This window comes from Cryobacterium sp. TS_SC_7, assembly GCF_056156285.1.
This window is the reverse complement of record NZ_CM149589.1, coordinates 57672-113904: the sequence shown is the minus strand read 5'-3', so window position 1 is coordinate 113904 and position 56233 is coordinate 57672. Positions and strand designations below refer to the sequence as shown.

Here is a 56233-nt window from a genome sequence, read left to right as displayed (position 1 = left end):
GGCGTCGTGACGCTCAACCTGCCCCGGATCGCCCTGGAGGCCGCCGGCGACAAGGACAGGTTCTGGAGCATTCTCGCCGAACGGGTGAGCACGGCGCGCGACGCCCTGCTCTTCCGAATCGAGCGGTGCAAGGAGGCAACCCCGCAGAACGCCCCGATCCTCTACGTCTACGGTGCCTTCGGCCAGCATCTCCATGCCGGCCAGCCCGTCGACACCCTCTTCAAGAACAAGCGCGCCACCGTGTCCCTGGGGTACATCGGCCTGTACGAGGTGGCTGCAGCGTTCTACGGCGGCGACTGGGAATCGAACACCGAGGCGCGGGACTTCACCATCGACATCCTGCGCACCCTGCACGAGCGCACCACGGCGTGGAGCAACGAGTACGGCTACCAGTTCAGCGTGTACTCGACGCCGAGCGAGAGCCTGACCGACCGGTTCTGCCGCCTCGACACCGAGAAGTTCGGCTCCGTGCCGAACATCACCGACAAGGACTACTACACCAACAGCTTCCACTACGACGTGCGCAAGAACCCGACGCCGTTTGAGAAGCTGGACTTCGAGAAGGTCTACCCGACGTTCTCCTCGGGTGGATTCATCCACTACTGCGAGTACCCGATCCTGCAGCAGAACCCCAAGGCCCTCGAGGCCGTCTGGGATTACTCCTACGACCGCGTCGGTTACCTCGGCACCAACACTCCGATCGACCGGTGCTACGCCTGCGGCTTCTCGGGCGACTTCGACGCCACCGAGCGCGGGTTCGAATGCCCCGAATGCCACAACTCCGACCCGATGACCTGCGACGTCGTCAAGCGCACCTGCGGGTACCTCGGCAACCCGCAGGCCCGCCCCATGGTGCACGGCCGGCACACGGAGATCACCTCCCGGGTCAAGCACATGGCCGGGGCGACCGGCATCCGTGGGGCGGATGCCTCCGCATCCGTCGCCGAGGATGCGTAACCCCCAGCCCGGCGAGTGGCTCTCGGAGAAGCTGAGTCAGCGGCACGTCGGCGATTACAAGCCCTTCGTCTTCGTCGACGGCGAGGGGGTGCGGTGCAGCCTGTACCTGTCCGGGTGCCTGTTCGCCTGTGAGGGCTGCTTCAACGAGGCCACCTGGAGTTTTCGTTACGGGCAGCCGTACACCGAGGAGCTCGAGGACCAGATCCTGGCCGACCTCGGCCAGGAATATGTGCAGGGCCTCACGCTTCTGGGCGGGGAGCCGTTCCTCAACACCGGGGTGTGCCTGGCGCTGCTCGACCGGGTGCACCGGGAACTCGGCACGTCGAAGGACGTGTGGTGCTGGACCGGCTACACGTTCGAGGAGCTGCTGTTGGAGAGTGAGGACAAGCTCGCCCTGCTCGGCTCCATCGACATCCTGGTCGACGGCCGGTTCGAGCAGGCCAGGCGCGATCCGGGCCTGCAGTTCCGGGGCAGCAGCAACCAGCGGATCATCGACGTGAAGGCGTCGTTGCGCTCCGGACAGGTGACGCTGTGGGGCAGTCTGAAGGATGCGACCAGCCGCTATGAGCAGATCGAGAAGCGGGCCCTGATTTAGCCTTCAGAACAGCGGCCAGGGAACGGCGGGCATGTCGCCGCGCGGGGCCGGGAAGCAGCCGTCGGCGCGGAGCCGGTCGCAGCGTGCGGCCAGCGCGGCGATCTCGACCTCGGTGAGCAACCCGGCCAGCGCGGCGCCGAGCTCACCGGCCAGCTGCGCGCTGACCCGGTCGATCCCGTCGAGCTCCTCCGCTGTGAGCTCCTCCCCCAGCCAGCCCCAGAGCACGGTGCGCAGCTTGTGCTCGGCGTGGAAGGTGAGTCCGTGGTCGACGCCGTGCCGGTGGCCGTCCGGCATCGCGAGGATGTGGTCGCCCTTGCGATCGGCGTTGTTCACCACGATGTCGAACACGGCCATCCGGCGCAGCGCGGCCGAGTCCTCATGGATGAGGGTGACGGCACGATTGTGCTCGTCCCGCCCGTCGAAGACCCGGCACCAGCCCGGTGACGGCGCGGCCTCCCAGGGGACCAGGTCGACGGCCGCCTGATCGGGATCGGAGTCCTGCCAGAGCTGCACCATCCCCGGCCCCATCGGGCCGTCCCGCAGCCAGGTGAGCGGCACGACGTTCCAGCCGAAGGCCTGGGAGACCAGGTAGGCCGCCGCCTCCCGGCCGGCAAGGTCACCGTCGGGGAAATCCCAGAGCGGATTCTCGCCGGCGACCGGCTTGTAGACCACCGTGACGTCGCCGATGCTGCCCAGGAAGGTCGCGTTCGAGGCCGTGGTGATGCGGCCCGTCAGTTCGAGCTCGCCGTCGAGGTCGCTGCTGCGCTCCCCGTCGCCGAGGGGCGCATCGGCCATCATCAGAGGCTGCCGGGAAGGGTGCAGACGTGTCCCTCGACATCGATGGGCTCGCCGCAGAACGGGCAGAGCGGGCGGCCGGCACCCACCACCTCGCGGGTGCGCTTCGCGAAGGCCCGGGCGGTGCCGACAGGCATCCGCACCAGGAGCATCTCCTCCGGCTCCACCATGATCGCATCGAGCAGGTCCTCGTCCGGCACATCCTCGGCGCCCGGGTCGACTTCCACGAGCGGATAGGCCTCGATGACGACCTGCACGGTCGACGGGTCCCAGCCCAGGCTCATTCCGCCGGTGCGGAATTCCTCGGCTACCGGCTGATCCAGCGGGTCGTTGTCGACGAGCTCGATGGGAGTGCTGGTCGGGATGCTGAACGGGTTGCCCTCGTGGCTCATCAGCTGGTCGAGCATCTCGTCGATCTTCTCGGCGAGCAGGGCGGATTGCTGTTTCTCCAGGGCGATGCTCACGATCTGAGCTCCGGTGCGCACCTGCAGGTAGAACGTGCGTGAACCCGGCAGACCGATGGTGCCGACGACGATCCGATCCGGCCAGGCGAACTCATGGACGATTGTGGGCATGTCGGTATTTTAGGCGACGGTGGTGTGCGGCGCCTGACCGGCACCGCCGCCGAGGGGCGCGTCGGTCGGTGGGGCGGCGGCGCCGAGCCAGGAGAGGTCGCCGGCATCCGTGTTGATGGCGTGCACGCTCGGCCGGCTGGTGCCGTAGCGCACGATCGAGACGGATGCCGGGCCCACCTCCAGGCGCTGGAAGAGGTCGAGGTGCATGCCGAGCGCGTCGGCCAGAACGGACTTGATGATGTCACCGTGGCTGACCGCCACCCATACCGCTCCGGGGCCGTGCTCGGCCTCGAACACCGCGTCATGACGACGGATGGCGGCGACCGACCGGGCCTGCATGGTCGCCATCGACTCACCGCCCGGGAACGTGACGGCCGACGGCTGGGCCTGCACCGTCGACCAGAGCTGTTCCTTCGCGAGGTCGCCGAGGGCCTTGCCCTGCCAGTCGCCGTAGTCGCACTCGGTGATGCCCTCCTCCACCGGCGTCACGAGCGAGCCGGACTGGTGGTCGAGGATGAACCGTGAGGTCTGCCGGCAGCGCTCCAGGGGGCTTGTGACCACGCCGACCAGCGGCACCACGGCCAGACGCTTGCCCATCAGGGCCGCCTGGTCCTGGCCGATCTGGTCGAGGCGCACCCCGGGGGTGCGTCCGGCCAGCAGGCCGGTGGCGTTCGCGGTGGTGCGGCCGTGCCGCACGAGGATGACTGTGGCCATGGGTCCAGCCTAGACAGGCAGGTGGGCGCTGTCCGCCGTCGGAACAATTCGACCCGAGTGACACCATAATCGCTTGACGTGACACCACCGTGGTGTCACTATGGTGACATGGAACTCGGACAGTACGTGAGCGACCTGCAGCGACACCTGACGGATGCCGCGGCGAACGGCGCCGAGGACACTCGCGTCGCCGCCGAGCGCATCGCCGCCGGGCTGGATGCCGCCGCACGGCTCGTGCTCCTCGACGTGCTGTCGGCCGCGGCCGGCGAGATCACCCGTGACCTTGCCCCCGGATCGGTCGACCTGCGCCTGCGCGGGCGTGAGATCGAGTTCGTGGTGGCACTCCCGAACACCGAACCGGACAGCGAGGAGCGGCCCGCGGCATCCGTCGACCTGGACGACGCCAGCACCTCGCGCACGACGCTGCGCCTGCCGGACGCCCTCAAGGCGCGAGTGGACGAGGCGGCGGCGGCTGACGGCCTGTCCGTCAACACCTGGCTGGTGCGTGCGGTCGCCGCCGCACTCCAGCCCAAACAACGACGCTCTGCGCAGCGCACCCTGCGCACCGGCGACAACTTCGCGGGCTGGGCGCGCTAAACCGCTCGGCTCCATCAGACGCACCAGCCCCGCCCAGCCGCGGGGTCCGCCCACCGTACCTCCACACTTTCACGCACGAACGCAGAAAGGGACGCGCCAGCATGCCTACCTACAACACCCCTACCCCCATCGACCTGGCCATCAACCTGCAGGTCGGCGAAATCGTGGTCGTCGCCGGCGACCGCGCCGACACGGTTGTGACCGTGTCCCCCACCAACCCCGCCAAGGCTGTCGACCGCCGGGGCGCGGAGGAGACCCAGGTCGCCTTCGACGGCGAGCGGCTCACGATCACGGGTCCGCGACCGCGGATCAGCTTCATCGGCCCCACCGAATCGGTCGATATCCAGGTCGAGCTGCCGACCGGCTCTCGGCTCACTGCGGAGATCGCCGTCGGCGGCCTCCGCTCCATCGGACGCCTCGGCGCCACCCGGATCAAGAGCTCCACGGGCCCGGTGGAGGTCGGCGCCACCGGCGACCTGTGGCTGCGGGCCGGCCACGGCAACGCCACCCTGGGCACCGCGGAGGGCGGGGTCGAGATCACGGCAGATCACGGGCAGATCCGCATCGGAACGGTCACCGGCGACGCGCTCCTCAAGGCGTCGCACGGCTCGATCACGGTCGGCGACGCCGGCGGTGAGCTCGACGCGAAGCTCTCCTACGGCGACCTCGAGATCGTGAGGGCCTTTTCCTCCGTCTCGGCCGCCACCGCCTACGGCAGCATCCAGCTGCACGAGGTTTCCAGCGGTTCCATCCAGGTGGAGAGCGGCTTCGGCCAGGTCACCATCGGCGTGCGCCCCGGGGTGCCTGCCTGGCTCGACCTGTCCTCGAAAAACGGGCATGTGCGCAACGAACTCGACGGCGACACCGCTCCCGCCGAATCCGAGCAGACCGTCGCCGTGCGTGCACGCACCCAGTTCGGCAACATCAGCATCCAGCGCTCGCGATGACCGAGGGCGCCTGAGCGAAGGGAACGACCCATGACCAGTCCAGCGATCGACGTCCACGGGCTCCGCAAGTCCTACGGCGACAAGGTCGTGCTCGACAACGTCGACCTCACCGTGAGGGCGGGCACCATGACCGCTCTGCTCGGCCCGAACGGCGCCGGCAAGACGACCACCGTGCACATCCTTTCCACGCTCCTGAAACCGGATGCCGGCACCGCATTCGTGAACGGATGCGACGTCTGGCGCGACCACGACGGCGTGCGCGCCGCAATCGGCCTCACCGGCCAGTTCTCCGCGGTCGACAGCCTGCTCACGGGCGAAGAGAACCTCCTGCTGATGGCCCGGCTGCGCCACCTCGGGTCGCAGCGGTCGAAGACCCGCGTGGCCGAGTTGCTCGAGCAGTTCGACCTGGTCGAGGCCGCCCGCAAGCCGCTGGCCACCTACTCCGGCGGGATGCGCCGCCGCCTCGACCTCGCGATGACCCTGGTGCGGGCACCGCGCGTGCTCTTCCTCGACGAGCCCACGTCGGGTCTGGACCCGCGCAGCCGCCGCACCATGTGGGACATCGTGCGGGGCCTGGTCGCGGACGGCACGACGGTGCTGCTCACCACCCAGCACCTCGAGGAGGCCGATGAACTCGCGCACCGCATCGCGGTGCTCGACGGCGGCCGCATCGTCGCCGAGGGCACGCCGGACGAACTCAAACGCCTTGTGCCTGGCGGTCACCTCCGGCTCCGGTTCACGGATGCCGCGGCGCTCGACGCCGCCGCCCGCCTGCTCCCTGAGTCCGACCGGGACGACCCCGGGCTCACGCTCACCGTGCCGGCCGACGGCGGGGTGGGCGCGTTGCGCACCGTGCTGGCCCGCCTGGACGCGGCCCATCTCGAGGTCGACGACCTCAGCATCCACACCCCGGATCTCGATGACGTGTTCTTCGCGCTCACGGGCCGGGTCGAGACGAAAGGAACGGAGACATGACCACCATCACCACCCGGCGCCCGTCCCCGGGGGCACCGGATGCCCCGGGCGGCTCGCCTGCCCACCGGCGCTCGCACGTCATCGCCGATTCGATCACCATGCTGCACCGCAACCTGCTGCACATGGTGCGCTACCCGGGCCTGTCCATGTTCACCATCGGCGGGCCCGTGGTGATTCTGCTGCTGCTGGTGTTCGTCTTCGGCGGCACTCTCGGGGCCGGCCTGCCCGGTGTGGACCCGGCCGGCGGACGGGCGGCGTACCTTGCCTACGTGATGCCGGGCATCCTGCTGATCACCATCGCGGGCACAGCCGGCGGCACCGCCACGACGGTCGCGATGGATATGACCGAGGGCATCACGGCCAGGTTCCGCACGATGGCGATCTCGCGCACGGCGGTGCTCGCCGGGCACGTGCTCGGCAACACCATCCAGGCGATCATCGCCGTCACCCTCGTGCTCGCCGTGGGGCTGCTGATCGGCTTCCGCCCGACATCCGGACCGGTGGACTGGCTCGCCGCCGCCGGACTGATCGCGTTCATCTCCTATGCGATCAGCTGGCTCGCGGTCGGCATGGGGATGCAATCGAAGTCGGTCGAGACCGCCAGCAACCTGCCGCTCCTGCTGACCATCCTTCCTCTGCTCGGCAGTGGCTTCGTGCCCACCGCGTCGATGCCGGCCGGGTTGCAGTGGTTTGCGCAGTACCAGCCGTTCACCCCGTTCATCGAGACCCTGCGCGGGCTCCTGCTCGGCACTCCGCTCGGCTGGAACCCGGTGCTGGCCATCGGATGGTGCGTCGTGATCGCGGCCGCCGGCTTCGTCTGGTCGACGGCGCTCTACGAGCGCAAGTCCGTGCGCTGAGCCGGGCATCCGTCGACATCAAGTCGCGCTAACTGAGGAGATTTTCGCAACACGCCGCTCGCCCGGCCACCACGACCGGCGTTTCGCGAAAATCTCCTCTTTTGCGTGACGACGGATGCCGTCGCGCCGGCGCCGGCGCCCGCCCCGGCCCCGGCGCCGGGTACTCCTAGTCGTCCGGGTCGGTGATGAACCCCTCGTCGATCATCCAGGCGTAGGCCACATCGGCCGGGTCGGCACCGTCGACGTCCACCTGCCGGTTCATCCCGCGCAGAACCTCATCGGTGAGCCGGGGCGAGATCTCTGCGAAGATCTCCTCCAGACCGGGGGTGGCCTTGAGCGTCTCACTGTAGAAGACGGGAGCGACGTTGTAGGCCGGGAAGAACGCGCGGTCGTCGATCAGAACCGTGAGGTCGAGCGCGTCGAGGCGGCCGTCGGTGGTGAAGACCTCGCCGAAGTTGCACGCGCCGTCGTTGGTCGCGCTGTAGATCGCGCCGGTGTCGTAGATGCCGATGTTGCTGTCGGGCACGCCGGCGGCGGCGCCACGCTCCAGGTCGTAGTGGGCCAGCATGGGGTTCATGCCGTCCGGCCGGGAGTTGAATTCGGCCTCGACGCAGAAGGTTCGATCCTCGACCGGCAGCGCGGCGAGTTCGGACATGGTCGTGATGCCGCCGAGCTCCGGAATCGCCTCACTGCGCACCGCGAGGGCGAACGTGTTGTTCATCGGTGCCGGCGTGCCCCAGGTGACACCGTTCTTGATGTCGATGTCATACACGGCCTGCCACATCTCGGCCTGGTCGGCGATCGCCTCCTCCTGACCGAGGTAGGTCAGCCACGCCGTTCCCGTGTATTCCCAGAGCACATCGGCCTGTCCGGAGAGCAGCAGCTCGCGCGTCGGTTGACTGCCGGGCAGATTGCTGAGGTCGGTGACGTCGAATCCCGCCGCGGTTCCGGCCAGCACCGCGATCTTGCCGAGCAGCAGCTGCTCCGTGAAGCTCTTGGACGTGACCGTGAGGCCGACGCCCTCGGCCCCGTCGAGGGGGGTGATCGACCCTGGTCCCACCGCGGGAACGTACGAGGTCGCCGGCTTCAGGCCGCAGCCGGTCAGGGCGAGGGCGCAGACGGCGAGAACACCGGTGGCCACACCCCAGCGGCCCAGGGGCGTGCGACGGATGCGAGACGAGGAGCGAAACATCTAGAGTCCCTTCGGGCGGGCAACGTGTTCCACAACACGGCCGATCCAGTCGATGAGCAGGGCGAGGAGCGCAACGAGCAGGGCTCCGGTGACGAGCACGGGAGTGAGGCTGAGATTCACGCCCGTGGTGATCAGGATGCCCAGTCCCCCACCGTTGACGAATGTCGCCAGGGCGGCGGTTCCGACCAGTAGCACGAGAGCCGTGCGCACGCCCGAGAGCATGACCGGAACGGCAAGCGGGAGTTCCACGCGAAACAGCACGGCGGCGGAGCTCATGCCCATGCCCCGCCCGGCCTCGACGAGGCGGGCGTCGACCTGCTGCAGGCCGACCATGGTGTTGCGCAGAACAGGGAGCACCGCGTAGAGCACGAGGCTCAGTGTCGCGGCCCAGAAGCCGAAGCCGACCCAGAACGCGAGCAGCACGACGACGCCGATCGCGGGGGCGGCCTGGCCGACGTTGGCGAACGCGAGCACCGGAGCGGTCAGAAACCGCAGGGGTCTGCGGGTCAGGGCGATCCCGAGCGGAATCGCGATGACCAACACGATCACCGCGGCGAGCAGTGTGAGCTGGATGTGTTCCAGGGTGTAGATCCAGAGCGCGGACGGGGCGAGGGTGGTGAGCTCGATCGGCGAGAGGTTCGCCGTCAGCAGCCAGATCACCAGAGCGAGGAACGCGAGCAGGATGCCGGCCAGCTGGTAGACCAGTCCTCGCCAGGACAGCCAGACCAACCGGGCACGCGTGACCGGGATGGCGGGCGCTGCCGGGTCGCCCGGCGGTTCGACGGCGCTGTCGCCGCCGGCGATGCCGGCTTCCGCTTTCGTGCGGGTGTTCACTGAACGGTCCTCGTGTCGGTGGCGCTGCCCTCGGACTCGCCCGGGCCCGTGGCGCTCGGGGCCGTCTCGCTCGGAACCGCGTCACTGGTTTCAGCCTCGGCCGCAGACGTCTGCGCCTGGAACAGGCCGGTGTTCAGGCCGACCGGCGCCTGGTCTGACACGAGCACGGCCGCAGCCTGTGACCGCGTGATGGCGTCCATCACGGTCTTCACGTCGATGACGCCCTTGAACATGTCGCGGCGGCCGGTGACGAGTGCGGCCCCGGCGCTCGAGACGAGCATCGTGTCGAGCGCGTCATTGAGCGTGGACCGGTTGCCCACCACCGGGAGTTTCGGGTCGGGAACGTCGCTGATGACGTCGAGGCGCCCCAGCTTGCGGCGCGAAAGCCACTGGATGGGCCGGCCACGCCCATCGATGATGACCGCGTGACCGTGGCCCGCCTCGACGATGCGAGCGAGGACATCCGCTGCCCGTTCTCCGGGGTTGCCGGTGATGGCGTCGCTGAGGGCGACATCCGTCACCCGGGTCAGGGTGAGCTGTTTGAGGCCGGCGCCGGAGCCGATGAAATTCTCGACGAACTCGTTGGCCGGGTCGCCGAGGATGCGCTCCGGGGTGTCGTACTGCTCGAGCTGGGCACCCTCGTTGAAGATGGCGATCCAGTCGCCGAGTTTGACGGCCTCATCGAAGTCATGGGTGACGCAGACGATGGTCTTCTGCAGTTCTTCCTGGATGTTGAGCAGTTCGTCCTGCAGGCGCAGTCGGGTGATCGGGTCGACGGCGCCGAAGGGCTCGTCCATGAGCAGGATGGGTGGGTCGGCCGCGAGGGCGCGGGCCACACCGACGCGTTGCTGCTGGCCGCCGGAAAGCTCCTTGGGGTAGCGGTCGCGGTAGAGCGCCGGGTCGAGGGAGACGAGTTCGAGGAGTTCGTCGACGCGGGCCGCGATGCGGGCTTTGTCCCAGCCGAGCATCTTCGGCACGATGCCGATGTTGGTGGCGACGGTCATGTGCGGGAAGAGTCCCCCAGCCTGGATGACATAGCCGATGCCTCGGCGCAGGGTGTCGCTGTTCATATCCGTCACGTCGTCACCGTCGACGACGATTCGGCCCTCGGTCGGTTCGATGAGCCGGTTGATCATCTTGAGGGTCGTGGTCTTGCCGCAGCCCGAGGGACCGACGAACATGACGATCTTGCCGGCCGGGATCTCCATGGTGAGACCGTCGACGGCAGGGCGCGCCTGGCCGGGGAATCGCTTCGTGACATGGTCCAACAGGATGCTCGCACCGGTGATTCCGGTTGAGATGCTGATGGAACCGTCGGTGCTGGTTGAGTCAGCGGGGGTGGATGCGATGCGTTCAGACACGGATACCTCGAGGTGTGGTCAGGCGGCCGAGGCCGACGAGAAGGAGATCAAGAATGAGGGCGAGCACGACGACGCCGATGACGCCGGTCAGCACCGACTCGAGGGAATTGGCGCCACCGAGGCGCGAGAGGCCGGAGAAGATGAACCCACCCAGACCCGGGCCGAGGGAGTACGCGGCGACCGCTGCGATACCCATCACCATCTGTGCGGAGACCCGGATGCCGGTGAGGATGATCGGCCACGCCATCGGCAGTTCCACCTGAAGCAGCGTGCGAAACCGGCTCATGCCGATCCCGCGGGCGGATTCAACGATGGAGGGGGCGATGCCCGACAGGCCCACGACCGCGTTCCGCAGGATGGGCAGCGTGGCGAAGAACGCCACGACGATGACGGCCGGAACGACGCCGAAGCCGAGCGGCGCGATGAGGAGTCCGATGAAGGCGAACGACGGGATGGTCAGGCCGATGGCCGATACCGAGTTGGCGATCCCGGTCAGCGTGGAATTGCGGTAGACGAGGGCAGCCAGCACAACGGCGATGACCGTCGCCAGAAGAAGGCACTGTACGACGAGACTGAAATGTTGCCAGCTGCTGAACAGGATTTGCTCATACTGAGCACCTAGAAAATCCCACACATCAAAACCTCTTCGGGTCGATAACACACCGGGTCACCGCCACCGGCAGGGGCGCAATTGGAGGCGCAGATGTCGAACTTGATGGGGACGCAGGCTGAAAGCCTGGGTGAGGGTAGAAGCTTAGTGTCGCACGGCCACCCCCGAATGGCCGCCACGAGTTGTCAGGCCGACCGGCTCTCCGGAGAAAAACACGTGATCAAACCCGGTTTATAGTTGGGTTTCGGTTTCCGCCTCCTTGCGGTGATCGAGGTTCGTGTGCGCCAGATCGTCCAGTTCCCCATCGGAGGCGGCCTCCTCGACGGCAATGAGTCGGTTGTTCGCGGTGGGAAGTGCTCGCACCACCTCGTCGAGTTTGCGCTGCGTCGCGGCCTGCTGCCGGGCCTGGGTGTGCTGGAGCACGAACACCATGACGAGCGTGATCGAGGACGTCACCGTGTACAGGACGTTGTTCCACCACGTCGGAAATTCAACGAAGAAGCCGCCCACCAGCCAGAGCGCCGTCACGGCTCCCACACCGAGCCCCACCGTGGCCAGCGAGGTGGCGTCACCCACACGATGAAGCAGTCGGCTGCTCCACAGGTGTTCCCGCCGCTCCGTGGCGTGGTCTTCGTCGTCGGTCGCCCGTCGTGACCGCGAGGCCGACGGCCCCTCCGGATCCTGCTTCTTATGCTGACTAGTCATATAAATACAGTAACGAATGAGGTGTTCCGCCCGGACGGGACTACGGCAGGGGGCCGCGCCGCGCGAGCATCCCCGCGAAGAGGGCGTGCAACAGCGGGAGCGCAGACACGACCACGAGCACCGTTCCGATCGCGGCATCGTCGGTGCGCAGCAGGATGCCGCCGATGAGCAGGGCGGCGAAGAGGATGGCCGAGATGATCTGCCGCCCGGTTCGCTCGAGGACGACCAGGCGGCGTTCGAGCCGCGGTGTCTGCACCGAGACGGCGCCCTCTTCGAACCGTGTCGTGAGGTTGTCGAGCCGCTGGGGCAGCCGCGCGATCACGCCCGCCGCCGACAGGGCCTGCTTGGCGACCGCCTGCACCACGTTTCCGCCCTCGGTGCGGATCAGCTGGGCGGAATACGGCTCGACGGAATTCCAGATGTTGAAGGCCGGGTCCAGCGAACTGCACATGCCCGAGGTCAGCGACATGGCGCGCACAATGAGGAGAAAGTTCTCCGGCAGCTGAAACGGCAGCGAGCGCACCACATCACCGAACTCGAGGGCGAAGGCGCGGAACTCGCGCGGGTCGACATCCTGCAACTCAGCGAAGCCCATCCCGCCGAACCGGGCGAACAGTTTCGTCATCGCCCGCTCGAGTTCCGCGGTGTCAGCGGAGGGCAGGAGCACGCCCACGGCACGGATGCCGTCCACCATCCCCTTGCCGTCACGGGCCGCGGCGGCGATGAGCAGCTTCACGAGTCCCTGCCGCAGGGCGTCGGGCACGTCGCCCATCATGCCGAAGTCGATGAAGGTGAACTTCCAGGCCCGACCACCGGTCGCGCCGTCGCCGCCGAGCGGCGTGACGAAGATGTTGCCGGGGTGCGGGTCGGCATGGAAGTAGCCGTTCACGAAGAGCTGGTCGAACATGACGGATGCGAAAGCATCGGCCACCTCGGAGGGGTCGATTCCCGCAGCCCGCAGCCCGTCGACATCGTTGATCTTGATGGCGGTCACGTCTTGCAGGGTCAGCACGCGCCGGGTGGTTCGCTCCCACACCAGTTCGGGAACGCTGACCCTCTCATCGTCGGCGAAGTCCTGAGCGAACCGCTCGGCGCTGGCCGCCTCGTGCAGGTAGTCGATCTCCTCGAGGCTCGTGAAGGCGAACTCCTCGACCAGGGCGGGCATGTCGACGCGATCCGAGACCAGGCGCACGTGGCTGAGCCAGCGGGCGACCCGGCGCAGAGCGCTGAGGTCGACGTCGACGATGGCGCCGATCCCCGGCCGCTGAATCTTCACGACGACGTCGAGCAGGCCCGTGTCGGCCGCATCCGTTGCCGAGAGCCGCGCGCGGTGCACCTGACCCAGGGAGGCCGCCGCCAGCGGGTTCGGATCGATGAAGGAGAACGCACGCTCGAGGGTCACCCCCAGCTCTGCCTCGGCGAGGGCGCGGATCGCCGGGAAGGGCACCGGCGGAACCTCATCCTGCAGACCTTCGAGCTCCTTCGTGATCTCCGGCGGCAGCACGTCGAGGCGCGACGACATGAACTGGCCGACCTTGATCATGAGTCCGCCGAGGTCGACCGCGAGCACGTGGAAGCGCTTCGCGATGTGTTGCAGGCGCGCCGGCCTGGTTCGTGCCGCGAGCCGGGCGAGCCCGACCCGCGGCAGGAACACTTCGTACCACCAGGACTGCACCAGATAGCGAGCTGCGAACCGGAGGATCCTGCGGGAGCGGGCGCGCATGTTCCTGACGTCGGTCATCTGTTCTCCTTGATGCCGACGTGCTGCGGGCACTCGGTCAGTCCTGGGCGAGGATGGAATAGAGCTTACGACGCGCCTCATCCAGGATGGCGACAGCCTGCTTCACCTGCTCCGGGTTGCCGGAGCGCCCGACCTGGGCTGCGGCCTGGGCGAGGTCGATGCCGGCCTTGGGCAGCGCGGTCGCCCGGCCGCTGTCCCGCGTGCTCTGAGCCTCCCACGGGGCCGCCTGACCGGCGGCGGCATCCGCCACACCTCGGCCCTCGTCGGTGAGCGAGTAGGTCTTGCGACCGTTGGACTCCTCGGCGTTGATGAGCCCCTCGTCGGCGAGCAGCTGAAGCGTGGGATAGACCGAGCCGGGGCTCGGCTTCCAGGTGCCGTTGCTGCGTTCCTCGATCTCGTGGATGATCTGGTAGCCGTGCATGGGCATCTCGGCGAGCAGTGCCAGCACTGCCGCACGCACATCCCCTCGTGCCATCCGGGTGCCGACCTTGCGGTCGAACTGTCCGCGCAGCTGCTCCATCGCCTCCCACATGCCGCTGGGCCAACCGTCACCGGCGCCATTCCGGCGCGCCCCGAACCCGTCACCCATAAATGAACCGCTCATGATGTCCTCCTCAGTGCTCGAGCCACCACGACTCGGCGATACTTAACGATATATCGCTCGCAACCTGATGGCGAAACAAATTCCATCTTGATTCCGTCGTCTGGGAAGCGCCTGTACCGACTCGGCCACGCGGTAATGTGGACCCCGTTGTCGTCGCCTCGCACCAGGACGACACCCCTGACTCTGAGGAGAACCACATGTCTGTCGGCTTGCTCGCCGTTGTCGATGACATCTTGACCGCCGCTCTCAAAGCGAGCGCCAAGACCGCGGGCGTCGTGATCGACGACGCGGCCGTCACCCCTCAATACGTTCAGGGTCTGTCACCGGCGCGCGAGCTTCCCATCGTGTGGCGGATCGCACTCGGCAGCGTGTTCAACAAGTTCGTCATCATCATTCCGCTCGCACTGCTCCTCTCGGCCTTTGCGCCGGGGGTGCTGCCGTGGCTGCTGATCATCGGCGGCACCTATCTGTGCTTCGAGGGTGCGGAGAAGGTCACCGAGTGGTTCGGCGTTCATCACGACGCTGACGAGACCGAAGCTCGGGACGAGCGCAAACTCGTCTTCGGCGCCATTCGTACCGACCTCATCCTGAGCACGGAGATCATGCTGATCGCACTGGCGGGTCTCGATCCCGATTTCGGGATCTGGATGACGCTCGGCGCCCTGGTCGTGATCGGTCTCGGGATGACGGTGCTCGTCTACGGCACCGTGGCCCTGCTGGTCAAGATCGACGACATCGGGCTCGCGCTGATGAAGCACTCGGTACGACGCGTGCGACGCACCGGTGCGCGCATCGTGCGATCGATGCCGGCCGTGTTCCGCGTGATCAGCATCGTCGGCACGGTCGCCATGCTGTGGGTCGGCGGCCACCTGGTGATCGCCAACCTCAACGACACGATCTGGAGCAGCCCCTACGACGTCGTGCACGCAGTCACGCATGCGGTCGAATCCGCCGGACCCGTCATCGTCTGGGTCACCGACACAGCGATGTCGCTCGTGTTCGGTCTCATCCTCGGCCTGATCATCGTCGTCATCCTGGCCGCGGTGTCGCGCCTTCGCAAGCGCCAGCAGCCCGAACGCATAGCTGCCTGACCCCGTTGCCCGCTGCCGGGCGCGTCAACAGAACGAAACGAGGATGGTCCGATGCAGTTCTCCCTGTGGGTGGCCCTGGTCGGCGCGGGCGCCCTGATCAGTTTCACGCCCGGGGCGGGGGCGATCAACACCATGAGCAACGCTCTGAACGCGGGCTTCCGCCGCTCCATCTGGGGCATCCTCGGCCAGCAGGCCGCGCTGCTGGTCCACATCGTGATCGTGGCGCTCGGCGTCGGCCTGCTCGTGGCCGGTTCGCCGATCGCGTTCAACGTGATTCGCTACGCGGGTGCCGCCTACCTGGTCTACCTGGGCATCCGTCAGTTCCTCGCCAAACCGCAACTCGATGCCGAGAGCGTCAGCGCGCTGAGCAATGAGCCCCGCTGGTCGATGTTCCGGCGCGGGCTGTGGGTGAACATCCTGAACCCCAAGGCGATTGTGTTCTTCCTGGCCTTTCTCCCCCAGTTCATCCGGGTCGACCGACCGCTACCGTTCCAGTACCTGATCGTCGCCGCCACCGTCGTCGTGATCGACATTCTGGTGATGTGGTTCTTCTTCGCAGGGACGGCGCGCTCATTCCAGCGGTTCACCCGCGACGCTCGGGGTCAGCAGATGCTGAACCGCGTCTTCGGCGTGCTTTTCGTGGCCGTCGGCGTGCTGCTCGCCGTCATCCACTGAGGGCTCCAAACTACTGGTTGGCTCTGGTTTTCGACGCTGGGTGAGCGCACGGAAAATGCACATCCGGGGCAGCTAGGATGTTCGAAAATACCCAGTAAGCCCTCCGGATGTGATCGAACGCAAGGAGCACAGATGACGTTTGCGCTGGACGCTGACCTGGTGATTCTGGGCGGTGGACTGGCCGGGCTCACGCTGGCCGCCCGTCTGGCACGAGAACGTTCCGGTCTGCGCGTCGTGGTGCTGGAACCGCGCACGGTCTACCAGGACGACCGCAGTTGGTGCTTCTGGCGACCGGAGCAGAACGACCTGTCGCATCTGGTCTCGCAGAGCTGGAAAACCTGGACTTTTTCGGATCCGGCGGGCCGCACCTTTCGGCACCAGGTGCCCGGCCTGACCTACCAGTACATTCGGGCCCGTGATTTCTACGCGAGCATGCAGGCCGACATCGCCCTGTCATCGCGCGTCGATCTGCGCCTCGGAGTGAGTGCCGAGACGGTCACCGCAGTCGCCGGCGGTGTGCGGGTCGAGACGAGCGCGGGCAGTCTGCTGGCGCGCCAGGTGGTCGACACCCGGCCACGGGCCACCGAGTCGATGCTGTACCAGAGCTTCGTGGGCTTCGAACTGGAGAGGGAGCATCCGTTCCCGTTCGATCCGAGAGAGGTCACGCTGATGGGATCGCTCACCGCGGATGCCGAGGGCCTGCGGTTCGTCTACACCCTGCCGCTCGGCCCGAACCGCGCGATCGTGGAATGGACCCGCTTCGGCATGGCTCCGATCAAGCGGGAGCGCCTGGTCGGCGAGCTCGACGAGGTGCTCACCGGGCTCGGCCTGGCCGACGCCCGCCGGGTGCGCACCGAGGGCGGTGTGCTGGCCATGGGGCTGGGCAAGCAGACCGCGGAGTCGATACCCGGGGTTGTGTACGCCGGCAATGCCGGCGGGGCGCTGCGGGCCGCCTCCGGCTACGGGTTTCTGCGCATTCAGCGCTGGGCCCGGCTCTGTACGGAGAGCCTGCTTGCCGGCCAGGGGGCAGTGGGGCACCCGGAAGAGCCCCGGGTGCGGCGCACCTTCGATCGCATCTTCCTGCAGGCCGTTCGGGCGCATCCGGAACGCACCGCGGAGTATTTTCTCGCCCTGGCCCGCGGCGTCGCACCGGCCGCGCTGGTGCGTTTTCTCAGTGACGGCGCTCGGCCCGCGGACTATGCGCGCATCATCTCGAGCCTGCCGTGGACCCCCTTTCTTGCCCAGGTAGCCGCGCCCGCGACGTTCAGCCCGGCACAGACTCTGCCGGCCGCCAAGCCGACGCCGACAACAGAAACCAGCGTGCAGCGATGACCGATCAGACCGCTCCTCCCCGCGAAGCAGAAGCCCGGGTAACGCCACGGTGGCGGCGCGTGCCCGTTGAAACGCTGGTGTTCTCCAGCCTGGCCCTGATCACTCTTTTCGTCGTCGCGCTGGGCCTTCCCATGCCATCGCCCACAGTTCAGATCATTCTGCTGGGCATCCTCGGCGGCGTGCTGGGCCTGCCCCACGGGGCCCTCGATCCGCTGATCGCGCGCCGGGCCGGACTGTGGCGCACTCCGCTGGGCTTCGCCGGGTTCAACGCGATCTACATTCTCGTCGTGGTCGCCGTGGTGCTGCTCTGGCTGGTCGCGCCGGTGCTGAGCCTGGTCGCGTTCCTCCTGGTGTCGGCTCTGCACTTCGGATCCGACTGGAATGCCGATCGGCCGGTCTGGTTGCGTTTTCTCGCCGGTTTCGGTCTGCTCACGCTGCCGGCGCTGTCGCATCCCGACCAGGTGAGCGCCATCTACGTGGTGCTGTCCGGCGAGGGAGGCGCATCGGTCGCCGCCGTGCAGGAATGGCTCGGGCCGCTCGCCGTGGCCGGTCTGCTGGTCGCGGCCGTGGTCGCGCTGCGGCGCCGACCGAGCCAGAGCATCGAAATCGTTCTCGCCACCGCCCTCGGCCTGGCCACCGAACCGCTTATCTTCTTCCTGCTCTACTTCTGCGCACTGCACAGTTTCCGGCACCTGCTGGGAGGCTTCCAGGAGGAGCGGGGCGGCGGAAGAAAGACAGCCGTCCTGGTCACGGTCTACACCGTGGTGCCCCTCCTGACAGCGGGGGCCATCCTCGCGGTCTTCGGGTCCGGCGCCGTTGTGAGCGACCAGATCTTGCAGTTGGTGTTCATTGGTCTGGCCGGACTCACCGTGCCGCACATGATGGTGGTGACCTACGACATCCGACAGCGACGATCGGCAGGCTCGGCGTCTCGTTCAGTTGCCTGAGGGGCCCTCTGAGGATGCGTCCGCCTCGACCCGGGCCGCGAACTCCTCCATGCCGCTGGCGATGTTCTCCTGGCGAGTCTCGTCGTCTTCCGGGTCGCGAGGCGCGTCATACGGCCAGGCCATGTACACATTGGGGTCGATGATCAGGTAGGCGGACAGCGACCCGTGCGGGATCGCTTCGTAGTCGCGGACCTGCTCGTCGGACTGGTCCATGCCCATCCACGCGATGCCCGTGTTCTCGGGCAGAACAACCCAGCCCTGGCCGCGGAACACCTCGGCGAGGTCCGGTGCGATGCTGGCGTGCACCTGAGCGAAACCGCGGGTGGTGAGGGCCGGCGCGAGAGTGTTGAGGAGCGCCCGGCACACCTCCGCGGATCCATCGGTGATCAGCAGTTCGATGACGGCGGTGCCGTGGTCGCTGACGATGGCGTCGTCGATGTCGTCGTCGGTGGAGTCTTCGTTGAGCTGATTCTCGTCGACGTAGCTGTCGGGCTCGGTGACGACGGCGCCGAGGAGCCGGCCGTCTTCGGATTCGGCGACCAGGGCGAGAGCCATGGACTCCATCTGGAGTTCGATGGTGTCGTCGAAGTAGGTCTCCGGCGCGTCGTCGATCTCGGCCTGCGGGTTCTCGGCGAACAACGTGACAAACGCTGCCCGATGCCCTTTGCCCAGACGTCGGACTCGGATGCTCGGTTGCTCGCTCATGCTTGAGCCTCTCGACGATGTTGTACGTGCTCTCACGCCCCGATACCGGAACACTCGAATTTATCATGCGTTGCCCCCGGCGCAGCCCTGTCCAATCCGGGGAACGTGGCTAATCTGGCGAAACGTTCGTCGTGCAACTGGAGCGGGGCGAGAAAAGCAGAATCGAGACGAATCATGGGAAAACTCGACGGCAGAATCGCGCTCGTGACCGGCGGTTCCTCGGGCATGGGAGCGGCGGATGCGAAGCTGCTGGCAGCAGAGGGAGCTCGAGTCATCGTCGCCGACCTGGCGGATGACGCGGGCCAGGCGCTGGCGGACTCGATCGGCGGACTCTACCGGCACCTCGACGTGTCCGACGAGACGCAGTGGAAGGCCGTGGTGGCCGACGTCGACACCACCGTCGGTCACATCGACATCCTCATCAACAACGCCGGAATCGTCGCGTTCACCCCGGTGGCCACCACCGAGCTGGAGGAGTGGAACCGCGTCATCGGCATCAACCTGACCGGCGTCTTTCTCGGTATCCGCTCCGTCGCTGAGTCGATGAAAGCCGCCGGCGGAGGCGTCATCGTCAACGTGTCGTCCACCGCGGGAATCATGGGCTACTCCAACCTGAGCGCCTACGTTGCCAGCAAGTGGGGCGTACGCGGACTCACCAAAGCCGCGGCCCTTGATCTCGGCAAGGACAACATCCGTGTGGTCTCGGTTCACCCGGGCGGCATCCGCACCCCGATGACCGCCGGTATGGAAGGTTCGGCGATGTACGCCGGGCAGCCGATCCCCCGGATCGGTGAGCCGGAGGAAGTGGCCAAGCTGATTCTGTACCTGGTCGCGGATGCGACCTACTCCACGGGCACCGAGTTCATCGCCGACGGCGGTGCGACGGTGGGGCAAGTTCTGAACGTGTAGGACAACGATGCACCAGGTCCCACCTGTCTAGCCGGCCGCACGTCGGACCAGTGCCCGCAACTTTCTCTCGGCGCCGGCAGTCATTGCGAGCGGTTGTCCGGCTGGTGAGCACACCATATAGTCCGCTCAGAACCCATGAATGAGCATCCTCATAGGAGGAACTGTGGCCGGGTCTTTCAGGATCATCAGCATCGACGGGCGGGTCAGCGCCGAGGCCAGCCCAGGTCTCGTCCTGGAGCAGGTCGACCAGCCCGACCCGGCTCTGAGCCACGCCCTTGACCAGTCACCGGCTACTTCACTTCTGGCCGCTCTGACCGTGTCATCCAGCGACGAATCCGGAACAGCGCACATCACGGTGCGCTCACACGCCGGACGGGTTTCGGCGGTGCTGGAGCGGAGTGCGTCCGGCGACGTTCGCTCCGTCGAACCGAACGAGTCGACCCCCGGCATCCAGAGCTTCGCGGTGACGTTATCGTCTCACCAACACGTCGACGTGTTCGTGCTGGAGTGCGACACCGACCGAGAACTGGCACTGGTCGTGCGAGCTGTCGGCCTGGCCGAGGTCGACTTCGACCTGACGGATGTTCGCCTGGTGCAGGGCGCCGTCGCCGCTGAAGCCGCAGCTGAACAGGCAGTCGTCGCTGATCAGGTGGGCTTTGCGCCGGCGGCTGTCGGGGCGGCACCGCACGCTGAACCGCTGGACGGCGGCCGGTTCGAGTTCGCCCAGGTCGGCGCGAGTATGCCGCCGCTCGTTCAACTGAACACGCCCGTCACCGTGACGGTGCGGCTGTCGCGGGGCGAGGTGACCATCGATTCCAGCCAGACCCACGATGAGCATGTGATCGTCGTGGACCCTGCCCAGACCGTGAACATCGCACTGTTCTGCCGTAATTTCTCGGTGTCTGAGAACGCACCCGACAACCGCGACCTGTACCTGCCGCCGCCGTTGGAAGAATCGGTGGTCACTTTCACCGTGGTCGGCCTCGAGATCGGTGAGGGCGAAGTGCAGGTTGTCGTGCGCCAGGGGGAACCGATGCCCCTCGCGACGCTCTGGCTGAACGCGACCGTGCAACGAGGCCCGGTGTCCCCCACCACCGAAGGACCGGATGCGGCGCTGATTACAAGCTTCCTCTCACCGAGGGTCCGTCAATTCCTCGCCCCGAAGACACTCACGATCGACGAGAACCGGGTCGGCGCTCACTCGCGCCTCAGCTTCGAACTCGTTCTCCCGGGCACTCGAAAAAGATTCGAGCGGGTCATCGAAGACAAACCGGCCCTTGTCGGCGCGGTTTACGGCGCGATCGACGCTGCCTGGGAGGACTTCAAGGCGCTGCCGACCGCGCGCGAACGGAGCCTCGCCTTTCGTGCCCGGTTGCAGCAACTCGGAGTGAAGCTGGCTGAAGACGTTCTCCCGGCAGACCTGCGATCGTTCTTCGCAGCCCACCCGGAACAGATCGATGAACTCACGATCCTGACCAGCGGGGAGACCGATATCCCGTGGGAGCTGGTCTACATCGCCGATCCCGACATCGACGACGACGCCAAGGACGAATCCGGCTTCCTCGGCCGCGCCGGCCTGGTGCGATGGATCTACAACACGCCGCATCCGGAGACGCTCAGAATTTCAGCCGGCCGCGCTCGGTATCTGTGTCCTCGCTACGCCGATACGGAGTTGGCGCTGATCGACGCCGAACACGAACTCGACTACCTCATCTCCGACTTCGCTGCCACAGAATTGGCGCCAGGGGACGCCGACAGCATCCGTACCCTGCTCACGAACGGAGACATCGACCTGCTGCACTTCGGAGGACACGGCCTCACCGACGACGCAGCAGACCCGCCGCTGCAACAGCTGCTCCTGGCGAACTTCGTGCGATCGGCCACCGACTCCCCTGATGCCTATTCGCTGGAGGACCTGCGACGTGACCTACCCAACCGCCCACCGCTCGCCTTTCACGACCCTGGTCCCCTGGTCGTGCTCAACTCCTGCCGGCTCGGGCGCCCTCCCTCGAAGCACTCCGAGCAAGGAGGCTTTGCCGAAGCTTTTCTGCGCGGAGGGGCCGCGGCGTTCGTCGGCTGCCTGTGGTCGGTCGGCGACGAGCCGGCACGGGACTTCGTGCGCGCCTTCTATGCCGGACTCCGTGCGAATAAGACCATCGCCGAAGCGACCATCGACGCCCGCCGTGAGGCGCGCAAGTCCGGCGACACCTCCTGGCTCGCCTACACCGTCTACGCCCACCCGGACGCTCGCGTCGAAGTGGTGGGAGTCGAGTCGCCCGTCGCCTCTTCGGCCACGGACTCCATCACGCCCGGCACTCTCGATGCTCACCGACTCCCACCGAAAGGCAGCGCAATGTCCACCTCTGACGCAACCCGCTCCATCCCCCGAGACTCCGGGCTCTCTGCAGCCCAACTGCTGGCCCTGCAGCCGCACGTCGTCAATCTGACGGACGGCGAATTGGCGAAGGGGCCCAGCGTCCCGCCGACGAGTGACGCCGACTTCAGAACCACCCAGGCCGACCTGTCGGAAGTCTTCCGCACCCATCTGCCGGCCTTCATCGCTGACCAGGCACGACCGGGGCCCGTTCCGCTGGTGATCTATGCGCACGGTGGCCTGGTCAACAAGGGTTCCGGTTTGAAGATCGCCGAGAAGCAGGTCGAGTGGTGGAGGGACAACGGCGCGTACCCGATTCATCTGGTGTGGGAAAGCGGTCTCGCAGGCTCGCTCTGGGACGCGGTCAAGGGCTCTCTTCCGGGCCGGCAGCGCAACCTCGGTGATTTCTTTGACGGCATCATCGAGGCTGCGGCGCGATCGGCCCGAGGCGATGTGGTCTGGAGTGCGATGAAACGCGATGCCGAGCACGCGTCAGGCCCGACCGGCGGCGGTACGGCTCTTGCCACCCTGCTCAGTGCCTACATGCGTGCGCATCCGGGCCAGATCAGTGTGCACCTGATCGGCCACAGTGCCGGATCGATCGTGCACTCCTACCTGATTCCGGCCTTGCTCACCGCCGGTGTGCCGCGTATCGACAGCCTCAGCCTGTTGGCACCGGCCGTCCGCATCGACACCTTCAAGACGCAGATCGTGCCCCGGCTCGGCAGGATCGACGCGCTCACGATGTTCACCATGGAAGATGAGATCGAGCAGAAGGACACGTGCCTGGGCATCTACAAGAAGTCGCTGCTGTACCTGATCCGCGGCGCTCTTGAATCCGAACCCGGAGCGAAGATTCTCGGACTCGAGGTCAGTCTGACCGCCGACCCGGAAATGTCGGAACTCTTCCAGCGCCCCGGGACCGGCTCACGCGTCGAGGTGGTCTGGTCGAAGTCAGACTCCGGTCCTCGTTCGAGTTCGCAGTCCCGCGCACACGGGGATTTCGACAACGACGCGCCCACCATGAACAGCGTCGCCCGCCGCGTGCTCGATCGCGACAGCATCCTCCCGTTCTCGGCGACCCGTGCGATTGATCCCCTCTGGCCGAGTGAAGAGGAGGTGTTCGACTATGTCGAACAGGACACGAGTGACACAGCCGAAGCGGCGACTGTCTCGCCGCGGCGGCGCGCCCTGTGCATCGGAATCGACAGCTATCCCACGGATGCGCTGCTCGGCTGTGTCTCGGATGCGCTCGCCTGGCAGGCGGCGTTCTCTGCAGCCGGGTTCGTGACCGAAACGCTGCTGAACGAACAGGCCACTCAACAGCGCATGCTGGACGCAATCCGCGAACTGGTCGTTTCCAGCAGGTCCGGTGATGTCATTGCCCTGCAGTACTCGGGCCACGGCACCACCGTCGAAGACCTCAACCAGGATGAGCTGTTGGAGGATGCCGGCGAACACGGGAACAGTGACGGTGGAGATCCCGAGCACAAGCTCGTCGATGAGGCGCTCTGCCCGGTGGATTTCCGCGAGGGGAACCTGATCATTGACGATGACCTCGGCGAGATCTGGGACCTGCTCCCGGCAGGTGTCAACCTCACCATCTTCTTCGACTCCTGCCATTCGGGAGGCGGGCAGCGCGATATCAACACACACACCCTGTCCGCCCCCGGATCCCGCAAGCGTCTGGTGAGCCTGGGCCGCGATCAGATCACGGCCTACAAGGCCAAGCGGGGCTCCCTCGCGCGCTCGACGGCCCGCGACAACGAGCGCGGCGTGTTCTTCGGCGCCTGCCTGGCCACGCAGGTCGCCTACGAGACCGGCTCGCAGGGTGACTTCACGGCCCGGGCACTACCGCTCTTCCGCGAGGCGATCGGCTCGTCGACCAACCGAGCCTTTCACGAGGCAGTGCTCGCCGCTTTCGGCAACGATCCACGACAGACACCCGTCGTGAAGCCCCCGGCACTGCTCGAGAGAACGCTTCTCGCCTCGCTCGCCGATGTCCCTCCCACCCCGCCGGCGACCCTCGCGGTGATCACGGCGACCCCGGACTCCCGTCCCGTCTCACCGGTGCCGACCCCCGCGATCCCCGTTGCGGAGGCCGACGAGAAACGTGACCAGGCGGCGGTTGTCGCCGCGTTCCTTCGGGCCACGGCCGATCTCATCGCACCGCGGTAGCGTGCGGAGGTCGCCGGTACTGACGTCATGGGTCAGCTGGTCCTGGTGAGCGCAGCGCGGCCGGCGATCACCGTCTCAGCGCTGCGGTCAGCCGGTCGAGGACCGCTCGCGTGACGGGAGTCAGATTCGGGCCGTAACCCGAGCGGTAGTCGTACACTTCGAAGTCCACCGAGCGAATGCCCAAGCCCCGGGCTGTCTTCTGCACCCCGCGGATCAGCTCGAACGGGCCGCAGGCGGCGACGTGCAGACGACGTGGCGGTGTGCCGGCGGCGAGGTCGCCGGCGATGAGGGCGTGCACGGTGGCCCTGGTCAGGCGGCCGTGCGTGCGTGAATCGTGTTCGATCAGGTCGATCAGACCCCGGTCACGCCAGGCCCGCACCGTGTCGAGGCCGATGGCCGTGGCCGCACCGCGAAAGCTGTAGATCAGGCGTGGGGGCGTCGCGAGGGTCGCCAACACGTCACCCACACTGAGAAACGGGGTGATACCCGAACCGGCCGCCACCCAGGTGTGGGCGCGATCGCGCCCGGCGACGACCTCCAGATTGCCGTGCGGACCGGACACGGTGACCAGATCGCCCACGGAGAGGCTCGAGCCGAGCGTGGCGGTCCAGTCTCCGGTGACGCGCGCGAAGAAGCTGAGGTCGGCATCCGTCGGCGTAGACGCGATGGAAAACGGATGCGGCTCGGCCCACGGCGACACCGAGGAACGCACGAACGCGAACTGGCCGGCCCGCGCGCGCAGGCGCCGGCGGCCGACCGGGGTCAGGTGGAGCCCTGTGAAGGTATCCGATGTCGTCTCCAACCGGCTCACCCGGTAGCGGAAATCCGCCAGAGCAAGGTCGACCCAGAGCAGCCGGTAGAGGTAGGAGAGCACTCCCGCGGCCATGATGATGCCGAACCACAGGCCCCAGCCGGAGACCCAGGGGAATGTTGTTTCCGCGGTGATGAAGTGAAAGCACGAGAACGCGTAGGGAATGATCATGAACTTGTGGGTCAGTTTCCACAGCCCGTACGGCAGTGCCCGCAAAATCGACAGCATGATCAGGGCGATCACCAGGATCTCGGCGACCTCGGCCAGGTCCTTGCCGATGTCTTCGAGGTTTTCGCCGAACGGGAGCAGTGCAACGCGGGCGTCGTTGTCAGCGTCGGCGTGAAACAGGAGCGCCACCACGGCGACGATCGCGAACCAGCGGTGCCAGATGTAGCTGCGGTCGAAGCCGCCGAAGAGAGCGTGCACCACGTTCAGGCGTGACGCGAGAATGAAGGTCCACGACATGCAGACGATGGCGAGCGTCCCCAGATACAGACCCCAGCTGTCCGTACCGCGGCCGACCGGAAAAGCGAGATAGCCCACCAGCGCGCTGAGCACGGCCAGCACGGGCATGATCAGGTGCAGGCCCGGGGAGAACACGCGGCGTGCCGCGAACCGCTCACCGGCCAGAGAAAAATCACGCCAGGAGATCGGGATGCTCCGCAACAGGTCTGCCCACGGGGTCCGGCGTGCACGGGTTCGTTCATCACTAGGCATAGCGGCTCCATCGCGGGGCGACTGTTCGCCGGGATTTCAGCCTAGTTATGTTCCGTGCGGGGCGACGACCACCTTGCCGAGCGCACGCCCTTCCCCCACCCAGGAGAGGGCCTGCGGCACTTCGTCGAGAGTGAAGGTGCGGTCGACTCGGATGCGGAGGTCGCCGGCGACACACAGCTCGGCTACGGGCATGAAGTGATCCGGTCCCTGTCTGACGGCGAGAACGCCCATCCGGCGCCCGGTGAGAAGGCCGAGCGCAGCGCCGATCGTGCCGACCCCCAGCAGCGTCGGCACGGCTCCGCCGACGCAGGAATAGCGGCCGCCCGGAGCCAGCGCCCGCCGGTACGCAAAGAGGGAGCGGCGGGCGACGAGGTCGAGCACGACGTCGAACGGTTCGAGCCTCGTGAAGTCCGTTCGGCGATAGTCGACCACCTCATCGGCGCCGAGCTGGCGAAGGTAGTCGAGCTTGCCGGCGTTGTCGACACCGGTCACATGCGCTCCGGCGAGAGCGGCGAGCTGGATCGCAAACGTGCCCGATCCGCCACCGGCGCCATTCACCAGGACGCGCTGCCCCGAATGGATCCGAGCTGTGCCCGTGAGCGCAATCGCACCTGCCTGCGGCAGCGTCGAGGCCTCGGCGAACGTCAACCCCTCCGGCTTGTGCGCCAGCATCGCGTCAGGCACCACGGCGTACTCAGCGAAACCGCCCATCAGGGCGAGATTGTCGCCGTACACCTCATCCCCGACACGGAACCGGGTCACACCGTCGCCGACCGCGGCGACACGTCCGGCAATATCGGAACCGAGAACCCGTCGCCGGGGGGCGCGGAGTCCCCCGATCCGGGCGTACAACGGTGACCCCGTCAACCCCTCCCAGTCCGAGAGGTTGACGGATGTCGCGACAACCTCCACGAGCACCTGCTTCGCGCCCGGCGCCGGCACCGGTGTGTCCTCGATCCGCAGCACGTCGGGCGGGCCGTACCGGTCGTAGACGACGGCTCTCACGCCGATCTCATTCTGAACGTCACGCGTGAGGAGTCGGCCATGCCCGCCAGTGTAGGCCCGAGCGTGCGAGGACCCGCAACGACCCCCAAGATCACCCGCGACAGGCTCACTGCGTCTCCCTAGAATGATGTCGAGACTCTCAACGCACCCGGGGAGGACGATCATATGGGCAGCACGGACAACGCACCCGCCGCATCCCAGTCGCACACCGAACCGCCGCCCGGTGGTTCGCGCACGTTCGCGCAGGTGCTCGTGAACACGGCGGTCGCGAACGTCACGACGAGTTTCCTCTGGTTCGCCCTCACCTTCTGGGTCTACCTGGAGACACGCTCGGTGCTCGCCACCGGTGTCATCGGCGGAGCGTACATGCTTCTCGTCGCGGTGTTCTCGATGGCGTTCGGCACGATCGTGGACCGGCATCGCAAGCACCTCGTGATGGTCTTCGCGGGCCTGGTCACCCTGATCGCCTTCGGCATCGGCGGCGGGTTGTACTTACTGTTCCCGGAGTCCACGCTGCTTGACATCGGTGGGCCGATGTTCTGGCTGTTCAGCGGGATCATCCTCTTCGGCGCCGTCATCGAGAACATGCGCAACATCGCCCTGTCGACGGTCGTGACGCTGTTGATCCCGACCGAGCGACACGCGAACGCGAATGGGCTGGTGGGCACCGTGCAGGGGCTTGCCTTCATGGTGACGAGTGTCTTCAGCGGCCTCGCGATCGGGTTTCTGGGCATGGGGTGGACGCTCCTCATCGCGATCGTGCTGTCGGCGGCGGCCCTCCTGCACCTGCTGTTCCTGCGCATCCCCGAGGACCAACCCCAGCAGGATGGCGAGCGGCGTCCGCTGATCGACCTGCGCGGCAGCATCACGGCGGTGCGGGCGGCAACCGGGCTCTTCGCGCTCATCATCTTCTCGACGTTCAACAACTTCATCGGCGGCGTCTACATGGCGCTCATGGACCCCTACGGCCTCGAGCTCTTTCCCGTCGAGATCTGGGGAATCGTGCTCGGTGTCACGTCGACCGGCTTCATCATCGGTGGTCTGCTGATCGCGAAGTTCGGACTCGGGCGCAACCCGATCCGCACGATGCTGTTGCTCGTCATCCTGATGGGCGTGCTCGGGGCGCTGTTCACGATCCGTGAGTGGTGGTGGCTGTACGCTGCGGGCATCTGGCTCTACATGACGCTTATCCCTGCCGTCGAGGCGTCAGAGCAGACCGTCATCCAGAAGGTGGTGCCGTTCCGCGAGCAGGGCCGTGTGTTCGGGTTCGCTGCAGCATTCGAGTCTGCGGCGGCCCCGATCACCGCGTTTCTGATCGCGCCGATCGCCGAGTTCATCATCATCCCGTTCATGAACTCGGCTGCCGGACGAGACAGCCTCGGCTGGCTTCTGGGCGACGGAGAGGCGCGGGGCATCGCTCTCGTTTTCCTCATCGCGGGCATCCTGATGGTGCTTGCGGCCATCGGTGCGTTCTTCACCACGTCCTACCGCCGCATCTCAGCGCAGTACCTCGGCCAGAACGAGTCCGTGCCTGCTGACGACTCTCCGGACCCGACGGCGGAGGCGCAGCTGCGGCACTGACGGTGGGCGTCCGCTCCACCCGGCAGAATTGACCCATGACTCCGCTCCCCCGCAGCACCCCCGAAGCCGAGGGCATCTCCTCCGCCGCCATTGCCGATTTCGTCGCCGCGGCGGAGGAACAACTCGAGAGCCTGCACAGCCTGATGGTCGTGCGTCACGGCCGCGTGGTGGCGGAGGGCTGGTGGAGCCCGTATGCGGCGCAGCATCCGCACTCCCTGTTCTCGGTGAGCAAAAGCTTCACCTCGACCGCCGTCGGGCTCGCCATCGGCGAGGGCCGGCTCACGCTCGACAGCCTCATCGTCGACCTGCTCCCCGATGACCTGCCCGCGCAGATCGACCCGCACCTGGCCGCGCTGACCGTGCGCCACCTGCTCACCATGACCACCGGGCATGCGACCGACACGGTGTCGCTGGCCGACGACGCGCCCGGTGACAACTGGGCGCGGGCCATACTGGCCCAGCCTCTCGAGTTCGCGCCGGGCACCCGCTTCGTCTACAACAGCGGGGCCAGCTATCTGCTCTCCGCGGTGCTGCAGCGGCTCACCGGGGAGCGGCTGTTCGACTACCTCACCCCTCGACTGTTCGCCCCGCTCGGCATCGTCGGCGCCACGTGGGAGACCTGCCCGCGCGGAATCGACGCCGGCGGCTGGGGACTGTCCCTTACGACCGAGCAGCTCGCCACCTTCGGCCAGCTGCTGCTGCGGCGCGGCCGGTGGAACGGCACGCAGCTCGTTCCGGCGGCGTGGATCGATGAGGCCACCGCGGTGCAGGTGGACACGTCGGGCAGCGAACACGATCTCGACGGCTGTCAGGGCTACGGCTACCAGTATTGGCGTAACCGGCCCACTGGCTACCGCGCCGACGGCGCCTTCGGCCAGTTCTGCCTGGTGCTGCCGGAAACGGATGCCGTGATCGTGTTGACTGCGGCGCTCCCGACCGCGCAGCGCGCCCTCGACCTCGTCTGGGAGCACCTGCTGCCCGCGTTCACCGACCGGCCGCTCCCCGAGCTGGCCGAGATGACCGAGCTGGAGAGCGGTCTCGCCGGAACGCTGGCGTCCCTCACCCTGCCGACCGTCGACGGCGAACCGTCCTCACCGACGGCGGCACGGGTGGCAGGCATCCATTTCGGCTTCGACGACGCGGAGGTGACCGAGGTGACTTTCGAGCCGGGGCTGCTCACGATCATCCGTGGCGGCGTGAGCACGGCGCTGGCCTTCGGCCACGGTGAGTGGGTGGCCTCCGGCAACGTCATGGTTCTGGCGAGCGGCGCGTGGGTCTCCCCCGCCACTCTGGTCGTGCGGGCGCACGACGTGGGCACGCCGTTCTCACGCACGTTCACCCTCGAGTTCGGGGATGACGCGCTGACCCTGGACATCGATCAGAACGTCGCGTTCGGAGACCTCCCCCGCACTCACCTGGTCAGCCGGTAGCCGACGCTGCTTCGTTCCCGGGCCGGACCGCTCGGGTTTACGGGAGGGCGTGTCCCGCGGCTGTGAAGAGGCGGTACCACTCTTCACGGCTGAGCGGGATCTCGGACCCTGCAGCAGACTCCACCACTCGTGCGGGCGTGGTCGTGCCCAGGACCACCTGAATGTTGGCCGGGTGCCGGGTGATCCAGGCGACCGCGATCCCCGTCGGCGTGACGCCGTGGGTGGCGGCGATTTCCTCGAGCGCGTCGTTGAGCGGACCGTAATTCACCCGGTCGCCCACGAACACCCCGTTGAAGAAGCCGCTCTGGAACGGCGACCAGGCCTGCAGGGTCATGTCGTTCAGTCTGCTGTACTCGAGAAGGCCGTTGTCCCGGACAACGGACTGGTCCAGCCCGGCCATGTTGGCCGCGACTCCCTGAGAGATCAACGGCGCATGGGTGATGCTCAGTTGCACCTGGTTGAAGGCGAGCGGCTGGTTGACCGAGCGCTTGAGCAGTTCGATCACCCCGGGCGTCTGGTTGGAGACACCGAAGTTGCGCACCTTCCCGGTGGCGTGCAGCACGTCGAACGCCGACGCGACCTCCTCGGGCTCGACCAGGGTGTCCGGACGGTGCAACAGCAGGATGTCCAGGTAGTCGAGGTTCAGCGCCGCAAGCGACTCATCGACCGAGCGGAGGATGTGTTCCTTCGAGAAATCGAAAAAACCCTGGCGGATGCCGACCTTCGACTGGATGATGACCGACTCACGCTCGGCCTCCGTGAACGTGACGGCGTCACCGAAGCGCTTCTCGCATCCGTGCGCCCCGCCATAGATATCAGCGTGATCGAAGAAGTTGATGCCGGCATCCCGGGCGGTGCCGACGAGAGTGCGGATCTCCTCATCCCCCATTTCCGAGATCCTCATCAGGCCGAGAATGACATTCGACGCCTGCAGGTTCGTACGTGGTGGGCTATATATCTTCATCGATCCATCCTGCCCTACTGCAGCTTCTTGGCCCTCCGCACCTGGTGCAGGATCGGCTCGGTGTATCCGTTGGGCGAGGATGCGCCCTCAAGGATGAGTCGACGGGCAGCCATGAACGCGAGCCCGGGCCCGGTCGAGCCGATCAGTGCTTCGTAGGTCGGGTCACCGGCATTCTGCGCATCGACGACCGCCGCCAGTTGCCCGAGGCTCGCGTCGACATCCGTCTTGCTGATGACGCCGTGGGTGAGCCAGTTCGCGAGGAGTTGGCTGGAGATGCGCAGTGTTGCACGGTCCTCCATCAGCCCGACGCCGTGGATGTCGGGCACCTTGGAACACCCGACGCCCTGATCGACCCAGCGAACGACATAGCCCAGGATCGACTGAACGTTGTCGTCGAGCTCGGTCTGGCGCTCTTCATCGCTGAGCTCTCGTTCGGCGAGTGGGAGGACCAGAATCGGCTGCAGCGATTGGCGAGTGCGCCCGGCCAGTTCGTGCTGGCGGGCGGCCACGTCGACCGCGTGATAGTGGGTCGCGTGCAGCGTCGCCGCCGTGGGAGACGGGACCCAGGCCGTGGTTGCGCCCGAGAGCGGATGTGCGACCTTCTTCTCGAGCATGTCGTGCATGAGATCGGGCATGGCCCACATGCCCTTGCCGATCTGAGCCCGGCCGGGGAAACCGGCCGCGAGACCGGCGTCGACGTTCGCGTTCTCGTAGGCGGCCATGAAGGGCATGGAGCGGATCTCGCTCTTGGTGGCCATCGGCCCGGCGTGCATGGAGGTGTGGATCTCATCGCCGGTGCGATCGAGGAATCCCGTGTTGATGAAGACGATGCGCTCAGCGGCTACGGCGATGCAGGACCGCAGATTCAGCGTCGTTCGCCGTTCTTCGTCCATGATCCCCACCTTCACGGTGAGCGGGGGAAGGCCAAGGAGCTGCTCCACCCGCGCGAACAGGTCGACGGTGAACGCCACCTCGTCGGGGCCGTGCATCTTCGGCTTGACGATGTACACCGAGCCGGTGCGTGAGTTGCCACCATGGGTCTCGCCGACCAGATCGGGGAACGAACCGAGAACGGTCACCACCGCGTCGAGAATGCCTTCGAAGACCTCTACGCCGGAGGCGTCACGCACGGTGTCGGTCTGCATCAGGTGCCCGACGTTGCGCACCAGCAGCAGGCTGCGGCCGGGCAGCGTCAACTCGCCGCCACCAGGAGCCGTGTAGACACGGTCGCCGTTCATGGTTCGGGTGAAGACGCCGGCAGCCTTCCGCACGGTCTCACTCAGCGTTCCGCGCATGAGCTCGCGCCAGTTGCGGTAGCCGAGCACCTTGTCGTCGGCGTCGACTGCGGCCACCGAATCTTCGAGGTCCATGATCGTTGTGACCGCGGACTCGAGCACGATGTCCTGGATGCCCGCAGCATCCGTGGCCCCGATGGGTGCGGCCCGGTCGATGATCACGTCGAGGTGCAGTCCGTGATGGACGAAGAGCAGAGACGATGGCTCCGACGGCTCGCCCCGGTAGCCGACCAGCGACGAGGGGTCGGCCAGTCCGACGGATGACCCGTCCCCCAGAGCGACGACCAGCTTGCCGTTCTCGACCCGGTGCGCGACGGCATCCGTGTGCGAACCGTTCTCGAGCGGGATGGCCTGGTCGAGGAGAGCCCGTCCGCGGGCGATGACCTGTGCGCCCCGGACGGCGTTGTAGGAGTCTCCCCGGGCCGCGCCGTCGTCGTCCGGGATCGCATCGGTGCCGTAGAGCGCGTCGTAGAGTGAACCCCAGCGGGCGTTGGCCGCGTTGACGGCGAACCGCGCGTTGAGCAGCGGAACGACAAGCTGCGGCCCGGCCTGCGACGCGATCTCCGCATCGACGTTCGAGGTGGTGATGGTGAAGTCTCCGGGTTCGGGCGCGAGGTACCCGATCTCGGTCAGGAAGGCGCGGTACTCGGTCGGGTCCGGCTGGCCGGGGTGAGCCTGGTGAAAGGCGTCGATCCGGGCCTGCAGGTCATCCCTGATGCCGAGCAGTTCTATGTTTCTGGGCGTGAGGTCGCTGATCAGCGCGCTCAACCCCTGCCAGAAGGCGTCCGCGGCGATGCCGGTGCCGGTCAGCGCCTCATTCTCCACGAACGCGGCGAACGAGGCGGCGACATCGAGGCCTGCTCGCTGTTCGCGGGGCGCGAGGCCGGCGACGGGCAGTGTTACGGATGCTGCGACGGGCATGTTCATCGTTGAACTCCTTGGTGGGAACAGCTGGTGCGGGGTACGCCCGCCGGGCTGACTGTGTCTGGCCAGTCTCTCACCCGCCACCGTCCCTTCGTGACGAACGCCCGCCGGGGCGGCCTCCTGACCGAAATTCAGCATGCCCTCCGCCGTCGTTCCCTCCTCCACAAACCAGGTTTGATCAGGTTATCCACAGGGTGCAGGAGGGTGCCCGGATGCGACGTCGAATGTCAGTGGGTGCCCGTAACGTGTGTCTCATGAAGCCCTCAGCTGTGGAGCAGACGGAGACCCTCGGTCGTCACTTCGACGCGATCCGGGAGACGCAGGCCGAGGCCGCGCGGGTGCACGCACGCCTCGTCGAACAGGTCGATGAGGCCCGCCGGTTCGCCGAGACGGCGGCTCGGCAAGCAGCCATGGTTCCGACGAAGGTCGCGCTGGCCGCGAAGGTGCCCCTCGCCCGGTGGGACGCCGCAATGATCGCCGAACGGGAGTTCGTGACCGAACTGGCCTGCACCCTGCGGCTGCCGGTTCGGTCCACGGAGACCCTGATCGCCGAAAGCCAGGCCCTCATGCACGAACTGCCGGCGACGAGGGCCGCCCTGCTCGATGGATCGATCACATACCGGCACGCGCAGGCGATCATGCACCAGGCGTGGTCGCTGCCCGCGGAGGCACTGACCGGGTTCGAACAGGCCCTCCTGAAGTCCGCACCCCATCTGACCGTGGCGAACCTGAAGTACAAGGCGCGCGTGCTGCGGGAACAGCTGCACCCCGAAACGATCATCGCTCGGCACCAGAAATCCGTCGCGGACCGGCGGGTGGTCTTTGAACCCGAGGCCGACGGGATGGCGTCACTGTCCTGGGTCGACTCGGCAGAAAGAGTGAAAGCCGCGTACGACCGGCTCACGGTGACGGCAATGAGTTCTCAGTGCCCGGAGGAGCCCCGCACGCTGACTCAACTGCGGGCGGACACGTTCGCCGACCTGATCCTCGACGGGGTCACCGCGTCGGGTGTCGGCAAGGGCATCCGGGGCACCGTTCACGTTACCGTCCCGGTGATGACCCTCCTCGGCCGCTCGGAGGAACCCGGCCATTTGGAGGGATACGGACCGATCGACCCCGACACCGCCCGGGAGATCGCGGCCCGGGCGCCGAGTTTCATCCGAATCCTGACCCACCCGGAAACCGGGGTGGTGCTTTCGGTCGGCCGAACCCGCTACAAGGTGCCGAAACACCTGAGACGGTACCTCCGTGTGCGGGACGAAACCTGCCGGTGGCCGGGCTGCCGCCGGGCGGCGGCCCATTCCGACCTGGACCACACTCTCGATTGGCAGTTCGAAGGTCTGACGGCGCACGATAATCTCGCGCATTTGTGCCCGGCCGACCACGCGCTGAAGTCGGAGACCCGGTGGAGCTACGTGCATCGTGCCGACGGCACACTGGAGTGGACTTCCCCGACGGGGCGCACCTTCTTGAGCGAGCCGGCCACGATCATCCGCCCGCCTGACAAGCGGCCCAGGTCGACGGATGACTCCGGGCCGGCTCCGGTGCGGCCGACTGACGCCACGATGGGGCCGCCGGAGCCGGACGAACCACCACCGTTCTAAGCGCGCGGGTTGAAGGCAGCTGCCGGCTCAGTAGTCGACGCGGCGGCCGAAGCTGCGGGGGGCCCGCGGGCGGGCCGAACAGAAGGCCTCACTGCCCAGGCGCACCATTTCGTGCGGCTGCAGCCCGGCCGACGCGGCGAAGGCGTCGAGGGAGGCGAAGCCGCCGCGCTTGCTGCGCTCGGTGACCGCCGCCTTCGCCAGCAAGCGGTCCATGCCGGGGAGCTTCGCGAGCGTGCGCTGGTTCGCCGTGTTCACGTCGACCAGTTCGGCGGCGGCGACCGTGGCGACCGGCGCCGAACGCGTCGATGCCGGCGTATCGGCGACGTAATCAGACCTCGACGTGCCGCCGCCGCTGAGCAGCTTCTCGGCTTCCTGCGGGACTGCTTCTTTCGTGACCGCCGCCGCGCGCCGGCGGGGCGTGGCGGCAGTCCGGCCACGGGACTTCCTGCGGCGTGGGGTGCGGCGTGGAGTGCCGATGAACGTGAGGCCGTTCTCCTTGCGGCCCCAGAGCAGCAGAAGCCAACTCTGATTGATGATCAGGCCGTGCAGCATCACCACCAGGAACAGACTGCCCTGGGTGATCTGCCCCAGATTCCCCTCTGGAATCCGCGCGATGATGGCGGCCACCGCGTACACCCCGGCGAAGATCGTCCAGGACCGACGCCGGGCGACACCGGCGAGGAGCCCGAACGCCAGCGCAGCCAGGGCGCCGCTACCGACGAAAAGGAGCAGCAACCAGGAGCTCGCGCCCAGGCGCCAGCCGATCGAGGGTCCCGTCGCGGACGCAGTGTTCGCCCTGTTCGTCATCGGTTCATCACGCCTGGGCGCGAACGTTGAGCACCATGGTCACGGTGTCATCCGCTTCCCTGGTCTCCGAGACGAGGTCGAAGCCCGAGCTCTCCGCGCGTGCGCGGATCTTCTCCGCGACGGCCCGCTGCACCATCGCGGCATACTCGCCGTCGAGTCGCTGCAGCAATTCGGTCGCGCTGGCGAGGGTGACTTCGTGCCCGTCCCGGCCTTCGACATGGGCCTCCCACACGCCGTCGTCGGTGAGGGTCATGGTCAGCGAAACACCGTCGATTTCAGCGGTGACCCGGGTGCGCGACACGTCGATCGCAGAGGCGCCGAGGTTCGTCAGGGCGTCGGCGAGCAGCGTGCTGTCCTTCATCCGGGTGCGCACCCGGATCTCTGCGGCCGGGCCGGAGTCGTTCCCGCCCTTCGCCGTGACCGCGGCGCCGAGAACACCGACTCCTCCGGCCGCGGCGGCAGCGGCCAGGGCGATGGGAAGCAGGATCAGGGTGACACTCATGCGAGTCTCGCTTTCGTTCCGGGCCGGTGCGATTGGGGACGGTCCTGGCGTGGGCCAAGGTCGTGCAGAAGCTGCTCGAGGGCGGCGTCGTCGGCCCAGCCATTCACGTCGATCTGCCCGTCGGGGCGGATGCGGATCTCGAGCCGGTCGAGCCCGCCGTTTTGTTCGATGCGGGCGACCTCGTCGGCGTAGACGGGGGTGAGCGCTCGGATGCCTTGGTTGGTCGAGCCGAGCCAGGGGCGCACGGCATCGGGCTGGTCGCGGAGGTAGGGCCCGTCGATGAGCAGGTCGGTGGCAGCGAGCAGCCGGGCCACGTCGACCCGTGCCGCCGACCACTCGGTGAGCCGCTCGAGGGGGTAGCCGGAGAAGGTCATCACGCTGAGTCCGGCGGCTCGGAAGGCCTCGGCGACCGTCGCCAGGCCCTCGGCCTGATCGAACGGTTCACCGCCGAGAAGGGTGATTCCCTGGGCGTGCGCGCCGAGCGCATCCGTCACCCAGCTCGCGGCCAGATCGGCCGTGTTCTCGAGCCGGCCGCCGGCCTCGGCCCACAGCTGCGGGTTGAAGCAGCCGGGGCAGCGAACGCTGCAGCCCTGCACCCAGAGGGCCGCGCGCAGGCCGGGGCCTTCGGCCGTCGTCGCGGGCAGGAACCGTGACCAGCGCAGCTCACCACCGGGTCGTTCGGTGGGTTCAACGGTGCCCAGCGCGGGGCTCGCGCCGCGCACGCGCGGTGTCGCGAGCAGGGTCACCGGGCGCCGTCCCAGTTCTCGGCCGTCGTCTCCTGCTGCGCCGCGACCTGGGCATAGGCATCCGTGAACGACGACGCGGTGGTCTCGGCGTCGAGCATGTTCTCGAGCACGGCGATGTAGTCCAGGCACTCGTTGCCGTGCATGCCGAGGGTTTCGGCGTGCACGCTGCCGTCGGGGCGTACCTGCACGATGAGCTGCTTGTCTGTCATGGGGAGTCCTTAGAAATCCACGGTGCGTCCGCCGCGACGGCTGGACAGCCCCGCAGCGGTGTCGACGGCGCCGACCAGGGCGTCTTCTTCGGGGTCGATGTCTTCACTGCCGGTGGCGCGCACGGCGCGTACCTCGGCCCAGGCGCGGATGGTCTGCACTTCCTCCGACTGGGTCACGGCGAGCGGGATCATGTTGGTGATCGCCTCGGTGAGGTCGCGCAGGGTCGCCGGGCGGCGCTCGGCGAAGGCCTCGTAGAGGGCCACGATCACGGCCTGCTCGATCTCCGCACCCGAGTAGTTCTCGCTGTCGGCGACGAGCTTCTCGACGTCGGCGGCGCCGAAGGCCGCGAGACCGTTGCCGCCGGTGGCGTTGGAGGAGAGCTGGATGGTCCAGATCGCGCGCCGCTCCACAGCGGTGGGCAGGTCGACGAAGAAAATCTCGTCGAAACGGCCCTTGCGCATGAACTCCGGCGGCAGCGAGTCGATGTTGTTGGCCGTGGCGACGACGAACACCGGATGCTGCTTCTCCTGCATCCAGGTGAGGAAGTAGCCGAAGACTCGGGCGGTGGTGCCGGAGTCGCCGGTGCCCGTGGTGTTGGAGAAGCCCTTCTCGATCTCATCGACCCAGAGGATGCACGGGGCGACGGCTTCGGCGGTGGCGAGGGCGTTGCGGAGGTTCTGCTCCGACGAGCCGACGAGCCCGGAGAAGATCCGGCCGATGTCGAGCCGCAGTAGCGGCAGCCCCCAGGAGGCGGCCATCGCTTTTGCGGTGAGCGACTTGCCACAGCCGGGCACGCCGGTGATGAGCACGCCCTTGGGGGCCGGCAGGCCGAACTCCTCGGCTTCGCCCAGCCAGGAGCCGTCGCGCCGGGACAGCCAGCGCTTGAGGTTGTTCAGGCCGCCGACGGAGTCGAGGTCGAGCGCCTTGGTGACGAAGTCGAGCAGACCCGACTTGCTCACGATCTGGCGCTTTTCGTCGAGCACGACCGTGATGTCGCCCGCGGCGAGTTGGCCATCGTCGACCATGGCCCGGGCGAAGGCGTTCTCGGCCTCCGACATGGTGAGGCCCCGCGCCGCCTGCACGAGGGCCTCGAGGGTCTTCTCGTCGGCCTTCACGCTGATGCGGCCGCTGCCCGACGAGTTGTTCTCGATCATCGCGTCGAGCATGGAACGCAGCTCGGTCGTGTTGGGCAGCGGGAATTCGAGCAGGTGGGCGAGCTTGTCCAGCTCCGGCGGGATGGCGCGCACCGGGGCCGTCACGATCAGCGCACGCGCGGCATCCGCGTGCCGAAGCTCGAGCACCGTCTCGCGCACCTTGCGGATGATGACCGGGTCGCCGGGGCGCTGTTCGGAGCCGAAGTAGGCGTGCAGGTCGCAGAAGACGAAGACCGCGTTCTCCGGGATGCCGACGACATGGTCGAGCGCCCGGGCGGGGGTGGCCGTGTTGATGACGCCCTTGCCGTCGGGGCCGATCAGCCCGGTGGCGCTGGTCCAGGTCCAGACCTCGCGCGGGCGCCGCAGCGCCTGGGCGGCGCGAGTGATTCCTTCGAGCGCGCGCACCTCCTCGCTGGTCTCGATGTACAGCAGCGGCAGGCGGGCCTTGAAGGCCTGGTCGAGCGTCTGGGCGAAACTCATTGCGTTCCTTTCTGGGGGTCGGGCGTAGGCGCATCCGTCGCCAGTTCGTCGATATCGACGGACCAGGCGTTCGGGGAACCGTCGGACTCGACGGAGAAGTAGACGGCGTCGCTCGGAGGCCAGGACTGGCGCACGTCCACCTCGCCGTTACTGATGATCGACCCGCCGACCGGCCTGCCGAGGGTCGTGAAGGTGACGTAGAACACACCCGTTCCCTTGTGCACGAAGCGGGCGCTGGCCGCGTCGCCCCGGTAGACGAGGATGTCGTTGCCCGCCCCGCTGGCGAAGCCGCCGGCGATCTCGGTGACCCGGGGCTGCTTCAGCGTAATTTCCCAGGGGACGTCGGTCTCCACCCACAGCTCGAGATCGGCGTCGGGCGGGATGAACAGCAACTCCTCGGGGCCCACGACCGCGCCCACATTGGTCGGGTAGGCACGGTTGTCGGCATCCTGACCGATATCGTAGGTTTCGGTCACGTACAGGCTCACGTAGCCGCCGGTGACCAGGCTCACCAGATACGGGGCCTGGTCGTGATCCTCGAGGGGAATCTTGATCAGGCCGCTGGCCTCACCCGAATACGTGACTCCGTTTGATTCGAAGACAGGTGGGTCCGCAACTTCCCACGGGCTGAATGCGTCGCCGTTCGCCAACTCGTTCTCGCCGCCTCCGCCGAACGTGTTCAGCGCGAAGACGAAAAGCACCACGGTGCCGAAAACCCACACCCAGACCGAGAACGAACGGATGCGTTGACGAGCAGCGCTCGACACTGAAACATTCGTCATACTCACGATGCGGCTCTTCCCCCCGGGTGTGCTGCGCTCGTCACAGACTACTGCCTGGGGGTGGTGGGGCCGTTGCGGTCAGGCACCCGGGTCAGGTCGACTACACAGCGATCGGGATGAATCCACGCAGGTACTCGCGAAGCGCGGGATCGCAGACATACACGTAGGTCCCCCGGATTCCGCGGGTGAGCAGTACCGCGTAGATGTTGGTGATGAACCGCAGGAGGTCGTCGTCGGTGTACGTCTTGCCGAGGACCGGATTGTTCTCCTTGCCCTTCTTGTCGAAGTACGACCCGCGATCGATGATCAGCTTGCCCGCCACGGGATCGAAGCGAAGGTCCGGGCCGATGATCACACCCGCGTAGTTGAGGTCGTATCCCTGCACGGTGTGGATCGATCCGACCTCGTCCACCGACTTGGGCGACGCGATCCAGTCGGTCTGTGTGCTGTTCCAGCGCAGCTGACAACCGCCGATCTCAATGTCGTAGGCGGTCTTGTCGGTCTTTGTCTTCCAGGCCCACGCATACCCGGCGAGCAGGCGCGAGAGCCCGACTTCGGCATCCTTGCGAAGGATCTCCGCCCGCATCCCTGAGATGCTGTCGAACATCTGAAAGTCGTAGCCGTCGAACACCTCGGTAGTCACTGCCGGCGAGGTGCCGGTCGTGGTCGTCGTGTCGAGGATGCGCCTGACATAGCCGACGTAGTCCGCCCCGGCCTGCACACGCATCTGCGACATCAACGGATGGTGACGTCTCGAGGCTTTCGCCTGCCGCACGAGACCGGTCAACAACTCGGGTGGCACATCGGCCGGGCGAACGCTCTGCGCCGCGTCCAGCAGGAAGATCTGATGCTTGCTCTTCGCGGTGATCCAGTCGAGCTGGGTCTTCGTCTTGTCGTCGCTCCCGAAGAGCTTCTGGGTGATCTCGCTGAAGTTCTTGTTCTGAACACCCGAGGGCTGATTGGCTCGTTGGTTCAGCCGGTGCGATTCGTCGACGATGAGCAGGTCGAAGTCATCCTCTGCGAAACCAACGTCAAATGCGGTCATGACCATGTCCGGGCGCAGTCCGGGCGTCTTGCGGAACACCTTCTTGATGGACTCACGCAGGGACTGCTGTGGCACGACCAGGCCGATCCGGATGTCCGTGAGAAGCTCCCGGTAACCCGGCACGAAGAACTCGGAGAACAGGGAATCACTGTCTACATCATCGTCAGGAGCCGAGGTCGCAATGTCGACGAGCAGCTTGAGCAGGTAAATCGCGACCACGGTCTTGCCGGTGCCCGGGTCACCCTGCACGACGATCGTGCTGTCGGTGCCTTCCCTCAGATCTTCGAAGAGCCCCTCGAGGATGCCATCGACGGCGACGGCCTGATCGGTCGAGAGCGCCTTGAACGGGGACAGCTTGAAGAGATCGCTGTTCTCGATCTCGGGAATGCTCCGGGTGAAGACCCCGTCACGCCGGAGCTCGTCGAACACCTCGCGGAAGGTCTCACGGTACCGACCGCGATCGTAGTAGTCCGCCTCAGTTATTCCGTCGTTGCGGTTCAGCACGCGGTAGAAACCGTCGCCGGCGAGCATCCGAATCAGGTAGGACTCGAGATCCAGGCACACCGATTTGTTGAAAGTGGCGTCGACGATGACACGCACCGTGCTCAGGTGCTTCTTGCCGGCCGACTCGAAGTGCTGCCGCATGCGGCTGGCCGCGTTGCGCGACTCGCCCACGTAGACATCGTTGAGGCTACCCTTGACCGCAGGTTTGCCGCCCGCCTCAGCATCGTCCAAAACGTAGACGACCGGCCAATTGGTATTGCGGTGGTCGCGCGGTGCCCAGGCCCGTACCGCTTCTTTAGTGAAGTCGAGCCGCTCGATCTCAAAGTGCGTCATATTTGACGCTGCGCCCCCGGGCTTTGTCGACCGGATACTTCTGGCGGGTTTTGGCCAGCTTGTCGAGAACGATCTGGTTCGGATCGACCCCGAGGCGATCGGCAAGCAGAATGCAGTAGGTCAGCACGTCGGCCAGTTCATCGCGCACGCGATCGGTGTCGGCATCGGCGTTCCACTGATAGCACTCGAGTAGTTCGCCGGCTTCGATGGCGATGCTCTTCGCCAGGTTCTCGGGGCTGTGGAACTGCGCCCAATCACGCTCGGCGACGAAGGCCGCGATTTCGTCGCGGACTGAAATTTCGACCATGTCGCAAACCTAGCAGTGCGGTGTTCGTTCAAAAATTGGAGGCCGTTGGCCGCGATTCATCAGGCGTCGCAGCCGATGCCGTCCTTGTCACGGTCGAACTTGGGCTGGAAGCCCGGCGATCCAGCTTGGATGGGGGCCGCTCCCGCGGCACGCACAGCATCGCAGTTCTCGTAGTAAACGTCGACTGGTGCAGGGGCAGGGGCCGGGGCTGCTGGTGCCGGTTCCGGGTCCGGTACCGGTGCCACGACAGGAGCCGGCGCCGGAGGAGCGACAACAACCGGAGCGGGCGCCGGAGTGAACGAGGAGGTCAGCGCCATTTCACCCGTGCAGGAGCCGAGGATGCGAGTCATCGCGTCGTGCTCGGCCTGAGTGACCCACAGGCCATACGTTGCCTTGACCGACACCTGACGGGCGACGTAGCCGCAGCGGATCGCTTTGTTCGATGGCAGCCAGGTTGCGGTGTCGCCGTCGCCCTTCTGAGCGTTGGAGCGACCATCGACGGCGAGGAGGTTGATGGGATCGTTTGCCAGGGAAACGCGCTGAGCCTGAGTGAGTTGCTGAGCTCCGGTCTGCCACGCATTGGACAGAGCCACGACGTGGTCGATCTGCACGAACGCTGACGTGTCCTGACCCCGAACGAAGGCGATTGGCGAGGCGGTGTACGGCGAGACCAGGTAACCGGTCATCACCCGACAGGTTCCGGACAGGGTGATTGTGGTCAGGTCCCGGGCGAGGATGTCGTTGCGGGTGTCGCATCCGTTCTGGTCCACGTCTATCCAGGCGGAGCCGAACATGCCGGTGCGCTCGTAGCCGGTCTTTGCGGCCTTGCCCTTGACGGGGATCGTTGCGAGCAGCTCGAGGGCCGTCGTGTTGGTGGAGCCTGTGTCTATTGCGACGACCGATGCGGCCTCGGTCGGAGCGGAGACTGTCGTGGGGTCGACCGGTGCTTCTTCGGAGAACTCCGGGCCAGGAGTCGGCGCCGGTGTCGGTGTCGGGGTGGGGCTTGCGCTCGGTGTCGCACTAGCCGTGGGCTGCTCTGCAACAGCAATATCACCTGCACCTGGCGCCGCAGCAACGACCCCACCCGAAATGAAGAACACGAGGCTGGCAGCCAGCGCGACCACAACGGTCTGGCGGGCCGGAAGGGATGCCCATGGCCGGCGACCGGCGATCGCATACACACCGGTCACCAGGGCGGCCATTCCCAGAATGACGAGAATTGCCGGGAATCCACCAACGATCGCAAACATCAGGGCGAAGAAAGCGACCAGACCGCCAAGAATCCAGGTGCTGAGAGTCGGCTGGGACCCCGTCAAGTTCGAGACCAACGATTTCCCGAGTCGGGCCATCATCGGCGGGTGTGCCTCGAGGATCAGCTGTTTGAGCACGCTCTTGACCCGGACGGCATCGGCGTGGGACACGCGGAAGTCGACGGTGGTGCCTGCGGCGACCAGCGAGACTTTCGTCTTGCGAAGGCCTCGCGAAGTGGTGACGCTCAACATGTCCGCAACGGGGATCCTCCCTGTCGCGCTCTTGCCGTTCGTTGAGGCTGACGCGAAGAGCGACGTGCCCAGATTCACTAGACCGGCCGTGAGCGTGCCACCGGACGCACCAGGAAGCCTGTTCCACTCGATTCGATCCCGGAAGACCGAGACGGTGGCGCTCTTGCCGTCAATGTCGGAGGCAAAGGTGAAGAACGGCGTTTCGTCGCCCGCTTGAGCCGTCGCTGGTTGCTCTTGTTGCTCGCCGAAATTCGTCATTTGATCCCCATTCCAATGCGCTCGACACCGAGTGCACACACGCCTGATCGAAACGTACTGGAGGCGGGGCGTGGTCGGAGACAAGGCGCTCACCCCAGAACGGGGAACAAGAGGGGCGCGGCCGAGTCCCCGTCACCTAGCATGGGGCGAATATCGGTTCGATTGGCTCCTACGGCCAGGCCGGTTCCGGACGCTGGCCGTTAGGTGCGGTGAGCGGTCACCATCCGCGAGCGCCACGGCCTATTGCAGTGCAGTTACCCACCCGATGAAACGGGCTGGGCTCGAATAATGGATGACGCCGTCGCGGTAGCTGTACGCGGAGTCGAACTCCGGAGTCGGCCGGCTAACCGCCCACGGGCCGGTCTCGGTATACCCGTCGGCCAGAAGCTGAGCTCTCAGAACATCCCAAGCAGGCATATCCCGCGTCCAGTTCGCGTACCGAACGGTCAGGTCCGTCTGCGGTTTCGTCCACTCGCAGCGCAGACCGTCAGCTCCGACCAGTGAATCCAGGTCTCCGCGGGGGCCGTCATCACGAAAAGTGAGTCCGTCCGTCGCCATTTTCGAATTCAGATCAGCGGTGAAAGCGTTGTCGCATGTATCGCTTTCTGGCGTCGGAGTCGGGGTCGGCGTCGGAGTCGGAGTCATGGTTACGGTCACCGTCGGCGCAGAAACTGGCCCTCCAGCTTCCGGTAACGACCCAGAACATCCGCTCATTGCCACCGCCAAACAAGCCGCCGCCAGAACCGCACTCGCCCCTCGAAACCCCCTGATACGCATAGCCACAACCTACTGGTTCTGGCCCGCCGCGATTTCTATCAGCCGTCGTTCCGTAGCTGGCGCCACGACTCCCCCAGTGTGGTTCGTCGCGCGATCCCACCGTCATGACTGCAAACTATGCACGTCACCGCCAGCTGGTCTAGAAGGCCCGGAAGTCGATCATCGATTCCCCCACGGCGAGAACCGACCAGGTGCCGCCCTCGGCATCCGTGAACGCGTACGCGGGGACTAACAGGACGCTCCCGTCCGGCTGCCACTGGCTGGTGAGACCGAGGCGTGCGCTGACGATCTCGACGTTGGTCACCGGCCAGGAGACGGAGGTCCCGGCGACGGGTGTTTCGGGCGGTTCCGTCGGTGCCACCCATTCCTCGGTCGTCGTCGCCTGATCGCGGAGGGCGATCGGCAGAGTCGTCGCCGCTGCGCTGAACCGCGGGTCTGAGAGTCGTTCGAAGCCTTCTTGCTCGCTGACCACCGGGTACGTCCCGAGATCGACGACGTCGGCGAGGGCTCCGGTGGCGTTGACGACACCATCTTCTGCCAGCTCCAATGCCCACCCCTGGTCGAGTTGCTGCCCGTCGATGACTGGTCGTGCCTCGACGCTTCGTGTGGGAGAGCCCTCCCACACCTGAGAGGTGAATTCGAACGCGGCAGGGTCCCGACCGGCGGCGGCGAGGAGATTGCGAAGTGCCCCGATCGCAGCGTCTTCGCTGGGCGGCTGCCCGGTCGGCTCGCAGGCCTGGTCGGCCTCGCACTGCCACGGGTTCAGCTCGGGGTTCTGGAAGTAGAAGGACAGCATGCCGTCAAGACTCACTGACAGGCTCGGGGCGCTGCCGTCCGACGGGCCGGCGACCCAGCTGCCATCCCGCAGTTCCACTGATGACCCGATGCCGAGCGCCGCGGCGAGCGCGGCGACCTTGTCTGCGTTGGATGCCGAACGGGGGTCGTAAGCGTAGGACTGAGCGGTGCCCGCCTGTGTGCCCAGACCGGAGGCGCTGAAGGCGTTCCGGCCGGATCCGTAGGGGTAAGTCAAGGGAGACATCTTCTGGTCGATAGCGGCGCCAGCGCCAACGGATGGCTCGATGCCGCCTTGCACGACGCTTTCGGGGCCCCCGTTGGACTGCAGAGTGATGGGCGGAGCAGCGCCGTCGGCGAGGCTGCTCGGCCCGCCTGTGGTCGCTCCGATCCCGTATCCCGCGCCACCCACGATCGCGATCGACGCGGCGACCGCGACGAACGGGAGCCAGCGTGGCCTGCGGCGTGCTCGTTCCGTGCCCAGGTCGGCCACGGGTGCCGAGTCGACCATCGGTTCAGCCTCAGAACCGGTGATGCGCGCGACGACCTCGTCGGCGAACCCGGCACGCGCTTCGATATCCCCCGCCGGGTCGGCGGCACGCAGCCGGGCAACCGGGTCTCGTTGTTCGTCGTCGTCGTTCATGTCGATCAGCCTCCGGAATTTCGGTTCACCTGGGATATGTGCGGAGCGTGCCGAATCTTGCAGAAGCCGCCGAATCTTGCAGAAGCCTAGAACGACATCCGCTCGCCCCAGGCTTCTCGCAGTCGCTTGCGCGCACGCGACAGCGCGGCGTCCGCCCCGGATCGGGAGATGCCGAGCACGTCGGCGAGCTCGGCTCCGTCGAGACCTTCCCACGCATGGAGGAGAAGGATGTGCCGGTCGCGCTCCCCCACGCTGGCAAGCGCGCCGCGGAGCTCCGCATCGAACAGGAGGTTCAGCTCCGGATCGCCGTCGACTCGCACCGAACCCGACTCGGGCACCGCGTCGACGGGAAGATCGAGGTGCTTCCTGCGCGAATTCGCGAGGGTGAATCCCGCCGTGCGATACAGCCACGGCAGCACCGCCTCCCGTGGCAGGTCGTTGCGGCGTCGCCAGGCTGTGGCGAAGACCTCAGCGGCCAGGTCCTCGGCGTCCTGACGCGGTCCGCGGCGGGCGAAGTAGCGCACGAGCGCAGTCGAGTGCTCCCGGACGACCTCGGTGAACCAGTCGATGTCGGCCGCCGGCTTGGGTGGGTCTGCGCTGTCGGGCATCGCCGCTTCCTCGCTCATGTCGGCGGTGGCTGGGGTGTCGGCGATGCTCACGTACTGAATATGTCGCTTCCACCGTCAGTCTTGCACGCAGCACGCCGAATTTTCGGAGATCGCGTCACTGTGCGTAGTCGTCATTGAGCCAGGGCAGCGGCCCCGAGCCCACCGTCGTGCTCCTCGGCAGCCCGGACTGCTCGAAGAGAGGAAGATTGAGGTCGTGAAGATTCTCTCGATTCAGTCGGCCGTCGCTCACGGCCACGTTGGCAACTCAGCGGCGGTGTTCCCCCTCCAGCGCATCGGGGTAGAGGTGCTACCGGTCAACACGGTGAACTTCTCCAACCACACGGGGTATGGCGCGTGGCGTGGATCCCTCATCGCGCCCGAGGATGTGCACGATGTGATCCTCGGCATCGAGGAACGTGGCGTGCTCCCCCAGATCGACGTCGTGCTCTCGGGATACCAGGGCGGCACCGGGATCGGCGACGTCATCGTGGATGCGGTGCGGCGGGTGAAAGCGGCGAACCCCGCGGCCATCTACGCGTGTGACCCTGTGATGGGCAACGCGAAGTCCGGGTGCTTCGTGGCGCCCGAGATCCCCGACCTGCTGCGGGATCGTGTGGTCCCCGTGGCCGACATCATTACTCCGAACCAGTTCGAGTTGGGATTCCTCACCGGAACCGAGCCGACGACCCTGGACTCGACGCTCGACTCCGTCGACCTCGCCCGGGCGATGGGACCGGGCACCGTTCTCGTGACGAGCGTGGAGCGCCCCGACCGCGAGCCCGGCACCATCGAGATGCTGGCAGTGGATGCTGCGGGCGCCTGGATCGTGCAGACTCCCCATCTGCCTTTCAAAGCGAACGGATCGGGTGACGTTACTGCGGCTCTATTCTCGGCGCACTACCGCGCGACCGGTGACGCCGCTGAAGCGCTGGCACGGACAGCGTCCAGCGTGTTCGATCTCATCGAGCTGACGTATCAGTCGGGTGAGCGAGAACTGCAGCTGGTGCAGGCTCAGAACTTCTACGCTCATCCGCGCCTGCAGTTCACCGCCCAACGCGTGCGCTGAGATCAGACCTCGACGACGTGGGTCACGACTTAGGACTCTGAGGGCACCAACGGCAGTTCGTCTCCGTAGTTCCACGACAAGATGGCCGGCTGCTCACGGTAGAAGCTCAGCACGGAGACTGACCCGGCATCCAGGGTGATTTGAGCACCGAATCGAGGGGCCATCCTCAGGTACACGGCGGTCAGAATGCGCAGGAAATGGCCATGCGCGATCAGAGCGACATCTCCCTCGACCATCGCAGGCAGCACCCGTGTGAGAACCCGCGACGCGCGGGCGGCAACCTCCTCGACCGTCTCGCCGGGCGTTTCACCGCGAATCACGCCGTGGGTGAATGCGCTCCAGTTGTAGCCGAGTTCGCTGCGGATGTCCCGCGTCGTACGCCCCTCATACCCGCCGTAGTCCCATTCGACGAGGAACGGATCGACCTCGGCATGAAGACCGGCGAGCTCAGCAGTGCGTCGCGCACGCTGCAGCGGCGACGTCAGCACGAGCGAGAAATCATAGTCGGCTACCAACCTGCCCGCGCCGCGGGCAAGTTCCTCCCCCCGGGCAGTGAGCGGAATATCGGTGAGCCCAGTGTGTTTGCCAGCCTTCGACCACTCCGTCTCACCGTGACGCAAGAGAATCAGCTTCCCTGACGGGTTATCCGGAGCGGGGTGGCTGGGCAGCGGCTCGTTCGTGAACATACGGCAACAGTAGTGTCACCCCCGGTTCAATGGGGGTTCTTGATTGCTGGAAAGGCGAGCGTTCCCCCCTGCTTGCATTCGAAGCGGGTGGGAAAACGGACATCTCGACCGGATCGTTTCCTGCCCGGCCTCAGAGGAAGGCGACCGCGCGCACTGGCGCCCCGTCGCCGCCGAGGCGCAGGGGGAAGAAGCCGATCCGCACCCGTGAGGGCAGGTCATCCAGTCCGCAGAGGTTCTCGACGATCAGCCCGCCACCGCCCAGCACGACCTCGTGCACGGGAAAGTCGGCCGACGACGTACCGGTCGGGTCGGGACTCAGCGTGTCGACCGCGAGGATCCGCATCCCGCGGGCGACGAGCTCGCTCGCAGCACCGGCATCGAGGGCCGGATGCCGCACGGCGTGTGTGTCGCCGAACCACCGCGCCCAGCCTGTGTCGATCACGACGATCGGGGGCAGTCGATCCGGTAGCGGATGCTCCGCATTCAGCCGGTCCCACCCGTATACCTCGCCCTCGGCGAGAGCTCGCACCCGCACCACCAGCGCATCACCGAGGAGCTCGTCGAGGGCCACATCGGCCATTGTCCGGCCACCGGGGACGGTATGGGACGGCGCATCAATGTGCGTCCCGGTATGAGACCCCATTCGCAGCCCCGTCACGGCCACCCCGTCACGGTCGAGGTCCAGCGCGGCTTCGACGTGGACTGCCGGGTCGCCGGGATACACCGGCATGCCGTCGGTGATCGGGTGGCTGAGGTCCCGGAGCGCCGTGCGCGGCGGCGCTCCAGGGCCGTCAGCGAGAGGTGTCGACATCGGCGAGGTGCTGGCTGGGCTCGAAAGGCGTCCTGCTGCGGCGCGCGAGCGACAAGGCCAGGTAGATGGCGAAGGTCAGGAGGAAGGCGGGAATGGTCGCACCGAACGGAAGCGGCCACACGTAGGCCCACACGTAGGCGGACGTCGCGCCGACCACCCATGACGCGACAGCGAGCCAGTTGATGCCGCCGGTGTACCAGTAGCGACCACCCTGAGCCTTCAGGATGTCGGCGTTGTAGCTGCCGCGGGCAACGATGTAGTAGTCGACGATCATGATCGCGAAGATCGGTGCGAACAGGGCGCCGATCGTGACCAGGAAGGTCGTGAACTGGGCCAGCAGACCGAAGAAGGTCGAACCGGTGATCGAGATGAGCCCGAGGACGATCGCGGTGGGCAGGAACTTCACCCGCCGGCCGGGGAGCGCGTTGACCACGCTTGTGACCATGCCGTAGACGACCATCGTGTTCGTCGCCATCACGGAGAGGAAGATCGCGACGGCGAACAGGGCGCCGAAGGGTTCGATGATCGTCACAGGGTCGAACGGCATCGCGTCGCCGCCCCCTAGAACGACGTAGCCGATCGCGCTCGCGCCGAGCGACATCGAGATCACCGTCGACAGCGTGTAACCGATTCCCGAGCCGACCACGCCCGCGTGGGTCGACGATGCGAAGCGGTTGAAGTCGGCCGAGAGCACCGTCCACGAGATGGCGGTCGCGACCACGACATCGAACGCCAGTCCCGGGGAGTAGAACGGCTCGAGCGACGCCGGGATGGCCGAGAACTCAGCCGGCGTGAACGTAGAGAATGCCACGACGAAGATGTAGGCGGCGATCGCGAGGATGACCGCGGCGAACCACGGTTCCACCCGAGCGACTCCGGCGTGGCCGAAGATCGCGAGGATCACGACGATCGTCTGGCAGAGCACCGCGAAGATGACGGGGTTCGAGAACCCGGTCATCGACGCGACGATGTAGTTGAGGGCGATCCCGGCGAGCATCGCCTGCACCCAGCTCCAGCCCATGAGGATGACCACGTTGGCGGCCACCGGCAGCAGGCTCCCGCGCGTCCCGAACGGTCCGCGCGTGATTGCCATCGTCGGCAGGCCGGTGCGCGTTCCGATCGCGCCGACCGTCACGAGCACTGCTGCGCCGACGATCGTTCCGCCCACGATCAGGGCGATGACAAGGCCGAACGGCACATCCGGCACGAAGAGCGTGCCGGTAAGAAGGGTGGTGACCACAAGGTTCGCGGCCAGCCAGATCATGAGCACGCGGCCGAGCGAGTAGGTTCCGCGAACCGGGCCCGCGTCATCTGAATTGGTGTCCAGTCGGCCTTCGATACGGGTGTAGAGCGACATCTTTGGGCTCCTCGATGAATGGGGTCGGGTCAGGGCTGGGGTGAGAGGTGTTCGTGGACGGCAATGAGGCCGGCAGAATCAGACCGGAAGACGATCGTTTCTCGCTCCCGGTACGACATCGGTCCGTCCGCGGTGATCACGCTTGTGCTGACGGAGTGGGTGAAGACGGCTCCGCCGGGAAACGCCTGCACTGCGGCCGCGCTCGATGCGCAGGATTCCACACTCCAACCGCCACCCACCCACTCATCCCACATGGCTTCGTAGGCAGCCCGGTCCTCGATTCGCGCTGGTTCGGTGTGGAAGACGAAGGTTGCGTCGGGTGCGAAGAGTGAGAAGTAGCGCGGGCCGTCGGTGGCGGCGAACGCCTCGACGATGGCGGATGCCGCGGCATGGACTGCTTCGTCCGTCGGGGTGGGCAGTGTCATGGGCGTCTCCTGTGTCGGGCTAATCGGTCGGGTTCGGGACTTCTACGTCGGGTCGGGGCCGTGTCGCTCGGGGTAGGTCATCCAGGTGCCATCGCGCTCAGCAACTCGTAGACGACGTGGCTGGCCGCGACAGCAGTCAGCTGGGCATGGTCGTACGCGGGGGCGACTTCGACCACGTCGGCGCCGATGATGCGCAGGTCGGCCAGGGCACGCAGCATCCGGAGCAGTTCTCGACTCGTGAGCCCGCCCGCCTCCGGAGTTCCTGTTCCCGGAGCGTGGGCGGGGTCGAGTACGTCGATGTCGATCGAGATGTAGAGCGGTGCATCTCCGACTCTGGCGCGGATGCGTTCGATGGCGGCCGCGACGCCGTGCTCTTCGACGAATTCGCTCGTGACGATCGCAAAGCCGAGCCGGGCGTCGTCCTCGAGGTCGTCCTTCGAATACAGGGGGCCGCGGATGCCGACGTGCATGCTCGCGGTCAGGTCGATGAGGCCTTCTTCGGACGCCCGACGGAAGGGGGTCCCGTGAGTCATCGGCGCCCCGAAGTACGTGTCCCACGTGTCGAGGTGGGCATCGAAGTGCAACACCGCGACGGGCCCGTGCTGCGCGTGCGCGACACGGAGCAGCGGCAGAGCGATCGTGTGGTCTCCGCCGATGGCGACTAATCGGTCGGCGTGCTCGCTGAGCTGGCGCGCACCCGCCTCGATCTCGGCCACGGCAGCAGCGATGTCGAACGGGTTCGCGGCGATGTCACCGGCGTCGGCAACCTGCTGGGCGCCGAACGGGAAGACGTCCTGCGCCGGGTTGTACGGTCGCAGTAGACGCGAGGCCTCGCGCACATGCGCGGGACCGAAGCGAGCACCGGGTCGGTAGCTCACCCCGCTGTCGAAGGGAATGCCGACGATCGCGATGTCTGCCCGCTCGACCTCGTCGAGCCGCGGGAGTCGCGCAAAGGTCGCGATTCCGGCGAACCGGGGCACGACACTTGCGTCCACCGGCCCGCGGGGCTTATCCGTCGCATCTTTGCTGAACGGTTGCATATTTGACAACTTTCGGTACGCTGTAGACAACTACTGCGCTAACCGTATGCTGCCCCGCGCGGATCGTCAAGGACGAATGTGTGAGCAGCTTCGAGGAGGACCTGTGCGAGCCATCCATCCCACCGCCGAAGGCACCGCGACACCCATCGGCGCCAAGCTGCGCTCCGCGCGCACCGCACAGGGCATGTCACTCGCCCAGGTCGCTCAGACGACGGGCCTCAGCAAGGGCTTCATCAGCCGGGTCGAGCGCGACGAGACGTCACCGAGCGTGGCAACGCTTGTCCAGTTGTGTCAGGTGCTCTCGTTGCCCGTCGGAGCGCTCTTCGCCGAACCCGAAATCCACCATGTCGCGTACGCCGACGCTCCGCGGATCAACTTGGGCGGAGTGCGCGCCGACGAGCGGCTGATGTCGCCGCGCGGCGAGGAGCGGGTTCAGCTGCTGCGATCAGAACTCGAGCCCGACGCGCACGGCGGGGCCGATCTCTACACGATCAACTGCGACGTCGAAGCGCTCCACGTCGTCTCGGGATCACTCACCGTGCGATTCGCCGGTCGAACCGTGGCCGTCCACGCCGGCGACGCGCTGACCTTCCCCGGTCGCGAGCCGCACACCTGGCAGGTCGAGGGTGGCGAGCCGGCCGTCGTGCTGTGGATCATCGTGCCCGCGCCGTGGAGTGGCTCGGCCTGACCGAGACCGCAGCAGTCCCTCACCGACCTCGTGCGGCACTGCACTTCTTGCCGCACCTCCAGACGATGCCCGAACGTAGCGTTGCAGTCCTGTCCGCCTTGGCCGGCGCGCCAGAAGGCGGCGGTCTCGAGATGGCGAGGTTGCCTCGACCATGTCTGCCACGATGGATCCCATGAAGAAGATCATCGCGCCTCTCGTCCTCGTCGTCGCTCTTGCCTTGACCGGTTGCAGTGCGGCGGACGCCGCACCTGCCAGCACCGCCCCTGCCGCCGCTGCTGAGGCCACGCCCGTCGAGGAAGCGCCCGTCGAGGAAGCGCCCAAGGCTCCCGACCTGGCGGGCGACTGGAAGCAGAGCAATTCGCGGAGCGAGACCGACTTCATGACGGCCGCCATCACCGATGGCGTCATCAGCATCGACTGGGAGCTCGGGAGCGAAGACATCACCGCCGTCTACTGGGTGGGCACGTTCGAGGCCCCGGCCGATGCGACCGAACCTCACGCCTGGACCTCGCAACGAGACGCTGCGGCGACTGACACGGCGGTCATGGCGTCGACAGACGACGCCAAGGAGTTCATCTACAAGGAAGGCGTCATCAGCTTCACGGTGAGTATCCAAGGCGAGTCTGCGACCGTGGAAATGAAGAAGAACTAGCTGTCACCCTTGGGCGCGTAGCCAGAGAACCCACAACCGCCGCCGGGCGGGGCGGCCCGGATGACCTCAGGAGCCTAGACGTTCCGTTGGTTCTTACGGTTTTCGCTTGGTGCCTGGATTGGAACGCTCGCGTAGCGCGGGGCTCGCGTCGGCGACCCGACGTTCCAGGCTCTCCAGCAGCAGCTCCAAGCCGTAGTCGAACTCGTCCGCGAACGCGTAACCGCCAGCGCCGAACAGCTCGGCTCGCGAGCGCGCAATGTGCGGATACAGCTCCGCCGGCGCCGCGACCGTGACGGCGAACGCCTCCTCGGCGCCATCCCCCGGTTCAAACGGCAGGCTCGTCTCGGTCAGCGCGAACCCGTACACGTAGGCGTCGATGGCGGAGAACGCGTGTATCGCGAGCGCGACGCTGAAGCCGTCGGTCATCAGCACGCCCAGTAACCGGTCGTGGTGCTGCAGCAGTGCCGGGCCGGGGTGAGGGCGCGATTCCATCATCCCCAGCGCCCACGGATGAGCCGTGAGCACCGACCGCGCTGATCGTGCCCGGGCGGTCAGCGCCTCCCGCCAGGTTCCACCGACCTCGGGCAGCTCGATCCTCTCGAACACCCAGTCGGCAAGGTCGTCGAGCAGCGCTTCCTTGCCTGGCACGTGATGGTAGAGCGACATCGCCTCAACGCCGAGCACCTTCGCGACACTGCGCATACTCACGGCGGCAACACCCGCGCGGTCGGCCACTGCGGCGGCCGCGCCGATAACGCTGTCCCTGCTCAGCGGTGTGCGCGGCGTCATCCACCCATCCTTGCGCACTTACGCTCGTAAGGCTACTCTGGCGATCAGTCCTTACAGTCGTAAGTCATGATTCGACGAATCACGCCAAGGAGCATTGTGATGAGAACGCCTCGATCCCACACAGCACTAGAGAATCCGCCGTCCCAGAACACGCTGCAAGATCTGCGCATGCCCGTGCAAGCCAAGCCTGCGGCAGCCTGGACGAGCCTCATGTTCCTCGTCCTCTACATCGACTACCACCACCGGTACCAGCCCGGCGAAATCGACAAGCTCCGGGGTGGCGACATCCTCCACGAGCCGGTCAACGGGCTCGACCCCGAGGGGCGCTGAGAACGGTGAAGGCGATAACCCAATACCGCTACGGCGGACTGGACACTCTCGAATACGTGACTGTTGCCCGGCCCGTCGCGGCGAAGGACGAAGTCCTCATCCGGGTTCTGGGAGCATCCGTCAACGCGGCCGATTGGCTGCTCATGCAGGGTGAACCCTTCGTTGCGAGGTTGGCGTTCGGCCTGCGGCGGCCCACGGTCTCGACGCGGGGCCGGGATGTGGCCGGCGTGATCGAGGCTGTGGGCGACAACGTGCGCCGTTTCAGCGTTGGCGAGGAGGTTTATGCGGAGGTGGATGCCGGCAGCTTCGCCGAGTACACCGTCGCCCACGAGAAGCACCTCGCTCACAAACCCGTGCGAATCAGCTTCAGCGAGGCGGCTGCCGTGCCGATCGCCGCAACGACGGCGCTGCAGGGCGTGCGGGATGTTGCAAAGATCAAGCCAGGCGACAAGGTGCTGATCAACGGGGCGTCCGGCGGAGTCGGCTCCTTCGCCGTGCAGTTGGCTCAGGCGTTCGGGGCCGAAGTGACTGGCGTCTGCAGCACCGCAAATCTCGAGTTCGTGCGCACGTTGGGCGCAGACCACGTGATCGACTACACGGCTGAGAACTTCGCGTTGGGCGAGGCTCGCTACGACGTGATCATCGACCTCGTCGGCAACCGATCGATCGCCGAGTGCAGGCGGGCCCTCACCCGTCGCGGAACTCTGGTGCTGGCGTCGGGCAACGGGGGACGCGTGCTCGGTCCGATCCGACGGATGCTTGCAGCGATGCTGCTGGGCATGTTCGTGACCCAGAACCTACGACCCCTCTCCGCAGCCGCGAGCGGCGCCGACCTCGAAGTTCTTCGGGAGCTCATCGACGCCGGCACCATCACGCCGCCAGTCGACCGCAGCTACCCGCTCGCTGAGACGCCTGAGGCGATCCGCTACTTCGTTGAGGAGCACGCCAGGGGCAAGGTCACCATCAACGTCACCAGCCTGAACAACACCAGGGAGTAGGCCGCCAGCTCTTCATCCGCGACGGGCGCGCGATTCGCTCCCTCGACACCCCAGGAGAGGCATCATGAACCCCCTCGACAAGAGCTTCTCGATCGACCAAGAGATGACGGCCACCCGCCCAATTGCTCAGCAGAAGGGCGAGCGGCAGCGACCGAGGAGCGGATGGCTTGCCATAACCGGCCTCGTGATCCTCAGTGCCCTTCCCGTACTCGGCGGTGTGCTTCGCCTGACGGACGGGATCGCTGAGCCCGAGAGCGAAATGATGGTGGCCACATCCGTAGCGGTCGTAGCGCACATCGTGGCCATGAGCGTGTTCTGCATTCTCGGCGCATTCCAGTTCTCACCAGCACTGCGAATTCGGCGCGGTTGGCACCGTACGGCCGGCCGTGCACTGATCCCCGCTGGATTAATCGCGACACTGTCAAGCATCTGGCTCGCAGTTTTCTTCGGTGGACCCCCTGATGAATTCGCACTCGCGATAATTCGACTCGTCTTCGCCGTACCAATGACAGTGTTTCTTGTGCTCGCCGTGATCGCGATCACGCGTCGCGACTTCGTTGCGCACGGAGCATGGATGACGCGCGCCTACGCGATCGCTGTCTCCGGCGGAACCCAGGCGCTCGTCGTCACACTGTGGACGCTCAATGTCGGTGAGGTCAACGCATCCGGCGAGGCATGGCTGGTCGCCGCTGGTTTCGTGATCAACAGTGTCGTGGCGGAGTTACTCATCCTGCGACGGACCAGCCGGCGGAGGCGCGGTCGTGCGAGGCGTGGCGCGCTCACATCATGAACCCCCTCGACATCCCGCCGGTCATCCGGCCGCATCTAAGGAGAGAAAAATGAAATCACCGAAGAACACCGCCACCAAGCCAGCCCGCACTGGGTTCGCTCGAGGCCGGTTCGTCGGTGCCGCGGCGATCGCTTTCGCGGTGTTGGTGGTGATAGAGAACGTGTTGTTCACGGTAACGAGCGCTCCGGGCTATGGCGATCCGATCGAGGAAGTGCTGGCCTACTACGCGACCAACCGCGACGCGATCGCGATCATTTCTGGTCTGGTGGCCTTGTACCTGCCGCTGCTGCTGGTGTTCGTGACGGGCCTGCACGGCCTCGTGGAGCGGCGCGGCGGAGCGGGCGTCGGCTGGTCGCGCCTGGCCTTGGCCGCTGGCGCGACGCTGGCGGCGATCTTCGTGCTGTTCAACGTCACGCAGATCGGGCTCGCGCTCTCCGCCGGCGGGCTCGCCGAGCCGACGCCCGCTTTCGAGCTCGTCTGGCAGATTCACGCGGCGGCGTTCGCGCTGGCGCTGCCGATGATCGCCACCACCTGCTTCGGCGTGACTCTC

The 56233-nt window shown here is 66.6% G+C and carries 54 protein-coding genes (2 of these 54 only partly in view); 22 read left to right on the top strand and 32 right to left on the bottom strand.

The genetic code is table 11. The features are described from left to right. Both nrdD and nrdG read left to right on the top strand, forming a co-directional pair. On the top strand, positions 1 to 957 hold the 3' end of the coding sequence (nrdD, locus tag AC0J5J_RS00515; protein ID WP_134422427.1) for an anaerobic ribonucleoside-triphosphate reductase. It extends 1281 nt beyond the left edge of the window; 957 of the gene's 2238 nt are visible here — the last part of the coding sequence; its start codon lies beyond the left edge, outside the window; its stop codon occupies positions 955 to 957. Beyond that, positions 950 to 1552: an anaerobic ribonucleoside-triphosphate reductase activating protein gene (gene nrdG / locus AC0J5J_RS00510; RefSeq protein ID WP_474898929.1), complete on the top strand. Its 603-nt coding sequence runs from the start codon at positions 950 to 952 to the stop codon at positions 1550 to 1552. The genes nrdD and nrdG overlap by 8 nt, the downstream gene beginning before the upstream one ends. A 3-nt stretch (positions 1553 to 1555) precedes the next feature. On the opposite strand, the gene AC0J5J_RS00505 is transcribed toward nrdG, so the two are convergent. Genes AC0J5J_RS00505 through AC0J5J_RS00495 form a run of 3 tightly spaced genes read right to left on the bottom strand, consistent with a single transcriptional unit; the run spans position 1556 to position 3636 of the window. Then, a complete protein-coding gene (locus AC0J5J_RS00505) occupies positions 1556 to 2347 on the bottom strand; it encodes an SCO1664 family protein (protein ID WP_474898927.1) in 792 nt (263 codons plus the stop codon). 2 nt (positions 2348 to 2349) lie between these two features. Beyond that, positions 2350 to 2922: a DUF3090 domain-containing protein gene (locus AC0J5J_RS00500; protein ID WP_474898925.1), complete on the bottom strand. Its 573-nt coding sequence runs from the start codon at positions 2920 to 2922 to the stop codon at positions 2350 to 2352. 9 nt (positions 2923 to 2931) lie between these two features. Beyond that, positions 2932 to 3636: a histidine phosphatase family protein gene (locus AC0J5J_RS00495; RefSeq protein WP_474898923.1), complete on the bottom strand. Its 705-nt coding sequence runs from the start codon at positions 3634 to 3636 to the stop codon at positions 2932 to 2934. Positions 3637 to 3744: 108 nt separating this feature from the next. On the opposite strand from AC0J5J_RS00495, the gene AC0J5J_RS00490 reads away from it, so the two are divergent. The 4 genes from AC0J5J_RS00490 to AC0J5J_RS00475 all read left to right on the top strand — a co-directional run bounded on the left by AC0J5J_RS00490 (position 3745) and on the right by AC0J5J_RS00475 (position 7012). Continuing rightward, entirely contained in the window at positions 3745 to 4233 is a 489-nt protein-coding gene (locus AC0J5J_RS00490) for a histidine kinase (RefSeq protein WP_474898922.1), read from the top strand. A 101-nt stretch (positions 4234 to 4334) separates the two neighbouring features. After that, complete coding sequence (locus AC0J5J_RS00485; RefSeq protein ID WP_134422415.1) at positions 4335 to 5180, top strand: DUF4097 family beta strand repeat-containing protein; 846 nt, start codon at positions 4335 to 4337, stop codon at positions 5178 to 5180. A 30-nt stretch (positions 5181 to 5210) separates the two neighbouring features. Next, positions 5211 to 6155, top strand: coding sequence for an ATP-binding cassette domain-containing protein (locus AC0J5J_RS00480; RefSeq protein WP_474898920.1), 945 nt, complete (start codon positions 5211 to 5213; stop codon positions 6153 to 6155). Further along, positions 6152 to 7012 (top strand): ABC transporter permease, encoded by an 861-nt coding sequence (locus tag AC0J5J_RS00475; protein ID WP_474898918.1) that lies wholly within the window; start codon positions 6152 to 6154, stop codon positions 7010 to 7012. The genes AC0J5J_RS00480 and AC0J5J_RS00475 overlap by 4 nt, the downstream gene beginning before the upstream one ends. A 166-nt stretch (positions 7013 to 7178) precedes the next feature. On the opposite strand, the gene AC0J5J_RS00470 is transcribed toward AC0J5J_RS00475, so the two are convergent. The 7 genes from AC0J5J_RS00470 to AC0J5J_RS00440 all read right to left on the bottom strand — a co-directional run bounded on the left by AC0J5J_RS00470 (position 7179) and on the right by AC0J5J_RS00440 (position 14059). Beyond that, complete coding sequence (locus AC0J5J_RS00470; protein ID WP_134422409.1) at positions 7179 to 8204, bottom strand: glycine betaine ABC transporter substrate-binding protein; 1026 nt, start codon at positions 8202 to 8204, stop codon at positions 7179 to 7181. After that, on the bottom strand, positions 8205 to 8954 hold the full coding sequence (locus AC0J5J_RS00465; protein ID WP_474900177.1) for an ABC transporter permease: 750 nt from the start codon (positions 8952 to 8954) through the stop codon (positions 8205 to 8207). 80 nt (positions 8955 to 9034) lie between these two features. Then, positions 9035 to 10345 carry an ATP-binding cassette domain-containing protein gene (locus AC0J5J_RS00460; protein WP_474900176.1) on the bottom strand — a complete coding sequence of 437 codons (1311 nt, stop codon included), beginning with the start codon at positions 10343 to 10345 and terminating at the stop codon, positions 9035 to 9037. Positions 10346 to 10391: 46 nt separating this feature from the next. Continuing rightward, positions 10392 to 11033 carry an ABC transporter permease gene (locus AC0J5J_RS00455; RefSeq protein ID WP_134422407.1) on the bottom strand — a complete coding sequence of 214 codons (642 nt, stop codon included), beginning with the start codon at positions 11031 to 11033 and terminating at the stop codon, positions 10392 to 10394. Between the two features lie 207 nt (positions 11034 to 11240). Further along, positions 11241 to 11714 carry a low affinity iron permease family protein gene (locus tag AC0J5J_RS00450; RefSeq protein WP_166785423.1) on the bottom strand — a complete coding sequence of 158 codons (474 nt, stop codon included), beginning with the start codon at positions 11712 to 11714 and terminating at the stop codon, positions 11241 to 11243. A 40-nt stretch (positions 11715 to 11754) separates the two neighbouring features. Continuing rightward, entirely contained in the window at positions 11755 to 13455 is a 1701-nt protein-coding gene (locus AC0J5J_RS00445; RefSeq protein WP_474898916.1) for an ABC1 kinase family protein, read from the bottom strand. Between the two features lie 37 nt (positions 13456 to 13492). Continuing rightward, entirely contained in the window at positions 13493 to 14059 is a 567-nt protein-coding gene (locus tag AC0J5J_RS00440; protein ID WP_474898914.1) for a PadR family transcriptional regulator, read from the bottom strand. A gap of 197 nt (positions 14060 to 14256) precedes the next feature. On the opposite strand from AC0J5J_RS00440, the gene AC0J5J_RS00435 reads away from it, so the two are divergent. The 4 genes from AC0J5J_RS00435 (at position 14257) to AC0J5J_RS00420 (ending at position 18104) form a co-directional block, all read left to right on the top strand. After that, positions 14257 to 15150 (top strand): DUF808 domain-containing protein, encoded by an 894-nt coding sequence (locus tag AC0J5J_RS00435; RefSeq protein WP_474898912.1) that lies wholly within the window; start codon positions 14257 to 14259, stop codon positions 15148 to 15150. 51 nt (positions 15151 to 15201) lie between these two features. After that, positions 15202 to 15825 carry a LysE family transporter gene (locus tag AC0J5J_RS00430; RefSeq protein WP_134422397.1) on the top strand — a complete coding sequence of 208 codons (624 nt, stop codon included), beginning with the start codon at positions 15202 to 15204 and terminating at the stop codon, positions 15823 to 15825. A gap of 132 nt (positions 15826 to 15957) precedes the next feature. Further along, positions 15958 to 17157 (top strand): FAD-dependent oxidoreductase, encoded by a 1200-nt coding sequence (locus AC0J5J_RS00425; RefSeq protein WP_134422395.1) that lies wholly within the window; start codon positions 15958 to 15960, stop codon positions 17155 to 17157. Further along, positions 17154 to 18104 (top strand): Brp/Blh family beta-carotene 15,15'-dioxygenase, encoded by a 951-nt coding sequence (locus AC0J5J_RS00420; RefSeq protein WP_474898910.1) that lies wholly within the window; start codon positions 17154 to 17156, stop codon positions 18102 to 18104. The genes AC0J5J_RS00425 and AC0J5J_RS00420 overlap by 4 nt, the downstream gene beginning before the upstream one ends. On the opposite strand, the gene AC0J5J_RS00415 is transcribed toward AC0J5J_RS00420, so the two are convergent. After that, the gene (locus AC0J5J_RS00415) at positions 18093 to 18809 is read right to left on the bottom strand and encodes a hypothetical protein (protein ID WP_474898909.1); all 717 of its coding nucleotides are present in this window, start codon (positions 18807 to 18809) and stop codon (positions 18093 to 18095) included. The two genes, AC0J5J_RS00420 and AC0J5J_RS00415, sit on opposite strands and share 12 nt — an antisense overlap. Before the next feature lie 174 nt (positions 18810 to 18983). Here AC0J5J_RS00415 and AC0J5J_RS00410 point away from each other — a divergent pair, with 174 nt between their 5' ends. After that, positions 18984 to 19718: an SDR family oxidoreductase gene (locus tag AC0J5J_RS00410; RefSeq protein ID WP_134422389.1), complete on the top strand. Its 735-nt coding sequence runs from the start codon at positions 18984 to 18986 to the stop codon at positions 19716 to 19718. A gap of 163 nt (positions 19719 to 19881) precedes the next feature. Continuing rightward, positions 19882 to 24270: a caspase family protein gene (locus tag AC0J5J_RS00405; protein ID WP_474898908.1), complete on the top strand. Its 4389-nt coding sequence runs from the start codon at positions 19882 to 19884 to the stop codon at positions 24268 to 24270. A gap of 67 nt (positions 24271 to 24337) precedes the next feature. Here AC0J5J_RS00405 and AC0J5J_RS00400 read toward each other — a convergent pair whose 3' ends face one another. Together AC0J5J_RS00400 and AC0J5J_RS00395 are read right to left on the bottom strand one after the other, a co-directional pair. Further along, complete coding sequence (locus AC0J5J_RS00400) at positions 24338 to 25798, bottom strand: ferredoxin reductase family protein (protein WP_474898906.1); 1461 nt, start codon at positions 25796 to 25798, stop codon at positions 24338 to 24340. Positions 25799 to 25843: 45 nt separating this feature from the next. After that, the gene (locus AC0J5J_RS00395) at positions 25844 to 26803 is read right to left on the bottom strand and encodes an NAD(P)-dependent alcohol dehydrogenase (protein WP_474898904.1); all 960 of its coding nucleotides are present in this window, start codon (positions 26801 to 26803) and stop codon (positions 25844 to 25846) included. Positions 26804 to 26968: 165 nt separating this feature from the next. Between AC0J5J_RS00395 and AC0J5J_RS00390 the strand changes: the two genes are divergently transcribed. Beyond that, positions 26969 to 28384, top strand: coding sequence for an MFS transporter (locus AC0J5J_RS00390; RefSeq protein ID WP_474898903.1), 1416 nt, complete (start codon positions 26969 to 26971; stop codon positions 28382 to 28384). A 35-nt stretch (positions 28385 to 28419) separates the two neighbouring features. Beyond that, positions 28420 to 29814, top strand: coding sequence for a serine hydrolase domain-containing protein (locus AC0J5J_RS00385; RefSeq protein WP_474898902.1), 1395 nt, complete (start codon positions 28420 to 28422; stop codon positions 29812 to 29814). A gap of 37 nt (positions 29815 to 29851) precedes the next feature. On the opposite strand, the gene AC0J5J_RS00380 is transcribed toward AC0J5J_RS00385, so the two are convergent. Next, positions 29852 to 30778: an aldo/keto reductase gene (locus tag AC0J5J_RS00380; RefSeq protein ID WP_474898900.1), complete on the bottom strand. Its 927-nt coding sequence runs from the start codon at positions 30776 to 30778 to the stop codon at positions 29852 to 29854. 14 nt (positions 30779 to 30792) lie between these two features. Further along, complete coding sequence (locus AC0J5J_RS00375; RefSeq protein ID WP_474898898.1) at positions 30793 to 33000, bottom strand: malate synthase G; 2208 nt, start codon at positions 32998 to 33000, stop codon at positions 30793 to 30795. Positions 33001 to 33251: 251 nt separating this feature from the next. Between AC0J5J_RS00375 and AC0J5J_RS00370 the strand changes: the two genes are divergently transcribed. After that, positions 33252 to 34601 (top strand): HNH endonuclease signature motif containing protein, encoded by a 1350-nt coding sequence (locus AC0J5J_RS00370; protein WP_474898896.1) that lies wholly within the window; start codon positions 33252 to 33254, stop codon positions 34599 to 34601. A gap of 27 nt (positions 34602 to 34628) precedes the next feature. Here AC0J5J_RS00370 and AC0J5J_RS00365 read toward each other — a convergent pair whose 3' ends face one another. The 11 genes from AC0J5J_RS00365 to AC0J5J_RS00315 all read right to left on the bottom strand — a co-directional run bounded on the left by AC0J5J_RS00365 (position 34629) and on the right by AC0J5J_RS00315 (position 46102). Next, positions 34629 to 35408, bottom strand: coding sequence for a ComEA family DNA-binding protein (locus tag AC0J5J_RS00365; RefSeq protein WP_474898894.1), 780 nt, complete (start codon positions 35406 to 35408; stop codon positions 34629 to 34631). 7 nt (positions 35409 to 35415) lie between these two features. Further along, positions 35416 to 35910, bottom strand: coding sequence for a hypothetical protein (locus tag AC0J5J_RS00360; protein ID WP_474898892.1), 495 nt, complete (start codon positions 35908 to 35910; stop codon positions 35416 to 35418). Continuing rightward, positions 35907 to 36656: a 4Fe-4S single cluster domain-containing protein gene (locus AC0J5J_RS00355; protein WP_474898890.1), complete on the bottom strand. Its 750-nt coding sequence runs from the start codon at positions 36654 to 36656 to the stop codon at positions 35907 to 35909. The genes AC0J5J_RS00360 and AC0J5J_RS00355 overlap by 4 nt, the downstream gene beginning before the upstream one ends. Then, positions 36653 to 36865, bottom strand: a complete 213-nt coding sequence (locus AC0J5J_RS00350) for a DUF2997 domain-containing protein (RefSeq protein WP_474898888.1) — start codon at positions 36863 to 36865, stop codon at positions 36653 to 36655. The genes AC0J5J_RS00355 and AC0J5J_RS00350 overlap by 4 nt, the downstream gene beginning before the upstream one ends. A 9-nt stretch (positions 36866 to 36874) precedes the next feature. Then, positions 36875 to 38500, bottom strand: coding sequence for an AAA family ATPase (locus tag AC0J5J_RS00345; RefSeq protein ID WP_474898887.1), 1626 nt, complete (start codon positions 38498 to 38500; stop codon positions 36875 to 36877). After that, positions 38497 to 39282 carry a hypothetical protein gene (locus tag AC0J5J_RS00340; protein ID WP_474898885.1) on the bottom strand — a complete coding sequence of 262 codons (786 nt, stop codon included), beginning with the start codon at positions 39280 to 39282 and terminating at the stop codon, positions 38497 to 38499. The genes AC0J5J_RS00345 and AC0J5J_RS00340 overlap by 4 nt, the downstream gene beginning before the upstream one ends. Positions 39283 to 39382: 100 nt before the next feature. Continuing rightward, entirely contained in the window at positions 39383 to 41164 is a 1782-nt protein-coding gene (locus AC0J5J_RS00335) for a DNA/RNA helicase domain-containing protein (RefSeq protein WP_474898883.1), read from the bottom strand. Beyond that, a complete protein-coding gene (locus AC0J5J_RS00330; protein WP_474898881.1) occupies positions 41151 to 41471 on the bottom strand; it encodes a nucleotide pyrophosphohydrolase in 321 nt (106 codons plus the stop codon). The genes AC0J5J_RS00335 and AC0J5J_RS00330 overlap by 14 nt, the downstream gene beginning before the upstream one ends. Before the next feature lie 59 nt (positions 41472 to 41530). Further along, complete coding sequence (locus AC0J5J_RS00325; RefSeq protein ID WP_474898880.1) at positions 41531 to 43315, bottom strand: GmrSD restriction endonuclease domain-containing protein; 1785 nt, start codon at positions 43313 to 43315, stop codon at positions 41531 to 41533. An 832-nt stretch (positions 43316 to 44147) separates the two neighbouring features. Next, a complete protein-coding gene (locus AC0J5J_RS00320; RefSeq protein WP_474898879.1) occupies positions 44148 to 45443 on the bottom strand; it encodes a hypothetical protein in 1296 nt (431 codons plus the stop codon). Positions 45444 to 45529: 86 nt separating this feature from the next. Beyond that, positions 45530 to 46102, bottom strand: a complete 573-nt coding sequence (locus AC0J5J_RS00315) for an RNA polymerase sigma factor (protein ID WP_474898877.1) — start codon at positions 46100 to 46102, stop codon at positions 45530 to 45532. 163 nt (positions 46103 to 46265) lie between these two features. Between AC0J5J_RS00315 and pdxY the strand changes: the two genes are divergently transcribed. Continuing rightward, entirely contained in the window at positions 46266 to 47117 is an 852-nt protein-coding gene (pdxY, locus tag AC0J5J_RS00310; protein WP_474898875.1) for a pyridoxal kinase PdxY, read from the top strand. A gap of 29 nt (positions 47118 to 47146) precedes the next feature. Here pdxY and AC0J5J_RS00305 read toward each other — a convergent pair whose 3' ends face one another. The 5 genes from AC0J5J_RS00305 to speB all read right to left on the bottom strand — a co-directional run bounded on the left by AC0J5J_RS00305 (position 47147) and on the right by speB (position 51436). Then, a complete protein-coding gene (locus tag AC0J5J_RS00305) occupies positions 47147 to 47803 on the bottom strand; it encodes a histidine phosphatase family protein (RefSeq protein ID WP_134422335.1) in 657 nt (218 codons plus the stop codon). A 130-nt stretch (positions 47804 to 47933) separates the two neighbouring features. After that, a complete protein-coding gene (locus tag AC0J5J_RS00300; RefSeq protein WP_474898873.1) occupies positions 47934 to 48614 on the bottom strand; it encodes a cyclase family protein in 681 nt (226 codons plus the stop codon). Beyond that, positions 48595 to 49971 (bottom strand): purine-cytosine permease family protein, encoded by a 1377-nt coding sequence (locus tag AC0J5J_RS00295; protein ID WP_474898871.1) that lies wholly within the window; start codon positions 49969 to 49971, stop codon positions 48595 to 48597. Before AC0J5J_RS00295 ends, AC0J5J_RS00300 begins: the two co-directional genes overlap by 20 nt. Before the next feature lie 29 nt (positions 49972 to 50000). Next, positions 50001 to 50396, bottom strand: a complete 396-nt coding sequence (locus AC0J5J_RS00290; RefSeq protein WP_474898869.1) for a YybH family protein — start codon at positions 50394 to 50396, stop codon at positions 50001 to 50003. Positions 50397 to 50473: 77 nt separating this feature from the next. Further along, complete coding sequence (gene speB, locus AC0J5J_RS00285) at positions 50474 to 51436, bottom strand: agmatinase (protein ID WP_474898868.1); 963 nt, start codon at positions 51434 to 51436, stop codon at positions 50474 to 50476. Positions 51437 to 51539: 103 nt separating this feature from the next. On the opposite strand from speB, the gene AC0J5J_RS00280 reads away from it, so the two are divergent. Then, complete coding sequence (locus tag AC0J5J_RS00280) at positions 51540 to 52124, top strand: helix-turn-helix domain-containing protein (RefSeq protein WP_134422325.1); 585 nt, start codon at positions 51540 to 51542, stop codon at positions 52122 to 52124. A gap of 172 nt (positions 52125 to 52296) precedes the next feature. Continuing rightward, positions 52297 to 52776: a hypothetical protein gene (locus tag AC0J5J_RS00275; protein ID WP_474898866.1), complete on the top strand. Its 480-nt coding sequence runs from the start codon at positions 52297 to 52299 to the stop codon at positions 52774 to 52776. A 93-nt stretch (positions 52777 to 52869) separates the two neighbouring features. Here AC0J5J_RS00275 and AC0J5J_RS00270 read toward each other — a convergent pair whose 3' ends face one another. Continuing rightward, positions 52870 to 53565 (bottom strand): TetR/AcrR family transcriptional regulator C-terminal domain-containing protein, encoded by a 696-nt coding sequence (locus tag AC0J5J_RS00270; RefSeq protein WP_474898864.1) that lies wholly within the window; start codon positions 53563 to 53565, stop codon positions 52870 to 52872. 168 nt (positions 53566 to 53733) lie between these two features. Between AC0J5J_RS00270 and AC0J5J_RS00265 the strand changes: the two genes are divergently transcribed. The 4 genes from AC0J5J_RS00265 to AC0J5J_RS00250 all read left to right on the top strand — a co-directional run. After that, the gene (locus AC0J5J_RS00265) at positions 53734 to 53895 is read left to right on the top strand and encodes a hypothetical protein (RefSeq protein ID WP_198414192.1); all 162 of its coding nucleotides are present in this window, start codon (positions 53734 to 53736) and stop codon (positions 53893 to 53895) included. Positions 53896 to 53900: 5 nt separating this feature from the next. Continuing rightward, a complete protein-coding gene (locus AC0J5J_RS00260; protein ID WP_474898862.1) occupies positions 53901 to 54893 on the top strand; it encodes an NAD(P)-dependent alcohol dehydrogenase in 993 nt (330 codons plus the stop codon). Between the two features lie 64 nt (positions 54894 to 54957). Next, complete coding sequence (locus tag AC0J5J_RS00255) at positions 54958 to 55683, top strand: DUF2306 domain-containing protein (RefSeq protein ID WP_474898861.1); 726 nt, start codon at positions 54958 to 54960, stop codon at positions 55681 to 55683. Positions 55684 to 55732: 49 nt separating this feature from the next. Further along, positions 55733 to 56233, top strand: the 5' portion of a protein-coding gene (locus AC0J5J_RS00250; RefSeq protein WP_474898859.1) for a hypothetical protein. It continues 195 nt past the right edge of the window; 501 of the gene's 696 nt are visible here — the first part of the coding sequence; it begins with the start codon at positions 55733 to 55735; its stop codon lies off the right edge, out of view.

What these genes read in the sequence shown, in the direction of transcription:
- nrdG (WP_474898929.1), top strand. Translation starts at nt 950, where the DNA reads ATGCGTAACCCCCAGCCCGGCGAGTGGCTCTCGGAGAAGCTGAGTCAG.
- AC0J5J_RS00505 (WP_474898927.1), bottom strand. Translation starts at nt 2,347, where the DNA reads ATGGCCGATGCGCCCCTCGGCGACGGGGAGCGCAGCAGCGACCTCGAC.
- AC0J5J_RS00500 (WP_474898925.1), bottom strand. Translation starts at nt 2,922, where the DNA reads ATGCCCACAATCGTCCATGAGTTCGCCTGGCCGGATCGGATCGTCGTC.
- AC0J5J_RS00495 (WP_474898923.1), bottom strand. Translation starts at nt 3,636, where the DNA reads ATGGCCACAGTCATCCTCGTGCGGCACGGCCGCACCACCGCGAACGCC.
- AC0J5J_RS00490 (WP_474898922.1), top strand. Translation starts at nt 3,745, where the DNA reads ATGGAACTCGGACAGTACGTGAGCGACCTGCAGCGACACCTGACGGAT.
- AC0J5J_RS00485 (WP_134422415.1), top strand. Translation starts at nt 4,335, where the DNA reads ATGCCTACCTACAACACCCCTACCCCCATCGACCTGGCCATCAACCTG.
- AC0J5J_RS00480 (WP_474898920.1), top strand. Translation starts at nt 5,211, where the DNA reads ATGACCAGTCCAGCGATCGACGTCCACGGGCTCCGCAAGTCCTACGGC.
- AC0J5J_RS00475 (WP_474898918.1), top strand. Translation starts at nt 6,152, where the DNA reads ATGACCACCATCACCACCCGGCGCCCGTCCCCGGGGGCACCGGATGCC.
- AC0J5J_RS00470 (WP_134422409.1), bottom strand. Translation starts at nt 8,204, where the DNA reads ATGTTTCGCTCCTCGTCTCGCATCCGTCGCACGCCCCTGGGCCGCTGG.
- AC0J5J_RS00450 (WP_166785423.1), bottom strand. Translation starts at nt 11,714, where the DNA reads ATGACTAGTCAGCATAAGAAGCAGGATCCGGAGGGGCCGTCGGCCTCG.
- AC0J5J_RS00445 (WP_474898916.1), bottom strand. Translation starts at nt 13,455, where the DNA reads ATGACCGACGTCAGGAACATGCGCGCCCGCTCCCGCAGGATCCTCCGG.
- AC0J5J_RS00440 (WP_474898914.1), bottom strand. Translation starts at nt 14,059, where the DNA reads ATGAGCGGTTCATTTATGGGTGACGGGTTCGGGGCGCGCCGGAATGGC.
- AC0J5J_RS00435 (WP_474898912.1), top strand. Translation starts at nt 14,257, where the DNA reads ATGTCTGTCGGCTTGCTCGCCGTTGTCGATGACATCTTGACCGCCGCT.
- AC0J5J_RS00430 (WP_134422397.1), top strand. Translation starts at nt 15,202, where the DNA reads ATGCAGTTCTCCCTGTGGGTGGCCCTGGTCGGCGCGGGCGCCCTGATC.
- AC0J5J_RS00425 (WP_134422395.1), top strand. Translation starts at nt 15,958, where the DNA reads ATGACGTTTGCGCTGGACGCTGACCTGGTGATTCTGGGCGGTGGACTG.
- AC0J5J_RS00420 (WP_474898910.1), top strand. Translation starts at nt 17,154, where the DNA reads ATGACCGATCAGACCGCTCCTCCCCGCGAAGCAGAAGCCCGGGTAACG.
- AC0J5J_RS00415 (WP_474898909.1), bottom strand. Translation starts at nt 18,809, where the DNA reads ATGAGCGAGCAACCGAGCATCCGAGTCCGACGTCTGGGCAAAGGGCAT.
- AC0J5J_RS00410 (WP_134422389.1), top strand. Translation starts at nt 18,984, where the DNA reads ATGGGAAAACTCGACGGCAGAATCGCGCTCGTGACCGGCGGTTCCTCG.
- AC0J5J_RS00400 (WP_474898906.1), bottom strand. Translation starts at nt 25,798, where the DNA reads ATGCCTAGTGATGAACGAACCCGTGCACGCCGGACCCCGTGGGCAGAC.
- AC0J5J_RS00390 (WP_474898903.1), top strand. Translation starts at nt 26,969, where the DNA reads ATGGGCAGCACGGACAACGCACCCGCCGCATCCCAGTCGCACACCGAA.
- AC0J5J_RS00385 (WP_474898902.1), top strand. Translation starts at nt 28,420, where the DNA reads ATGACTCCGCTCCCCCGCAGCACCCCCGAAGCCGAGGGCATCTCCTCC.
- AC0J5J_RS00380 (WP_474898900.1), bottom strand. Translation starts at nt 30,778, where the DNA reads ATGAAGATATATAGCCCACCACGTACGAACCTGCAGGCGTCGAATGTC.
- AC0J5J_RS00375 (WP_474898898.1), bottom strand. Translation starts at nt 33,000, where the DNA reads ATGAACATGCCCGTCGCAGCATCCGTAACACTGCCCGTCGCCGGCCTC.
- AC0J5J_RS00370 (WP_474898896.1), top strand. Translation starts at nt 33,252, where the DNA reads ATGAAGCCCTCAGCTGTGGAGCAGACGGAGACCCTCGGTCGTCACTTC.
- AC0J5J_RS00365 (WP_474898894.1), bottom strand. Translation starts at nt 35,408, where the DNA reads ATGACGAACAGGGCGAACACTGCGTCCGCGACGGGACCCTCGATCGGC.
- AC0J5J_RS00360 (WP_474898892.1), bottom strand. Translation starts at nt 35,910, where the DNA reads ATGAGTGTCACCCTGATCCTGCTTCCCATCGCCCTGGCCGCTGCCGCC.
- AC0J5J_RS00350 (WP_474898888.1), bottom strand. Translation starts at nt 36,865, where the DNA reads ATGACAGACAAGCAGCTCATCGTGCAGGTACGCCCCGACGGCAGCGTG.
- AC0J5J_RS00345 (WP_474898887.1), bottom strand. Translation starts at nt 38,500, where the DNA reads ATGAGTTTCGCCCAGACGCTCGACCAGGCCTTCAAGGCCCGCCTGCCG.
- AC0J5J_RS00340 (WP_474898885.1), bottom strand. Translation starts at nt 39,282, where the DNA reads ATGACGAATGTTTCAGTGTCGAGCGCTGCTCGTCAACGCATCCGTTCG.
- AC0J5J_RS00335 (WP_474898883.1), bottom strand. Translation starts at nt 41,164, where the DNA reads ATGACGCACTTTGAGATCGAGCGGCTCGACTTCACTAAAGAAGCGGTA.
- AC0J5J_RS00330 (WP_474898881.1), bottom strand. Translation starts at nt 41,471, where the DNA reads ATGGTCGAAATTTCAGTCCGCGACGAAATCGCGGCCTTCGTCGCCGAG.
- AC0J5J_RS00320 (WP_474898879.1), bottom strand. Translation starts at nt 45,443, where the DNA reads ATGAACGACGACGACGAACAACGAGACCCGGTTGCCCGGCTGCGTGCC.
- AC0J5J_RS00305 (WP_134422335.1), bottom strand. Translation starts at nt 47,803, where the DNA reads ATGTTCACGAACGAGCCGCTGCCCAGCCACCCCGCTCCGGATAACCCG.
- AC0J5J_RS00300 (WP_474898873.1), bottom strand. Translation starts at nt 48,614, where the DNA reads ATGTCGACACCTCTCGCTGACGGCCCTGGAGCGCCGCCGCGCACGGCG.
- AC0J5J_RS00295 (WP_474898871.1), bottom strand. Translation starts at nt 49,971, where the DNA reads ATGTCGCTCTACACCCGTATCGAAGGCCGACTGGACACCAATTCAGAT.
- AC0J5J_RS00290 (WP_474898869.1), bottom strand. Translation starts at nt 50,396, where the DNA reads ATGACACTGCCCACCCCGACGGACGAAGCAGTCCATGCCGCGGCATCC.
- speB (WP_474898868.1), bottom strand. Translation starts at nt 51,436, where the DNA reads ATGCAACCGTTCAGCAAAGATGCGACGGATAAGCCCCGCGGGCCGGTG.
- AC0J5J_RS00275 (WP_474898866.1), top strand. Translation starts at nt 52,297, where the DNA reads ATGAAGAAGATCATCGCGCCTCTCGTCCTCGTCGTCGCTCTTGCCTTG.
- AC0J5J_RS00270 (WP_474898864.1), bottom strand. Translation starts at nt 53,565, where the DNA reads ATGACGCCGCGCACACCGCTGAGCAGGGACAGCGTTATCGGCGCGGCC.
- AC0J5J_RS00265 (WP_198414192.1), top strand. Translation starts at nt 53,734, where the DNA reads ATGCCCGTGCAAGCCAAGCCTGCGGCAGCCTGGACGAGCCTCATGTTC.
- AC0J5J_RS00255 (WP_474898861.1), top strand. Translation starts at nt 54,958, where the DNA reads ATGAACCCCCTCGACAAGAGCTTCTCGATCGACCAAGAGATGACGGCC.